General features: G+C 42.3%; 59 protein-coding genes (1 of these 59 running past the window's edge). 5 read left to right on the forward strand and 54 right to left on the reverse strand.

Annotated elements, in window-relative coordinates; all coding sequences use genetic code 11:
• Positions 1–392: 392 nt before the first annotated feature.
• From Q7P33_RS13305 to Q7P33_RS13320, 4 genes are all read right to left on the reverse strand, one after another.
• A complete protein-coding gene (locus Q7P33_RS13305) occupies positions 393–5,297 on the reverse strand; it encodes an AAA family ATPase (protein WP_303871036.1) in 4,905 nt (1,634 codons plus the stop codon).
• A gap of 15 nt (positions 5,298–5,312) precedes the next feature.
• Positions 5,313–6,440, reverse strand: coding sequence for a response regulator (locus Q7P33_RS13310; RefSeq protein WP_303871038.1), 1,128 nt, complete (start codon positions 6,438–6,440; stop codon positions 5,313–5,315).
• A gap of 250 nt (positions 6,441–6,690) precedes the next feature.
• On the reverse strand, positions 6,691–8,535 hold the full coding sequence (locus Q7P33_RS13315; protein WP_303871040.1) for an ABC transporter ATP-binding protein: 1,845 nt from the start codon (positions 8,533–8,535) through the stop codon (positions 6,691–6,693).
• 3 nt (positions 8,536–8,538) lie between these two features.
• Positions 8,539–10,266, reverse strand: coding sequence for an ABC transporter ATP-binding protein (locus Q7P33_RS13320; protein WP_303871042.1), 1,728 nt, complete (start codon positions 10,264–10,266; stop codon positions 8,539–8,541).
• A 315-nt stretch (positions 10,267–10,581) separates the two neighbouring features.
• On the opposite strand from Q7P33_RS13320, the gene Q7P33_RS13325 reads away from it, so the two are divergent.
• Positions 10,582–11,595, forward strand: a complete 1,014-nt coding sequence (locus tag Q7P33_RS13325; RefSeq protein ID WP_303871044.1) for a hypothetical protein — start codon at positions 10,582–10,584, stop codon at positions 11,593–11,595.
• 181 nt (positions 11,596–11,776) lie between these two features.
• Here the strand turns inward: Q7P33_RS13325 and Q7P33_RS13330 are convergent, their stop codons facing one another.
• From Q7P33_RS13330 to Q7P33_RS13395, 15 genes are all read right to left on the reverse strand, one after another.
• Positions 11,777–11,929, reverse strand: coding sequence for a hypothetical protein (locus Q7P33_RS13330; RefSeq protein ID WP_303871046.1), 153 nt, complete (start codon positions 11,927–11,929; stop codon positions 11,777–11,779).
• A gap of 21 nt (positions 11,930–11,950) precedes the next feature.
• On the reverse strand, positions 11,951–12,277 hold the full coding sequence (locus Q7P33_RS13335) for a hypothetical protein (protein ID WP_303871048.1): 327 nt from the start codon (positions 12,275–12,277) through the stop codon (positions 11,951–11,953).
• Positions 12,278–12,482: 205 nt separating this feature from the next.
• The gene (locus tag Q7P33_RS13340; RefSeq protein WP_303871050.1) at positions 12,483–12,881 is read right to left on the reverse strand and encodes a MerR family transcriptional regulator; all 399 of its coding nucleotides are present in this window, start codon (positions 12,879–12,881) and stop codon (positions 12,483–12,485) included.
• Between the two features lie 47 nt (positions 12,882–12,928).
• Positions 12,929–13,117 (reverse strand): 4-oxalocrotonate tautomerase DmpI, encoded by a 189-nt coding sequence (dmpI, locus tag Q7P33_RS13345; protein WP_303871053.1) that lies wholly within the window; start codon positions 13,115–13,117, stop codon positions 12,929–12,931.
• Positions 13,108–13,650: a flavodoxin family protein gene (locus Q7P33_RS13350; RefSeq protein ID WP_303871056.1), complete on the reverse strand. Its 543-nt coding sequence runs from the start codon at positions 13,648–13,650 to the stop codon at positions 13,108–13,110. Before Q7P33_RS13350 ends, dmpI begins: the two co-directional genes overlap by 10 nt.
• 145 nt (positions 13,651–13,795) lie before the next feature.
• On the reverse strand, positions 13,796–14,212 hold the full coding sequence (locus tag Q7P33_RS13355; protein WP_303871058.1) for a cupin domain-containing protein: 417 nt from the start codon (positions 14,210–14,212) through the stop codon (positions 13,796–13,798).
• Between the two features lie 14 nt (positions 14,213–14,226).
• Positions 14,227–14,562 carry a carboxymuconolactone decarboxylase family protein gene (locus tag Q7P33_RS13360; RefSeq protein WP_303871059.1) on the reverse strand — a complete coding sequence of 112 codons (336 nt, stop codon included), beginning with the start codon at positions 14,560–14,562 and terminating at the stop codon, positions 14,227–14,229.
• Between the two features lie 34 nt (positions 14,563–14,596).
• On the reverse strand, positions 14,597–15,739 hold the full coding sequence (locus tag Q7P33_RS13365) for an aldo/keto reductase (protein WP_303871061.1): 1,143 nt from the start codon (positions 15,737–15,739) through the stop codon (positions 14,597–14,599).
• Positions 15,740–15,858: 119 nt separating this feature from the next.
• The gene (locus tag Q7P33_RS13370) at positions 15,859–16,341 is read right to left on the reverse strand and encodes a flavodoxin (RefSeq protein ID WP_303871064.1); all 483 of its coding nucleotides are present in this window, start codon (positions 16,339–16,341) and stop codon (positions 15,859–15,861) included.
• 265 nt (positions 16,342–16,606) lie between these two features.
• A complete protein-coding gene (locus tag Q7P33_RS13375) occupies positions 16,607–17,935 on the reverse strand; it encodes an RNA-binding domain-containing protein (protein ID WP_303871066.1) in 1,329 nt (442 codons plus the stop codon).
• A 277-nt stretch (positions 17,936–18,212) separates the two neighbouring features.
• Entirely contained in the window at positions 18,213–18,554 is a 342-nt protein-coding gene (gene larC / locus Q7P33_RS13380) for a nickel insertion protein (RefSeq protein WP_369693310.1), read from the reverse strand.
• A 22-nt stretch (positions 18,555–18,576) separates the two neighbouring features.
• Positions 18,577–18,762, reverse strand: coding sequence for a nickel insertion protein (larC, locus tag Q7P33_RS18060; RefSeq protein ID WP_369693311.1), 186 nt, complete (start codon positions 18,760–18,762; stop codon positions 18,577–18,579).
• The gene (gene larB / locus Q7P33_RS13385) at positions 18,759–19,505 is read right to left on the reverse strand and encodes a nickel pincer cofactor biosynthesis protein LarB (protein ID WP_303871067.1); all 747 of its coding nucleotides are present in this window, start codon (positions 19,503–19,505) and stop codon (positions 18,759–18,761) included. The genes larC (Q7P33_RS18060) and larB overlap by 4 nt, the downstream gene beginning before the upstream one ends.
• Before the next feature lie 176 nt (positions 19,506–19,681).
• Positions 19,682–20,071, reverse strand: coding sequence for a MerR family transcriptional regulator (locus tag Q7P33_RS13390; protein ID WP_303871069.1), 390 nt, complete (start codon positions 20,069–20,071; stop codon positions 19,682–19,684).
• 156 nt (positions 20,072–20,227) lie between these two features.
• Positions 20,228–21,379 carry an aldo/keto reductase gene (locus Q7P33_RS13395; protein WP_303871224.1) on the reverse strand — a complete coding sequence of 384 codons (1,152 nt, stop codon included), beginning with the start codon at positions 21,377–21,379 and terminating at the stop codon, positions 20,228–20,230.
• Between the two features lie 262 nt (positions 21,380–21,641).
• Between Q7P33_RS13395 and Q7P33_RS13400 the strand changes: the two genes are divergently transcribed.
• Positions 21,642–22,244 carry a hypothetical protein gene (locus Q7P33_RS13400; protein WP_303871071.1) on the forward strand — a complete coding sequence of 201 codons (603 nt, stop codon included), beginning with the start codon at positions 21,642–21,644 and terminating at the stop codon, positions 22,242–22,244.
• A 112-nt stretch (positions 22,245–22,356) separates the two neighbouring features.
• Here the strand turns inward: Q7P33_RS13400 and Q7P33_RS13405 are convergent, their stop codons facing one another.
• The 21 genes from Q7P33_RS13405 to Q7P33_RS13505 form a co-directional block, all read right to left on the reverse strand.
• Entirely contained in the window at positions 22,357–23,703 is a 1,347-nt protein-coding gene (locus Q7P33_RS13405; protein ID WP_303871072.1) for a diguanylate cyclase domain-containing protein, read from the reverse strand.
• 278 nt (positions 23,704–23,981) lie between these two features.
• The gene (locus Q7P33_RS13410; RefSeq protein WP_303871073.1) at positions 23,982–24,158 is read right to left on the reverse strand and encodes a hypothetical protein; all 177 of its coding nucleotides are present in this window, start codon (positions 24,156–24,158) and stop codon (positions 23,982–23,984) included.
• Positions 24,148–24,945 (reverse strand): SDR family NAD(P)-dependent oxidoreductase, encoded by a 798-nt coding sequence (locus Q7P33_RS13415; RefSeq protein ID WP_369693312.1) that lies wholly within the window; start codon positions 24,943–24,945, stop codon positions 24,148–24,150. Before Q7P33_RS13415 ends, Q7P33_RS13410 begins: the two co-directional genes overlap by 11 nt.
• Before the next feature lie 202 nt (positions 24,946–25,147).
• Positions 25,148–25,798, reverse strand: coding sequence for a DUF3786 domain-containing protein (locus Q7P33_RS13420; RefSeq protein WP_303871075.1), 651 nt, complete (start codon positions 25,796–25,798; stop codon positions 25,148–25,150).
• A complete protein-coding gene (locus Q7P33_RS13425) occupies positions 25,791–26,333 on the reverse strand; it encodes a DUF2284 domain-containing protein (RefSeq protein ID WP_303871077.1) in 543 nt (180 codons plus the stop codon). Before Q7P33_RS13425 ends, Q7P33_RS13420 begins: the two co-directional genes overlap by 8 nt.
• Positions 26,334–26,385: 52 nt before the next feature.
• Positions 26,386–26,823, reverse strand: coding sequence for a MarR family winged helix-turn-helix transcriptional regulator (locus Q7P33_RS13430; RefSeq protein WP_303871079.1), 438 nt, complete (start codon positions 26,821–26,823; stop codon positions 26,386–26,388).
• 141 nt (positions 26,824–26,964) lie between these two features.
• Positions 26,965–27,486 carry a hypothetical protein gene (locus Q7P33_RS13435; protein WP_303871081.1) on the reverse strand — a complete coding sequence of 174 codons (522 nt, stop codon included), beginning with the start codon at positions 27,484–27,486 and terminating at the stop codon, positions 26,965–26,967.
• Between the two features lie 207 nt (positions 27,487–27,693).
• Positions 27,694–28,755, reverse strand: coding sequence for a HAMP domain-containing sensor histidine kinase (locus Q7P33_RS13440; RefSeq protein ID WP_303871083.1), 1,062 nt, complete (start codon positions 28,753–28,755; stop codon positions 27,694–27,696).
• Positions 28,752–29,426 (reverse strand): response regulator transcription factor, encoded by a 675-nt coding sequence (locus tag Q7P33_RS13445; protein WP_303871084.1) that lies wholly within the window; start codon positions 29,424–29,426, stop codon positions 28,752–28,754. Before Q7P33_RS13445 ends, Q7P33_RS13440 begins: the two co-directional genes overlap by 4 nt.
• A 106-nt stretch (positions 29,427–29,532) precedes the next feature.
• On the reverse strand, positions 29,533–30,456 hold the full coding sequence (locus Q7P33_RS13450) for a GGDEF domain-containing protein (protein ID WP_303871086.1): 924 nt from the start codon (positions 30,454–30,456) through the stop codon (positions 29,533–29,535).
• Between the two features lie 527 nt (positions 30,457–30,983).
• On the reverse strand, positions 30,984–32,057 hold the full coding sequence (locus tag Q7P33_RS13455) for a radical SAM protein (RefSeq protein ID WP_303871087.1): 1,074 nt from the start codon (positions 32,055–32,057) through the stop codon (positions 30,984–30,986).
• The gene (locus Q7P33_RS13460) at positions 32,057–32,692 is read right to left on the reverse strand and encodes a TetR/AcrR family transcriptional regulator (protein ID WP_303871089.1); all 636 of its coding nucleotides are present in this window, start codon (positions 32,690–32,692) and stop codon (positions 32,057–32,059) included. Before Q7P33_RS13460 ends, Q7P33_RS13455 begins: the two co-directional genes overlap by 1 nt.
• 152 nt (positions 32,693–32,844) lie before the next feature.
• Positions 32,845–34,212: a phenylacetate--CoA ligase family protein gene (locus tag Q7P33_RS13465; protein WP_303871090.1), complete on the reverse strand. Its 1,368-nt coding sequence runs from the start codon at positions 34,210–34,212 to the stop codon at positions 32,845–32,847.
• A complete protein-coding gene (locus tag Q7P33_RS13470) occupies positions 34,209–34,853 on the reverse strand; it encodes a TetR/AcrR family transcriptional regulator (RefSeq protein ID WP_303871091.1) in 645 nt (214 codons plus the stop codon). The genes Q7P33_RS13465 and Q7P33_RS13470 overlap by 4 nt, the downstream gene beginning before the upstream one ends.
• A 104-nt stretch (positions 34,854–34,957) precedes the next feature.
• Positions 34,958–35,158, reverse strand: a complete 201-nt coding sequence (locus Q7P33_RS13475; RefSeq protein WP_303871092.1) for a helix-turn-helix transcriptional regulator — start codon at positions 35,156–35,158, stop codon at positions 34,958–34,960.
• Between the two features lie 4 nt (positions 35,159–35,162).
• The gene (locus Q7P33_RS13480; RefSeq protein ID WP_303871094.1) at positions 35,163–35,483 is read right to left on the reverse strand and encodes a hypothetical protein; all 321 of its coding nucleotides are present in this window, start codon (positions 35,481–35,483) and stop codon (positions 35,163–35,165) included.
• A gap of 341 nt (positions 35,484–35,824) precedes the next feature.
• Entirely contained in the window at positions 35,825–36,256 is a 432-nt protein-coding gene (locus Q7P33_RS13485) for a hypothetical protein (RefSeq protein WP_303871095.1), read from the reverse strand.
• Entirely contained in the window at positions 36,240–36,455 is a 216-nt protein-coding gene (locus Q7P33_RS13490) for a helix-turn-helix transcriptional regulator (protein ID WP_303871096.1), read from the reverse strand. The genes Q7P33_RS13485 and Q7P33_RS13490 overlap by 17 nt, the downstream gene beginning before the upstream one ends.
• A gap of 332 nt (positions 36,456–36,787) precedes the next feature.
• Positions 36,788–37,264, reverse strand: coding sequence for a GNAT family N-acetyltransferase (locus tag Q7P33_RS13495; protein ID WP_303871097.1), 477 nt, complete (start codon positions 37,262–37,264; stop codon positions 36,788–36,790).
• A gap of 106 nt (positions 37,265–37,370) precedes the next feature.
• Complete coding sequence (locus Q7P33_RS13500) at positions 37,371–38,711, reverse strand: MFS transporter (protein ID WP_303871098.1); 1,341 nt, start codon at positions 38,709–38,711, stop codon at positions 37,371–37,373.
• Between the two features lie 113 nt (positions 38,712–38,824).
• Positions 38,825–39,448: a TetR/AcrR family transcriptional regulator gene (locus Q7P33_RS13505; protein ID WP_303871100.1), complete on the reverse strand. Its 624-nt coding sequence runs from the start codon at positions 39,446–39,448 to the stop codon at positions 38,825–38,827.
• 280 nt (positions 39,449–39,728) lie between these two features.
• Here Q7P33_RS13505 and Q7P33_RS13510 point away from each other — a divergent pair, with 280 nt between their 5' ends.
• Positions 39,729–39,968: a hypothetical protein gene (locus Q7P33_RS13510; RefSeq protein WP_303871102.1), complete on the forward strand. Its 240-nt coding sequence runs from the start codon at positions 39,729–39,731 to the stop codon at positions 39,966–39,968.
• A gap of 69 nt (positions 39,969–40,037) precedes the next feature.
• Here Q7P33_RS13510 and Q7P33_RS13515 read toward each other — a convergent pair whose 3' ends face one another.
• Positions 40,038–41,462, reverse strand: a complete 1,425-nt coding sequence (locus Q7P33_RS13515; protein WP_303871104.1) for a diguanylate cyclase domain-containing protein — start codon at positions 41,460–41,462, stop codon at positions 40,038–40,040.
• A gap of 777 nt (positions 41,463–42,239) precedes the next feature.
• Here Q7P33_RS13515 and Q7P33_RS13520 point away from each other — a divergent pair.
• Positions 42,240–43,469, forward strand: coding sequence for a multidrug effflux MFS transporter (locus Q7P33_RS13520; protein ID WP_303871105.1), 1,230 nt, complete (start codon positions 42,240–42,242; stop codon positions 43,467–43,469).
• 66 nt (positions 43,470–43,535) lie between these two features.
• Here the strand turns inward: Q7P33_RS13520 and Q7P33_RS13525 are convergent, their stop codons facing one another.
• Genes Q7P33_RS13525 through Q7P33_RS13535 form a run of 3 tightly spaced genes read right to left on the reverse strand, consistent with a single transcriptional unit; the run spans position 43,536 to position 48,507 of the window.
• Positions 43,536–44,018: a flavodoxin gene (locus tag Q7P33_RS13525; protein ID WP_303871107.1), complete on the reverse strand. Its 483-nt coding sequence runs from the start codon at positions 44,016–44,018 to the stop codon at positions 43,536–43,538.
• A 32-nt stretch (positions 44,019–44,050) separates the two neighbouring features.
• Positions 44,051–47,011, reverse strand: a complete 2,961-nt coding sequence (locus Q7P33_RS13530) for an EAL domain-containing protein (RefSeq protein WP_303871109.1) — start codon at positions 47,009–47,011, stop codon at positions 44,051–44,053.
• Positions 47,012–47,046: 35 nt separating this feature from the next.
• Entirely contained in the window at positions 47,047–48,507 is a 1,461-nt protein-coding gene (locus tag Q7P33_RS13535) for an extracellular solute-binding protein (protein ID WP_303871111.1), read from the reverse strand.
• A 343-nt stretch (positions 48,508–48,850) separates the two neighbouring features.
• On the opposite strand from Q7P33_RS13535, the gene Q7P33_RS13540 reads away from it, so the two are divergent.
• Positions 48,851–49,090, forward strand: a complete 240-nt coding sequence (locus tag Q7P33_RS13540; RefSeq protein ID WP_303871113.1) for a hypothetical protein — start codon at positions 48,851–48,853, stop codon at positions 49,088–49,090.
• A gap of 563 nt (positions 49,091–49,653) precedes the next feature.
• On the opposite strand, the gene Q7P33_RS13545 is transcribed toward Q7P33_RS13540, so the two are convergent.
• The 10 genes from Q7P33_RS13545 to Q7P33_RS13590 all read right to left on the reverse strand — a co-directional run.
• Positions 49,654–50,193 (reverse strand): DUF6144 family protein, encoded by a 540-nt coding sequence (locus tag Q7P33_RS13545; RefSeq protein ID WP_303871115.1) that lies wholly within the window; start codon positions 50,191–50,193, stop codon positions 49,654–49,656.
• Positions 50,194–50,357: 164 nt separating this feature from the next.
• On the reverse strand, positions 50,358–51,191 hold the full coding sequence (locus Q7P33_RS13550; RefSeq protein ID WP_303871117.1) for a GyrI-like domain-containing protein: 834 nt from the start codon (positions 51,189–51,191) through the stop codon (positions 50,358–50,360).
• 10 nt (positions 51,192–51,201) lie between these two features.
• On the reverse strand, positions 51,202–51,708 hold the full coding sequence (locus Q7P33_RS13555; RefSeq protein WP_303871118.1) for a GNAT family N-acetyltransferase: 507 nt from the start codon (positions 51,706–51,708) through the stop codon (positions 51,202–51,204).
• Entirely contained in the window at positions 51,709–52,161 is a 453-nt protein-coding gene (locus tag Q7P33_RS13560) for a DUF3795 domain-containing protein (protein WP_303871119.1), read from the reverse strand. It abuts the gene before it with no gap.
• Between the two features lie 94 nt (positions 52,162–52,255).
• On the reverse strand, positions 52,256–52,615 hold the full coding sequence (locus tag Q7P33_RS13565; protein ID WP_303871121.1) for a hypothetical protein: 360 nt from the start codon (positions 52,613–52,615) through the stop codon (positions 52,256–52,258).
• Positions 52,616–52,815: 200 nt separating this feature from the next.
• Positions 52,816–53,703 carry a fructose bisphosphate aldolase gene (locus Q7P33_RS13570; RefSeq protein ID WP_303871123.1) on the reverse strand — a complete coding sequence of 296 codons (888 nt, stop codon included), beginning with the start codon at positions 53,701–53,703 and terminating at the stop codon, positions 52,816–52,818.
• Positions 53,704–53,997: 294 nt separating this feature from the next.
• On the reverse strand, positions 53,998–54,564 hold the full coding sequence (locus tag Q7P33_RS13575; RefSeq protein WP_303871227.1) for a DUF4256 domain-containing protein: 567 nt from the start codon (positions 54,562–54,564) through the stop codon (positions 53,998–54,000).
• A 76-nt stretch (positions 54,565–54,640) separates the two neighbouring features.
• Positions 54,641–55,267, reverse strand: coding sequence for a CatB-related O-acetyltransferase (locus Q7P33_RS13580; RefSeq protein ID WP_303871125.1), 627 nt, complete (start codon positions 55,265–55,267; stop codon positions 54,641–54,643).
• Between the two features lie 377 nt (positions 55,268–55,644).
• Entirely contained in the window at positions 55,645–56,232 is a 588-nt protein-coding gene (locus tag Q7P33_RS13585; RefSeq protein WP_303871126.1) for a GrpB family protein, read from the reverse strand.
• Between the two features lie 338 nt (positions 56,233–56,570).
• On the reverse strand, positions 56,571–57,671 hold the end of the coding sequence (locus Q7P33_RS13590) for an ABC transporter permease (RefSeq protein ID WP_303871128.1). 1,311 nt of this gene lie beyond the right edge of the window; the window shows 1,101 of its 2,412 coding nt (coding positions 1,312–2,412); its start codon lies off the right edge, out of view; its stop codon occupies positions 56,571–56,573.

Here is a 57,671-nt window from a genome sequence, read left to right on the forward strand (position 1 = left end):
CCTGCAACATCGGAATTACGAGGATTTTTGTTGATTATTATGTGCGAAGTTTGAGGTGTTTATAATTATCGCCCGTGTTAAGCATTTGAACTTCCTCTTTCCTTGAATGGATCTGCAACGTATGAATCTGATTTCATCACTGTAACTTCCGTTTCGATTAGCTGCGGGGTTTTAATTGGTCAGTTTGTACCGCTGTTCTTAACATGCCCTATTCCTTGTAGCTCTAGTATAGTGTTAAATTTTGAACCGAATTTGAACAACTACTTCTGTTAAATCGTCCACAACACAAAAAGGCTGATCCATTCAATTTATTATTGAACGAACCAACCTTTTGATAAAGCACTTTGCTGCGATTTATTTTTTCAATACGGACTTTTTCGTAAAGCATTACGCTACGAAGATTGAGCCATCCTTGTCATTGGGATCTGTATTACTGCACGGGTTCCTCCTCCAGGCATTCTTTCGACTTCTAATCCATGTCCATACAATCTTACTAATCGCATATTGATATTTTTCAACGCCACCCCCGAGCCTTCGCTCCCATTTTGACACTTTTCTAAGACCTCCTCCGGAATTCCAACACCATCGTCCACAACGCTGATAATAATAGATTCTTCTATGTGATGAACTGAAATTTTAACGGTACCACCATTTTTTTGCGCTGCCAAACCATGTTGTACAGCATTTTCTACCAGGGGCTGAATAACAAGCGGCGGCAGTAGGCATATAATCTGGTCTTCAATATCATAAATAATATTGAGCCGTTTTCCAAATCGGGCTTTCTCAATAAACAGATAGGCCTCCACCAGTTCCAACTCCTTTTGCAGGGTTACCAGTTTATCCCGATTTTTAAAATCAAAGCTGCCCCGCAAAAATGCACTAAGATTTGCCAGTAAATCGCGGGTCATCTGTGGTTCATCCAACGAAAAGGCCGCAATGGTATTAAGAGCATTATAAAGAAAATGAGGCTTGATCTGCGCCTGCAAAAAGGCAATCTCAGATCGCAATAATTCCTCGGTGGAACGATGCAGCTCCTCCTTTGTCGCAATCAAGTTAGAAAACAATTGAACATTTCTGATTGATATTGAAAATTGAGCGGTCAGCAATTGAAGAATCTCAACCTGACTGTCAGTAAATATCGCTTTAGCTAAATTGTTTTCGAGGTATAAGATTCCGGTAATCACCCCCTGATTTTTAATGGGCATCGCAATCAGAGATTTTGTTTGATTTTTTTGAATATAGGCGTCCTGTTGGAACGCCCCCTGTCTGGCTGCGTCGCTAAGTACCACCACTTCGCCAGTGTGAATGCAAAAATTAATCACCGCCTGCGGTATCAGTTCCTCGGCTTCTTTAAGGTTGACCGATTGTAACACTTTGATATCATCTTCACCGGCAAAAAAGGCGGCCTCAATATTCCAGCCGGGTTCATTCTTTAACAGAAGATAGGCTTTCTGAGCCCCTGAATTTTCCACCACTATTTTCATAATTTTTCTTAGCAAATCTGGAAGTTGCACTTCTTTGGCAACCGCCTGATACGCACTGATGACGGCAATCAGGTCAATGTTTTGTCCCGCCACCGTTTCAACAGTTGATAGGTCATTCCCGGGAAGCTTAAGCAAACCATCGTATTTCTCTGCCAGCTGCCGGACTTTTGCCGCTGCGCCCCACCGCTGATAGCCTTGAAAGGCTTCGCTCATAAAGAATGCTGCCTGTCTGTTTCGGCCTTGCCCTAAAAACATTTTGGCGGCCAGTTCATTTGTCAGGGCTTCATCCCGGAGAAAACCATTTCGCGCCGCTGTTTCTGCTGCTACTTCGTAGTATTCAAGGGCTTTATCGATTTTTCCTTCAATCCGGGCCAGTTCAGCTTCCAACAGCAACTGCAAATGCAAAAAATTATCTGGGCAATAGCTTGACCAAGACTTCACATATTTATATTCTTGCTTGAGTCGCTTGAGCGTCTTTCGGCTTGCTTCCCTCTTCATCCCAGCAAGATTCGCCGCTAAAACTAAAAAGTTGCAGACTCGACACTCCACCACATAGGGTGTCCCGGCATGATATTTCAGATACTTATCTGATTCTGCCAGATAGTCCAGCGCTTTGGTATAATCGTCATATAAATAATGAATGTACATCTTTTCTTTATAGTACACCCCGATGGCCGATAACGAATTGGTTTCCCATAAAGTCTTAAGACATTGTTCTTCACTGCCAATAATTCCCATGCCACCATTTTGTTCATGGGTCTGTGGGGATACATCCATCGAAAATTGATGCTCCGTTAAGTCCAGGTAATTGAGCCATCGATTGATAAATAAGAACGACATACTGTAGCCATATTGGTTATTTGTCTGTCTGATCAAGGGTACCTGCTCCATCGCTTTTTGGGTTAATAATTTCAAATCCATGTCTGCCTTGAAGGCATACATAAACGTTCCGGCTAAAACCACTTGATAATGATCACCATACTGCAATGCCGCTTTCATAGCTTTTTTAAACCAATAATCGACATCTTGGAAGGATTCACTCCATGCATAGCCTAAAAAACCGTAGGCAAATAAGACACTGGCTCGATATTTAGCCCGTTCTTCAGTTTCAACCAGCTTTAGCGCTAATTTGTGGAATTGATAGGAGCCTTTCAAATCTCCCAATACCGCCAGCAACACCGCATATCCAGAATAAATCGAAGCCGCTTCCTGACTATTCCCATATTTAAGCGTCAGGTTTAGACTCTTTAACGTTGAGAACAAAAATAAATTAACATTGCCGCCGTTATAGGTCACACTGGTTAACTCACTCATAATCCGGATAATTAGCTTTACTTTATCATTTTGTAGTGGCGCGGCATGCAGGAACTGCTCCGTACTTTTCCCTTGAAGCCGTGCTTTAGCCAGCATTAATTCTTTTATAACCAGAGGCAAGCTTGGTTCAAACGGCAATCGAATCCCCAAGAGTCGTAATCCGAGCACACCATAATAGATCACTTGATCCAGTTGTCCTAAATACCGATATAAAACACTCTGCATCAATCTGATTTCGGCCAGGTCGATAGCTGTTTTGGCATACTTCATCAGGATCTCAATCTGAGCCTCTGCCACCTTGTATTCCTTATTCAAGTAGGCACATTCTGCACAGGTTTTGATTATTTCAAAAGTCAGTTGATAATCCTGACTCCAGGAATTATCTGGCAAAAAACTCATTGCCTTTTCAATGTACTGCCGAGCCAATTGAAAGGACGTGGCCGCCTTGGCCTTTTGGGAAGCCCACAAATTTAATTGCAGCACCATTAATCGTTCTTCACGCTCAGTAATCAAGTCCAACCCTTCATTTAAATGACATACGATTTGAATCGCCTGATCCTTTACCTGATCAGCTGACAGGTTCTGGCGGATACTGTTTGCAATTTTTAAATGGAGCTGCTTTTTTATTTCCAGTGGAGTCAATGCTTCGCAGGCCTGCTGAATGCGGTCATGAGCAAATCTGAATACTCGCTTGTCATCTGTTAGTTTTAATTCGTAGTAATTATATACCGGGATAATAATTTCCCGATCAACCGCTTCCTTCAGATGGTCAAGGATCGCTTCTTCATTCATATTCTGAACCGTCATTAGTAACGTCAAATCAAATGTGGTGCCAATTAAAGCCCCTACTTTTAATAACCCTTGTGTCGGTAGTGGTAATTTCAAAATTTGCCCGATCATAAAGTCAACACTATTATCACTAATTGTAATCTTCTGAATTTCACCCTCATCCCATTCCCACTGATGTTTATCCGTGTCGTAGTAAATGTAATGATCCGTGTACAAATGCAACAACAAACTTCTGACAAAAAACGGGTTCCCCTGAGTTTTCCTGAAAACAATTCCCGCTAAAACGTCTCCTTTCTCCTGATTGCAATGCACGGTATCGGCAATAATCTGAGCAACATATTTCTGGTCCAATGGCTTGACAATCATGGTTGAAACCCGGTCTAGTTTCTGTAATTCACCAAGGGAACAACTCAATGAGTGATCACCCTGAATTTCATTATCCCGGTAACCAATAACTATCATCAAGCTTTCTCCCTCTCCAAAGGTTAGCAGATAGTTAACCAACTCCAAGGAAGCCTGATCGCACCACTGAAAATCATCTAAAAATACCGCCAAGGGCTGTTCTTTTCTCGCAAAGAGTTTAAAAAAGTTGCCCAGCGTTGTTAAAAAGCGGTTTCTGCTTTCTGTCGGCTCCAGTTCCTTTATTTCATCCTGTTCACCAATAATCAACCGAAGCTCCGGCACCAGGTCAATGATCAATTGGCCATTATTATTTAATGCTTCCAACAAATGTTTCTTCCACTGTTCCAGCATCAAATCCGATTCCTGCAAAAGCAAACGAATTAATTCTCTGATAATCTGCGTGAAAACAAAATAGGGGGTGTTCACTTGTAGCTGTTCCGCTTTACCACTGACAAAAAAAACACCGGGTTCAATTGTCGATTGAAATATCTCCTGAACCATGGCTGTCTTTCCCACACCTGCACAACCACCTACCAGAAGAATCTGTGAACCCCTTACCGAAACCTGCTCATAGAGCTGCTGGACTGTTTTTCTTTCTTTCTCCCGGCCATACAATTTTTGCGGGATCTGAAATTTGTTTGACCAATCATCCCGTGCCAGTTCAAAATCTATAACACCCCCCCCAAATCTGATTGCTTCCATACAACGCTTGAGATCACTGATAATCCCTGAAGTACTTTGATAACGTCGCTTCGGTTCCTTTTCCATTAATTTCATGATGATGTTTGAAATAGCCTTTGGGATATCCGGATTGATATAAACTGGCGCTACCGGATTTTTGGCGATATGGCAATGCATCATCCCCAGTATGCTATCAGCCATAAATGGTTTTTGTCCGGTGATTAATTCATACATGATCACACCAAGGGAATAATAGTTCGAGCGATAATCGATGATTCGACCCATTCGTCCCGTCTGTTCCGGTGAAATATAGGTTAGCCAGTATAAATCAGGATATTCTTTTGTGGTAATCGCAACTTCTTTTGACACTTGAACATTTATTGTGGTATCACGATCAAAATCAGGTGTTGCCATAAACATATCCGGAGTCAATGAAGCCAGAATCTGATTTTTTTTGTGACTTTCTTCAATCGCTACGGTCATTTCAATGAATAGCCTTAAAATGGTTACTAATTTGTCCTTTGAAAGTTCCTGCTCCCCATTTCTGATGCTTTTAAATAATTGGTTTTCAAAAATCGGCAATCCTTGGCTACTCTGCCGATGAAAATCATGCTTTTGCTCCTGCATGGTTGTCCCCCATCATCATTTCATTACTTCTTCAAACGCTGAGTAAGGATTAGAAATTAATGTTTCCATATCAATATTTTCCCATGATTCTGCTTCTTTTTTAACATTTTGATAATGTGCTTGGGCCGCTTCTTTATTATTCAGCAAAAAATAAACCGCAATGATTTTTATATGAATCGCCGCACTAAACGGAAAATTTTTCTCCAATTTTTTTAAATAAAGCAACGCCGACTCAAACTTCTGTTTCTGAACTTCGGTTTCAATAATCTTTTCCATGAGTTCAAGATAACGCAGTTCCAATTCAGCCTGCTTTCCTGCTGCCCATAAATATCCATTATGCATTAAATAACCATCCTGATACAAATCTATGGCTTTTTTTTGTTCCTCCAGATTAAGATGTCCCTCTTTAAATTGTTTATACAATGCCAAAAATTCATGATAGTCCCATTTATCAGGCATCCACGCCAGCGAACACTTTCCACCATCTTTGCGGCTACTTTGAATGGTATTACTTAATCCAAAATGATCCAAATCTTTTCGCAATTGATATAACGTCGTATAAAAAATTGACTGCGCCCGATCGGCACCCCGGTCATACCAAAGTTCTTCCATGATACTTTCTTTTGATATTGCATTACCCTGTTGATGAATTAAAAAAGCAAAAAGTTCTTCTGTCTTTGCGGTTCGAAATTGCATCTTTTCACCCTGCTCTGTGACTACCGAAAATCGCCCAAATGAACAAACCGACACATGATGGTACTTTTTATTGCGACCTTGTTCTGACCGTCTCTTTTCATACCGATTCAATGTTTTATTGATTCGCTCTGCTGTTAAAGGTTTTAAAATATAATCAAAGGCCTCAATTTCAAATGCATCTACCGCATAGCTGTCATAGGCGGTAACAAAGACAATTGCCACCTCCGGATTGATTTCGTTGATTCGTCCTGCCAATTCAAGTCCCAGCATCCCCGGCATTTTCATATCAAGAAAGATCAAGTCGACTTCTATCGTCGGCAAACCTTCCATCAGCTCTTCCTGATCTGAGTAAGAGCCACATATTTTTACACCATTGCAGGTTTTTAAAACACTTTCGGCCATTTTCAGGGCCGGCAGCTCATCATCTACAATTATTACTCGAATCATCGATCCATTCTCCCTTAACGTTTTCTCTGTCAATCTTAACATATTCTTTTGTCTTTTATATTAACGTCGAAAAAAGCTGACTCAAAACGGCTTTGTAAGTTTTGCCTCAGCTTTTTCAAAACTAATCTCCACTACCATTGTTTGGATAATGATTGAGCAACCATCCCTCCAGTAGCTAAAATTATTTAAATCACTTTTTTGCTACCTTCCACAACCGCCTGTTATGGATGAACACCGTCTTCAACACGATTTAACCAACCTCTGGCGCCGCTGCAAACTGACTCTCATACATTTGCCGGTAAAAAGTTTCTTCGGCCAGAAGTCCAGCATGCGTTCCCTTTTCAATGATGTCGCCATCTTTCATTACCAGAATCATATCTGCTGTTTTAATGGTTGACAGGCGGTGGGCAATCACGAAGCTGGTTTTTCCCTCCATGATCTGAACCATGGCATTCTGGATTGCCAACTCCGTTCGGGTATCCACACTGGACGTCGCCTCATCAAGAATCAACAGGGTTGGGTTGACGAGCATCACCCGGGCAATGGTTAATAGCTGCATTTCTCCTTGAGACAGGCTTCCATCTTCCCCTGCAATTACTGTGTCATAGCCCTGTGGCAGCGTCCGGATAAAGTGATCGCATCGGGACGCTGCAGCCGCCGCAACAATTTCCTCCCGGGTGGCATCCATTTTGCCATAAGCGATATTCTCGGCAATGGTGCCGTTAAACAGCCAGGTATCCTGAAGGACCATCCCGACAATTTTTCGCAACTGACTCTTCGATAGCTCCCGAATATCGATATCGTCAATTAGAATCCGCCCGCCATTTAATTCATAAAACCGCATCAGCAGATTAACCAGGGTGGTCTTGCCAGCACCGGTTGGCCCGACAATGGCTACCATTTCATTGGGCTTCACCGTCAGACTGACGTCCTTCATCAGCATCTTCTCGGGAAGATAACCAAACTGCACATTCTCAAAGGTCACTGCGCCCTGGGTTTTTGGTAATTCCCTGGCAGCCGGTAGCTCATTAATCTCTTCTTCTTCATCCAATACATCAAAGACCCGCTCTGCCGAGGCCATCGCCGACTGCAAAGAATTGAGAAAATAGGATGCCTGGGTAATGGGCTCTGAAATCTGATTGACATATTGTAAAAACGCCTGCACAACACCAATCGACATCGTATTGTTGACAACCAGAATGCCACCGACAATGGCCGTCATGACAAATCCTAGCTGGGTCAGAAAACGAATAACCGGATAGATGGCAAACATCACAAATTGGGCCTTTTTATTGGCTTCGTATTGCCGCTGGCTGATGTCCTTGACTGTTTCCGTTACTGCTTCCTGCCGATTAAAGGTTTTGACAATGAGGTTGCCGGTAAACAACTCTTCAATTTGGCTATTCAATTCACCCAAAGCGGACTGATTATTTAAAGCCACCTTGAAATTTTTGGCTGAAATCCATTTAGTTGCCACCACACTGATGGACATCGCCAACAAAATCAGTACCGTCAAAAAAGCATTGAGGGACAGCATCACCACAATGCTGATTATAATATTCACCGCACCATTGATAAACTGGAGGAGTCCGGTTTTTAAAACCTCGGCCACCCGATCCAGATCGTTGGTGGTTCTGCTTAATAGATCTCCGGTTTGATGTGAATCAAAATAACGGAGCGGCAGCTTTGTTATTTTTTCACTGATTTTTTGCCGCAGGGAAAGTACCAATTTTTCACCAACACTGGCCATGGTATACTCTTGAACAAATGAGAAACAGGCACTTAACAAATAAGCCGCCGCCAACATCATCAGAGGCACGCCAATGATTTCTGCCAATTCCTCAAAACCCCCACCGGGACCATTGACACGCATGGTATTAATCAGGGCATCGATAGCCCATCCCAAAATCAGCGGCGTCACGGCAAACAGGCCGATGCTCAATAACGTCGACAGGACAATCACTACCACTGCTGCTTTCTGCTCTAAAAGCAGAGCGACTAGTCGCTTGATGGTTTTTTTTGCGTTTTGGGGTGCATCCACCATTTCTGGGTTGATGCTCGGTCGTTCACTTTTTTGTGTATTTTTCGCTTCCATGACTTAGCCCTCCCTTTTTACCTGTGAATCCGCAATTTCCTGATAGATGCTACAGGTATTCATGAGTTCTTCGTGGCGACCGATTCCGGCAATTCTTCCCTCATCCAGCACGATGATCTGGTCAGCATCCATAATGGTACTGATCCGCTGGGCAACCACTACCAGACAGGCATCTTTCATGGCCCGCTTCAGTTCACTTCGCAATGCTGCATCGGTTTGATAATCCAGCGCGGAAAAACTGTCATCAAAAATATAAATCGGCGCTTTCTTCACCAGCGCCCGGGCAATACATAATCGTTGCTTCTGCCCACCAGAAAAATTGGTTCCGCCCTGCGCGACCGGACTCTCATAGCCTGCTTCCAGTGTCGCAATAAAGGCTTCTGCCTGAGCAATTTTACCAGCCTGCATTAATTCTTCATCCGTGGCATCTGGCTTACCAGTCCGTAGATTATCAGCAATGGTTCCACTGAACATAAACGCTTTTTGTGGTACATAACTGATGCAATCGCGCAGCGCGTGCTGGGTCATCTTTTTGATGTCGTTTCCTGCTACAAAAATTTCTCCGTCTTGTATGTCGTAGAGACGCAGCATCAACGCTGCAATGGTGCTTTTACCAGACCCCGTCCCACCAATAATGGCTGTGGTTTTTCCGGCTTCACAACTAAAATTAAGATTTTTTAGAACTGGCTGCTCGGCTCCCTGATAGGAAAAACTGACGTTTTTAAAGACAATTTGATTGTTCTCATGAACGTTCGGCTGTTCTCCGGCTTCCGTACGATCAGAAATTTCCAGTTCTGTCTCCAATACCTCACTGATCCGCTCCAAACAGGCGATCATCCGGGGCACCATCACGATAACCATCGCCGACATCATCAAAAACATCAGGATAATAATCGTATATTGCATCACCGCCATAATGCTGCCAATCTGAGTGGTTTCCTGAAGCACCAGATATCCACCAAACCATGCTACCGCTACCATGGTAATCCCCATAATTGCCCATACCATGGGATTAAATACTGCAAAAAGCTTATTTAAATGAATCACGTTGTCCGCATAAGCCACAAAGGTATCGTCCGAGCGTTTCTGCTCATAGCTGGTGTTGTCAAAAGCCCGGATCACCCGTACACCCACGATGGATTCCCGAACTACCCGATTGACCCGGTCTACCCGTAATTGGATCGTTCTTGAAACCGGACTTGCTTTTTTAAAAAGAACCAAAATTAAAATCAGAAAAACCACCATTGCCGCCAAAGGGATATAAATCAGCTCGATGCTGACCATTGCGGTCATCATCACTGCCGCCATAGCGATAAGCGGCGTTGGCAGGATCAACTGGGTAATCATGATCATGGTCTGCTGAATAATGGTAATGTCTCCAGTTGCCCGGGTGATCAGGGACGCTGTTCCGAATTGATTAAACTCCCTGATCGACAACCGCTGGGTTTTATCAAAAATCAGCTCCCGCATGTGTTTACCGGTTAGTGATGCCAGATCAGCGCACAAATAACTGCTCCAAAGTGAAATCAGCGTCGTGATTCCTGCCGCTGCCAACATCTCCAAACCAATCCAAAGGATGCTATCAATGTCTTTTTCCATGATACCCACGTTTATGATTTGAGCCACAAAAAACGGCACCAATAGGATTCCGAAAACCTGTATCAGGGTTACCAGAAAAATGACCCCAAGCATCCCTTTTTTGCTTTTTAGAAATGTGATTAAATGGTTCATCTGCAAACTCCTCTCTTTCTACCTCTTTCCTTTGCAACTACACGGCTTTTTTTACAATTACTTAAGTAATTCTACCCATTATTTTTTATTATAGTTATTCAGTTTGAACCGAATTTGAACAAAAACTGCGGTCACTGCTACCAAAAAGACTAAAAATCCGATCCATTCGCTTTTTTCCCGAATTCCCCCCCCTTGTGGCAAACCCATTTTGTTATATAAAGCATTAATTTTGTTTATCTGAAGAAAATTATATTATTCAAGACCAGATGGCGTTATAATATTTTACAATAATTTGTTTCATAAGGAGGTGTCCCCATGAGCAAAGTAAAAGAAACACGTCTTCCCTACCTGAACAACACCTCGATTATTCTGATCACAGTGGCAATCAATCTTGTCATCTTTTTGGTAACCGGCTGGGGCCGTTCATTCGACTTGACCTTCATTCTCATCGATGGTGCCATCTGCGGTATTGTGACTGCTCTACTTGATGTCTTTTGGGTTCATCACTATGTTGACCTCGCAAAAAAAAATCGGGCCCTGCCAACCAACCTGCCAGTCAGCCGGTTTATGATGCAGTTGCCCAAGAATACTTACCTCTTTGCCCTATTGTGCGCTCTTTTAGGGGGACTTCTGACACCCTTGTTTAACAGTATCATCTTCAACTACTATGCGTTTGACGTGCTTTTCTTTGCTCAGATGCTTGTCTTAAAATTGATTTATTCCTACTTTCTCAGTGCCAAAATAGTGGAAGTGGCAATCTTACGCTTTGTTCAGCCGGATCTAACCGATCAGATCGTCAATCGGGAGGAAATCACGGTAACACCTTACAGACACTCGGCACCGCGCGTTACGTATTTTCAACAATTATTCAATAATTGGATGACCGACTTCGGCTTAAATATGTTTCGCGGGCTGATTATCGGCACCACCATTGTTACCAGTAATAATTATGTCCTGATCGCACCTACCCTGCTACGCAGTGTGGATACCACCGGTTTTATCTCCGGAATCATTGTTACCTTCATGACCGTGCCTTCCATATCTAAGGAAATTATTTATTCCATTGACTCCGGAAAGACCAAACCGCTGAAAGAAGTAAATCCCTATGTCGCCTGGCTACCCAAAAACCGCTGGTTACTGACCTTCTTTCTTTGTCTGCCGATCATTGTTCTGACCACCGTCGTCTATTATGTGGTAATGAGCTTTTTCGGATTTGAATCCCTGAGTTTTTTTCAGTTTTTCTTTATCCGCATTGCTTACACAACCATGTTGGTGAAGGTGCTGGTTCCCCTGATTATTTTTCGCTACCGACAGCCCGATGCTGTTTAAGCTGGGCCAAAGCGGCACTCCAGAAATTTTTTATGCATGTAAGTATTTGTGTTTAGATGACACTTATCAGTTTTTTACGCAAATCAAAAAAGAATGCGCAAATATTTAGTTGCTCACATTCTTTTTGACTAACAGACGATCAACTGCCTTTTTAAATTCCTAGCTATAACGTTTTTTATTTTCAGACGCTTTCCGTATCCACTCGACCGTCTGTAATCTGATGCCATCTTACCATTACCAGTCTGGCCAGAGGCTGAGCAATCAATGCTTCCACGGCAAATGAAATCGCAAAGTTGCGGGGCCATTTATAAAAAAATAGGGTAATTGGCTCCATGCTCACCTGCCGATTACCAATTCAGGTGCCGATAATGGTCAGAAAGATTGACATCAAAAACACACTGCATAAAATATTCACCACCATATGAGCTGAAAAACTGTCATCTTTTGCAACAATTTTGCCTGTCAACCAGCTGGCCGGTTTGTAGGTGAGTAAAACCAATACAATAACAGTTAACCAGATAAAAGGCATTATTTTGATCGCCTCCGCCCACACATCCATCCGAAAGCCAAGCTCAAAACAGGTAATTAGTGGGGCAATGATGTTCACCGAGATGACTGAGATCACCGTCATAAACAAGGCAAATTCTTTTTTGCTCCGGGGCAGTTTCATGTAAAAATCCATAATCCATTTCCTCATTTCTTAATTTTTGAAATCCAGGCAAAAAAATAAGCGCAAGACCAAAGTTGATCTCACGCTGAACCATTATACGCGCTAAAATTTCAATATTTGTATTATAACTGAAATGCAAAACTTTTGTAAGGGAAATTTTATTTTTCTTACAAAAGCTACTTGCAATCAGCAGAATACCTGTTAACAACAATCACCGTCAATGCTGGCGTTCTTTCCAGGCGTTGACCATGTCCATCGTAATCGGTTCACATTTCCGTTCGTAGGTATCCAGTTTATAGTTGATGACATCCAAACTTTCCTGAATTTCAGCCATTTTCTTCTCGAGATCGTTCTTGGCATCCAGCAGGATCTCTTTTCGGGCCGGTTTAGTGGCTTCGCCCTGCAGGGCCAGCTGAATATATTCGCGAATCGCCTCCAACGCCATGCCGCCACGTTTAAAACGCATCGCAAAATCAATCCAGTGCAGTGACATCTCATCATAATCCCTCATCCCAGAGGCATTTCTGGGGATTTCCGGGAACAAGCCAATCCGCTCGTAATACCGCAGATTATCGACCGAAATGCCGGTTCTTTCAGCGGCTTCTTTAATCGTCATTAGGTTGCCTCCTTTCGCCAGGCTTTTTTACAGTATACCTCCGTTTCCTAAGATTTTCTTTCAGATAAAAGTTCACCGCCAAATCCGATATTGTCCATTTCATTTTCCTTCAGTAAAACGATGAAGGCCTGCTCCGGTACTTGCATCACTTTTGCTGCAGTATCAGTCAATTCCTTAACCAATTGTCTTTTTTGATCGGTGTTCAGCTTTCCGGCTTCTAATGTAATCACTGGCATAAGTTTTTTCCCATTTCAAAAGCCTGCTGAGGATAAGCGGTTTGTTCCAACACCTCTCGGGTCGGGCAGCCAGCTGCCCGTAACTTTCCGGCATCTTCCCAATTCAGAAAGCGCAGCATCGATTCATACATTGTCTCCAGCCCTTCCATCGCCCAGTCATCAGCGATATACGATGCCACCAGGAGCATCGCTTTTTTACTGCCGGCGATTTTGGCATTGCTGGCGTGGAAGCGGTCAATAACTGCTTTAATCTGGGCTGACATTCCAAAATAGTAAAGCGGAGTCACAAAGACAATCAGCTCAGTTTCGATCAGTTGCTTACTCAAGTCATTCATCGTATCCTTATGAACGCATTCCCCATCATGGCTGGCGCAATACTCACAGGCCAAGCAGGGTTTAACATTTTCGAAAGCGGTGTCAAAACGCAATACCTCATGCCCAGTTTCTTTGGCTCCGGCAATAAATTTTTCAGCTAATAAGGCGGTTGTTCCTTTTTTATGGGGACTTCCTGTAATCACGGTTAATTTCATCATTTTTCTCCTGTTTGTTATAATATTTAATCTCTGCCTTCACTATAAACCCTTAACTCAACTTCAGGTCAAGACAATTTTTAACTTTTTTTATCATTAAAAAAGACCATCAATCCGGGAATTTAATCCCCAATTGATGGTCTTATTTTCACTTCATTTTCAGTTTGTTATACGCTTCATCCAATACCGGCTCCAGCCATTCATTACTGGCCCCTTCTTTGGGAACCGCCAATGAAAGATGGGCAAACGCTTCATCTTTTACCGCTCCATGCCAGTGCTTGAGACCAGGGGCGATGTAGACCACGTCTCCGCTTTTTAGAAGCCGTGCTTCCTGCCCCTCTTCCTGATACCAGCCATGGCCGCCGACACAAATCAGTATCTGCCCGCCTACATGGTGGATGTGCCAGTTGTTGCGACATCCCGGTTCAAAGGTGACATTATAAATCCCCACCTCTTTGTCATTTAGGAGGCTTAAATAACTCTTACCAATAAAATAGGGGGCAAAAGCCAGGTTTTCCTCACCTAATGCAAAATCCGATACTTTTTCGAGTTCTTTTTTTTCCATATTGATGCTCCTTATTATTCTGCCAATGGCATTGTTTCATAGACTTCTTTGGCCAAGGCAAAGGTCGCCCAGGCGTTAGGCCAGCCGACATAAAAAGCCAGATGGGTAATCATCTCGGCAATTTCCTCAGCGGTCACCCCATGGTTTTTGGCATTACTGATATGATATTTCAGAGAATTGTCAAAAATCCCTTTAGTCATCAGGGCGGTCACCGTAATCATGCTGCGATCTCGTGCCGACAACTTGTCTTCCCGTGACCAAACTTCTCCAAAGAGGACATCATCATTGAGTTCGGCAAATTTCGGCGCAAACTCGCCAAGGGCATCCCGCCCAGCTGTCTGTTTTTTCATTTTCTTCCTCTTTCTTTTATCAAAACCACAATTATCAACCCCAGGCTGGCCCTTCATCGAGCATTTTCTGGAAATCCTTCAGGGCTGCCGGAATATCGATATTCTGAGGGCAGACCCGCTTACACTTACCGCATTCAATACAGGCACTTGGGCGCTTTTCTTCCGGCATTCCGGCAATGGCCATCGGGGCAATGAATCCCGGCTGAAATTTATGATCATTGTAATGATGCAAAAGGGTCGGGATATCCAGTTCTTTCGGACATTCCGAACAGCAGTATTTACAGGCCGTACAGGGGAGCATCGTCAGCATACTGTCGCGGATTTCTTCAACCACGGCGATTTCTTTTTCAGTCAAGGGTTTTGAGTCTTCAAACGTTTTAAGATTATCCCTTACTTGCTCAATGTTTGACATCCCCGAAAGAATCATCTTGATGCCGGAAAGTCCCTGTAGAAAGCGAAATGCCCAAGCAGCCGTGCTTTCATCCGGTCGCAATTCACGCAGCTTGCTGGTGTTTTCTTCGGAAAAACTGGCCAGTGCGCCACCCCGCACAGGTTCCATCACCCAGATCGGAATGTTTTTTTCGACCAGCATTTCATAAATTTCATTGGCCTTCTGTAATTTCCAGTCCAGATAATTGAGCTGAATCTGACAGAATTCCATGTGTTCACCGTAGCGCTCAAGAAATCGCTCAATGGTTGGTTTGAGTCCGTGGGTTGAGAAACCCAAATGTTTAATGCGGCCATTTTTCTTCTGTTCAATCAGATACTCGACAATGCTCCAGCGCTCATCAAAATACACCTCGATGTTTCGTTCGTAAACATTGTGGATCAGATAGAAATCAAAATAGTCAACCCCACATTTCTCCAATTGTTCTTCAAACTGAGCTTTGGCATCCCAGCTTTCCCGAACCTCATAGCCGGGAAATTTGCTGGCCAGGTAAAAACTGTCCCGAGGATAATTTTTAAGAATCTTTCCCAATGAGGTTTCGGATGCTCCACCATGATAACCATAAGCAGTATCAAAATAGTTCACCCCGTTTTTGATGGCCAGATCAACCATCTTCGCCGCCTTTTCCTCATCAACTGGGGCAAAAAAGCCTTCTCCAATGGTTGGCAATCGCATTCCCCCAAACCCCAGAGCCGATAGTTTTTTGTCTTTAAAATCCTGATAAATCATTGATTCCTCCTCTTAAAATTTTCATTGTTAATCAGTTCAAATTCGGTATCACATGCCGATAAAACTGTCAATCGACTTAACTTGACAAACTTTTTATATTAGTAGTAAATCTTGTCTCGTTACAAGGAAAGACGATTTTCCCATACAACTAACTCAGCCTTTGACATGTGCTTATTCAGCAAGCCGCCTTCTTTAATGCCCGCGGTATTTGATACACTGCCTTTGAGATTCGCAACAGTCTTACCAAAACCACTCCCACCTGAGGTAGCAAAAAACACAATGGTTTTACCTGAAAAATCATAGGCTTCCAGAAAGGCATTGATAATCGTTGGTGCGAGATACCACCAGATCGGAAAGCCAATGAAAATAACGTCATACTTTTCGACGTCAGCATTTTTGTCAGCAAGCTCTGGTCGTGAGGTTGGATCGTTCATCTCAAGGGTACTGCGACTCTTTTTGTCATTCCAGTTTAAATCAGCTGGCGTATATAAAACCGCCGGTTTGATTTGATAAAGATCGGCTTCAACAGCCTCTACCAGATTTTTGGCAACCTGTGCGGTTACACCGCTAGCCGAAAAATAAGCCACTAATTTTTTACTCATTTTAATTCCTCCAAAATTTTACGCCAATGCTTCGGCGACTTTCTCCAGTTCTTTAATAATCTCAATGTGCTGCGGGCAAACCTTTTCGCATTCGCCACATTTGATTTTTTTATTGGTATCTTAACCATAGCACTTGAAGTCCACTCCAAGTCAAGTGCAACACCTTGTTTCTTAAAAATATTTTTTATTTTTTAAGAAACAAAAACCATCGCAACGCTTTATGGTTAAGCTTCACGATGGTTTGACTGTTTCGTCGCTTCAGTTTTTAATTGAATGCTCTCAGTTTATAGGCCGTTGACCGGCCACTGCCTACTTGAATCAAAAGATGGTACGCCTTTAACTGATTCAGAATTTCATTTGTCTGAGATTTTCGCAAATCCAGTTCCTGTTCAATTTCACGTCGTGTCATAATGTCATTCTTTTTAAGTAATTGAACAATCTTCTGCTCATTGAGCGTTAATTGATCCATGTATTTATTTTTAAGCAAATCGCCCTGACTCTTCTTATCAACGTTGGGAAGCATCACCGAAATTGAATTTTCATAAATTCGGAAAACCGGCTCGACGGGATAATTTTGATAATACTCCTTGATCCGTCGGATTCCTGTTGCCAATTTTTCGATGATATGCAATCTTAAAAAGATATCGGCAATAATTCGGTTTCTTGGAACGGAAATCCTCCCGGAAAGATATTCTTCCTCGTTGATGCCAATGGGCAAACCTCCCGGAGATATAATTTCGATACGATCCGCAAATATTTCAATTCTCGATTCAGTATTTTTTGAATAATCCCGGTGTACAATAAGATTTGCCAGCGCTTCACGATAAGCGACTAGAGGAACCGCAGCCCGTGTTTCCCGATAAGCACCTTCAATAATCTCAGACTGATTGATGTGCTTGTGGTAAAAGTCAATACCTTCATCAAAATGTTGCAGAATGGATTGATTGGTAAGCGTTTGTCGATCCTTTATTTCTGAGACCCCTGTTCCGTTATATGCAATCAGTTGGAGTGTTGAATATTTAATCGGATTGTTATCAGATAAAAGCGCTGCTGCATTATTATATTGATCTTTTACCTTCAGTTCCAATGTAATCAAAAGATCTTCTGTAATATTTCTTAAATTTAATCGTTTTTTCAGTTGTCTGTTTAAAACTGAAAAAGAAAGATCCTGATCTTGAGACTTCATCATTTCAAAAGTTAAATTTTTTCCATACAGAATCAACTCTTCAAAAGCACTCCGATCAACAGGCACACTGGATGTATCAAGTCTTTTATAAGCTTTTTTATCATAAAGGTAGGGTGTGTTTTCGCCTTTATAAACACGAATCAAGATCACATCTTTCCCTTCATGTGTTTCGACTGCTATTTCATAATAAGGCCTCGGGTCAATCGCATCATTGATTGTGTTTTCTAAATTAAGGCGCATCTGATCGGCATTTTTAACACCGACAAGTTGCCGATTATCATCAATTCCGATCAGGATAATGCCGTCATGATAGTTTGCAAACGCACTGACTGTTTTTAACAGCGTTTTTGTATAGTCCGCTTTGAATTCAACATATTTGTTTTCACCAGGTAAGATCAGAGCATTCATTTTCTCTCCTTTCGCCCGGTTTTCCGGTCGATTTTTTTTCTTCCGATCCAGTTTATCACTTTCTCACCAAACAAGCAATTCTATCCGAAGATTTTTGGGATTATTTATCGCAAACTCTGATTTCATACGCACATTTTCCCAAATAAATCGGTCGTAAAAAACGAAATCGACCGATTTTAACGGTCGATTTCGTTTCTTCCGGTAAGTTATAATATAATGTGAGAAATTTGATACTTGTTCGAGCTCTTTTTTCCTACTCAACTTCAGAAAATTTCAATCAATTTCCAAAAACCCTCACAGCCTGTTTCATTTTATCGATGATGGGCACGCCACAGATTACATTTAGCAGATAAGCAGCAACGGTCACAATATCGGCGATGGAATCTACCGCACCTACCTCATGAAAATGCACCTGCTCCATTTCGACCCCATGAGCTTTGGCTTCGGCATCAGAAAGAATTGAAAAGATCCGAATCGCCAGTGCTTTGGCGTGATCGGTGATCTGAGCCTGGTTGATGATCTCAATGATTTCGGACAAACACCGATGGTCATGGGAATGGGACTTTTTTTTTCGGCTGGTGGTGATGATTCCCATGAAGATAAGCCATATAGTGATCATGGTTGTCCTGTTCCAGAATGACCTAAAAATCACAGACATCAAGATCGGCCTTTTTAGCCCGACTGATGACAACATCAAAACTGCTAATCGGCAGGCTTTTTAACGCTTTGTTGAGCACCTGCTGATCAGCCCCCAGATCGAGCAGCGCCGCCACCGTCATATCGCCGCTGATACCGGAGGTGCATTCCAGATATAGGGTATTGCTCACTCCCGCACCCCCAACCGGTTGATCTGGGTGGCGGTATAACCGGCGCCATAGCCGTTGTCGATATTGACCACCGAAATGCCGTTGGCACAGGAGTTGATCATTGTCAAAAGCGCTGAAATACCACCCAGGTTGGCCCCATATCCTACCGACGTGGGCACGGCAATCACCGGCTTATCCACCAGCCCCCCAATCACACTGGCCAGTGCGCCTTCCATCCCAGCTACCGCAATCACACAGTTGGCACTCTGGATTACATCGAGCTGCGAAAGCACCCGATGAATCCCGGCAACCCCTACATCATAGAGCCGCTCCACATCAGCGCCAAAGTATTCAGCCGTTTGAGCGGCTTCTTCAGCCACCGGGATATCTGCGGTTCCTGCCGAACAGACGGCAATTTTTCCGATTCGCTTCTTTCCCGGCTTTTCGATTTTAAGGATCCGTGAGATTTCGTCGTACTGGACTTGTGGATAAACGGCTTTGATCAGTTCATACTGATGCCTGGTGGATCGGGTTCCCATCACCTCGCCATCCGCTTCGTAGAGTTTTCCAAAGATACTTAGTAAATGAGAATCTGCCTTGCCGCTGCAGAAAATCACCTCGGCAAAACCGGAACGCAACTTCCGATGATGATCCAGTTTAGCATATCCCATTTCTTCAAAGGGTTGCCGGCGAAAAAAAAGCTCCGCTTCCTCAATTGTTAGATCCCCTGTTTGTACTTTTTTTAATATTTCCTGTATTTTCATTTTTCCTCGTCTGATCAATTCTTTTTTTTTATTCTTTTTCTAATTCGCTTTTACCACCTTGATGCTATTTACTCTATCACTTGGAGTCCACTTCAAGTCAATAGGGTGTCTCAATTCTTAAAAAAATCTCCGTCCTTTTTAAGAAACAGAGATTTTATGCTGCTTATTTAATTCGGTTAAACGTCCTTTTCTTTATCCCAGGACAGAATCCCAGTGACTTCGGCTTTTTCGTAGATGTCAATTTTGTAATTCAGCCGCTCCAAGGTCTTTTGCATCTCATCCATTTTTTTATGAAGCTTTTTGCGTTCTTCCGTCAACAGCTCTTTCCGAGCAGAAATGGTTTCATCACCCTGCTGGGCCAGGGCACAGTATTCAATCAGCGCTTCAATGGGAATCCCGGCTGAACGCATGCATTTTGCCAGTTCAATCCAGGCACAGGATCCTTCATCATAATCACGAACACCGCTTTTTGCCCGTTTAACTGGCGGGATCAGCCCGATCCGCTCGTAGTACCGCAGCGTATCGGCGGATAAATCATATTTTTTGCTGACTTCTGTAATGGTCATCACATACCACCTCGACTTCTAATTTTCTTATGTATCATATTAATACTTCTTATCATGTCTTAACCTTATCACTTGGAGTACACTCCAAGTCAAGCAAAATACGTTATTTCTAAAAAAAATCTCCATCCAATTAAGGTGGAGATTTTAACTTCGACTTTATTCTAAGGCAGCTCGGACATTTTTCAGTTCCTGGATAATAGCGATATTCTGCGGACAATGTTCTTCACATTTTCCACATTCCACACAATTAGAGGCTTTGGCATCTTGCGGAAACATCATGCCATATTGCATTTTGACTCTGGGGAGCATATCGAATAAAAAGGCATTGTTATAAAGTGAGAAATGGCCAGGTATATCGACCCCGGATGGACAGGGCATACAATATCGACAACCCGTACAGTTGACCTTCATTTTTGCTTTAATGGTTTTCTTAGCAAAATCGACTAAGGCAATTTCTTCGGTAGTTAGGGAATTAGCCACCCCTTCATTAGCGGTCTTGATATTATCAACCACCTGCTCTATTGTTGACATACCACTGAGTACCACCGAAACCTCGGGATGATCCATGACCCAGCGCAGCGCCCATTGAGATGGCCTTCTTTTGATTGGCGCTTCGTCCCAGGCGTCTAAAACTTCCTGGGGCAATTTATCAACCAAAGCCCCACCTCTAAGCGGTTCCATAATGGTGATCCCTAATCCTTTGCTGGCTGCATACTCCAGACCTTTTTTTCCGGCTTGATAATTTTCATCCAAATAATTGTATTGGATTTGACAAAACGACCAATCATAAGCATCAACAATTTCGACAAATAAATCAAAGTCATCATGAAACGAAAAACCCGCATATTTGATTTTTCCGTTTTTGACGGCCTGATCCAAAAATTCACAGACGCCGAGGTTTTTCAGGTTTTGCCAGAAACCGCGGTTAAGTCCGTGCAACAGATAAAAATCAATTGCATCCGTATCCAGCCGCTTTAATTGTTCATCCAATAATCGTTCCATATCGGCGCGGGACTGAACCAGCCATGACGGCAGCTTGGTGGCGATCTTGACCCGTTCCCGGTAGCCATCCTTTAATGCCCGAGCCACAAACGGTTCGCTCGCTCCCCCCTGGTCAAATCCGGTGCCATGATACGGATAGGCAGTATCGATATAGTTCACGCCATTGTCAATGGCATATCGAACCATTTCCATGGCTTTTTCTTCATCGATATTATTTTGGATCCCGTCGATAACCGGCAAGCGCATACAACCAAACCCCAAAACCGAAACCTCTTCATTTGTTTTTCCGAATTTTCGATACAGCATCATTCAATCTCCCTTGTATTAAATTCAAACAATTGGTTTATTCCTCTACACTTATTATAATCCCATCCGAACTTTAGTCCAAGTTAATTTTTAACAAATCTGCATTTTTTACTAAGTTTTTTTACATCTGATTCTCAACAATACTTATCATATAATCGCCGCGGCCACAAATTTCAAACATCGATAACCTCAACATCACCAGATCATCACAATGAGCTGTTATCATAACATCATTACAAATAAAGTCGAAAGGAATTTAACCATGATAAAAAATAAAAAAATGATCCTGACCCTGCTCGTTACGGCCACCATCAGCGGCCTTTTGCTGACCGGCTGTACTTCAACCTCAACAGATACTAAAACAAACGCCACCAATAATGCCTCTGCATTTGAGGATAACGCCAGTTACGGCGAGGTAACCGCCGTTAGCGGCAGCACCATCACTTTAGCGCTGGGCACCATGAATATGGGCGGTGGTCAGACTCCACCAGATCAAGGGCAGGCCCCCACTGAAAACACGACTACCGGAACGCCACCGGAAAAACCGGCTGATGCTCAGACCACACCGCCTGCTGATGGCAGTTCAACCGCCCCTACCGATGACACGATGGGCACAATTCCAGAATTTTTAACCCTCACCGGCGAAACTGCCACCATTGAATTGACCGATGCCATCACGCTGACACAAATGGGTAAGCAATCCCCCGATCAGCAAACAACGACTGGCACCGCTGCTACCACGGCCTCTGCTTCTGATATCACCATTGGCAACATCCTGAAAATCACCTATAAGACCGATTCAACCGAAATCGAATCCATCGAGATCATGATGACCCAGCCCAACTCTACTGCTGCAGCCGTGTAATTTGATATGAGCAATCAAGCAAAACAACCTGATTTTCACCTCTGAAAATCAGGTTGTTTTTTATCCAAACCCCTTTAAAAAAAGACTATTCTAAAGACTGCCACAACTAGCTTTAGGTCGTTTCTGATTGTTGTTCTTTTTTATTCGCATACATCTCTTCATCGGCAATCTGAAGCAGTGTATCAATATCCTCACCATCGGCAGGATATAACGATGTTCCGATACTTAAGGTTGGTTTCTCCGAAAGTTCCAGCAGAGAAAAATCGCTCTCAAAACTTTCGATCAACCGTTTTTTCGCTTGCTTAAGCTCCTTGCGATTCTCAATATCCGGCATAATTATTAAAAATTCATCACCGCCCAGTCGAAAAGCGGCTTCATTGGTGCGAATATTTTGCTTTAAAATCCGAGCGGTCTCAATCAGAACCTGATCCCCCACATTATGCCCATAGGTATCATTGATTTTTTTAAAAGAATTCAAGTCCATACTCATCAGACCAATCTGACGGTTATTTCTCTGGGCAGCAGCAAACACCATAATCTGGTATTCGTTTAAATAGTGACGATTAAAAAGGCCGGTCAGTGAATCGTGGCTGGACATAATTCGCAACTGATAATTGATTCTTAGCGCTCTGAAGGTCAAAAAACCTACCCCGACAGCAATTAAAACCGCCATGAAAATGGCAATTACTAAAATCGGCTGATTATTTTCCCAACCATCCCTGGGTGAAACAGCCACCTTCCAGTCAATAAAATCCGGATCGATATCAAAGATTAAGGATGATTCTCCAACGGTACTGGTGGTTTCATAAAACGGCAACTCCTGATTCTGCTGATTGAAGAGTGCCACATTTAGTCCCGCCTGATCAGCATAACGATTGATCTCTTCGATCATCTGATCACCTTTGAGAACAATGCTGATTTGCCCCCAGTATCCGGAATCTTCACGGACAATCGGCAGCCGGATAATAAAACCCGTCCCACCCTGAACCAATTCGACTGGCCCATGAAAGATTGGCACCTGCTCATTTTTAACCTTTAGTACCAATTCCTTCTGACTGTCAACATTAGCCAGATCAACACCAATCGCAGCAGCATTTCCTTCTTTGGGATAATTCCAGATAATGGTCGTATCCTGCATAACTCCAATGTTTCTGATCTGATTTTCATTTTTCGATAAGAGATTGTCCAAATAAGTATAAGCCTCTGTTTCATCAAGTCCGGGATTGACCAGAATGTACGCTTCAAAACCCTGAACCAGGGTTTTGTTGGTGAAAACCAACCGTTCCAACTGACTTTTAAAGTTTATGAATTTATCGGTCGTCTTCAGTATTTCCTGCTGTCTGAGATTGTTCATAAACATACCAATAATTAACAAAAAAATCGATAGAAGCAAAAAGGATATCACTGTTGAAATAAAGATTGCCTGTTTCTTTTTAAAATAGTTCTTATTCCGATCCATCCTTTTCTCCTTAATTCCTTCAATGTTTTGTAACTTTAGTTTACCATCAAAATTGAATAAACACCATTATTTAATGATTTCTGCCGCTATAAATATCGGCTATCTTTTTAAAATGGTTAGCAAATCAATCTGCTTGAGTATTTAAAATTTTAAATGTCATGTTTGATCCTCTTTCTCATACCATAGATATCTGCTAAAATGAAAACAAGAACCAATTTTACAGACAACGTGTAAAACCAGCTCTCATTTTTATATAACTTTTGCGCACTTTGTTTTGTCTAGCAGAGTGGCGAATCGGAAAGGGCCCAGCACTCAACCACACGAACCCCAATATCGCCATCGTTGTCCTTGAATTTGACAAATTCCATCGTATTCTGATTAACTTCCTTGCCGGTGTCAAGATTCCTGATCTTGACTGTATAGCGGATTGCACACCAGTCATCTTTAATGTACATTTGCTGCCATCACGCGATTAATCATCCCCATGGCCAACTTTGAGCTGATTTTATAAAACACCTTCATCAGGTTACAGTCTTTCCCGATATAGGAGCGTAACTTCTTCTTCTCCATTGTTTTGATGATCAATTCTGCCGCTTTTGCAGGCGTTAACACGTTGTTCACTTTACTGCTGTCGCTCGCTGTCTGCTGGGAAATATTGGAGTTCTTCTTGATGTCGGTCGCAATCCCACCGGGAATAACCACCGATACGCTGACATTGGTGTCTTTTAATTCCGATGACAATCCTTCGGTCAGCAGTTTGACGGCTGCTTTGGATGCCCCATAAACACTTTGCCCCAGCACCGGTAAAAAGCCCCCCATACTGGAAACATTGACAATATGGGCTTCCGGGCGCTTCAGAAGATGCGGTAAAAATGCTTTAACCATATAGAGCGTCCCGTAAAAATTGATATCCATGACCCGTTCAATGCGGTCCATTTCCAGTTCATTCAGATGAATAAAGGGCTGGATGATCCCAGCATTGTTGATGATGCCATCAATCTTTCCATACTTTTCGATGGCATTCTTGGCAAAGGCAAAGACCGCTTCCTTATTCGAAATATCAACTACTTCGGTAAACAGTTGTGGATTTTTTCCGGCAATGCTCACTGTTTCCTCCAAAGCCTCCGGATTGATATCAACCGCCAACACCATGGCACCCTTGTTTAACAGCTGTAAAACCAATTCTCTGCCAACACCATTTCCCCCGCCAGTTACAACTATATTTTTTCCTTGTACGTTCATCGTGATCTCCTTCTTAATCCTATAAATAGTTTTGCTGTATCAATACGTTTGTTTGATTTCTTTTGATAAGCACATCTTACGCTACGACTATTCCTTAACGTTAATATTTTGTTAAGTTCATGTTAAAGTGACCATTTTCATGATTTTTTGCACAAAAATACACCGAAAATTTCGGTGCAAAATTAAAAAGAACGGCGAGTTGTTATTCCCATCCGTCCACGGTTCCATATTCAGCCGTTTTGATCAATGCTCTAACCAGGCAGCCACATAAAAAAGCCAGACATTCAAATTCCAAAATTTCTGGAGCTGTTACATCAAATTGGGTTTGAATCTCAACCGGAAAATCCTCGTCGGCTTCACGATAGATCAGCTTGACCGGTATTTTGGGCAGCACGTCCATTATCCAGCACTGGCTATAAGGTTCTTGTGAATTCTCTGATTTTCCACCTAATTTCATAATAGTCCCTGCCAACTTATTTACGTCATTTCCAAATGATTTAATCAAGGGAGCATCCATCATGCTGGCTTTTCCGGTATCGCCACTTGAAAAAATAGTCGTCATGCGAAAAAGAGGTTTAAATGAATAGACCGGCTCGCCAGCGCCTTGAGATAAAACATAATGGATCAGGATCGACCGGTTATTGATATTGACCGGTTTTCCATCAACCGGAGTCACACCAGTACTACTAATGAGATAATCCCGTTTAAAAAAATTGATCGTAATCTGTCCCTTGGCATCAATGTTTAAACCAAAACGGGCGGCACTTTCCGCCAGGTTACACTCAGCCAGTTTAGGCAACAGCGCTTCATAAATAACATCATAAGAGCTTGTCATCGAGTATCGCTTATTCATTAAACAGCACCATGCTGAAATAAGTAACCGTATTGGCTCCATTATTGTAGCTGATTTTTAAAGCCGAGGCCATCTGCATCACCATGATCCCATACCCTTCGATGGCCGGATACATGCGATCTGGGAACCGGCAGGGCGCATCAGGGTAGCTGCATTTTTTACAGACGGTACATCCTTCAGTGGATAGAATTAAGGCATTCTCGTCAAAGCGCCGGAAAACATCGGCTACCTGATCAGTTAAGGCCTCATGTTCCACCCTAGCTTTCAGCCATCCTTGCATATCAAAACTGCTGTCCATTTCAGTGGCAGTAGTAAAGAGCATCGCCTTATTATAAGCCTGACATTTTTTCATACATGTCTCAATACTTCCCACTGCCGGGGGACAGGCCCAGGTGGTATTGTACATGCCGCAACTATTGCCTTCACAGAGCTCCCGGACTTCGTGGGCGAAAATAATCTCTGCCGAGTTAAAAAATACAAACTCCAAAATGGGCAGTTTCGTTAGCTCATTTTCGATTTCAGGTTGTTTTGTCATTACTACCTTCCTCGCTTTCTTTTAGTGTATCTACACGATACCATGAAAAAAATCAAGGTTCTAAAACCTCAATTTTTAATAACAGCTCCTGGAGAATTTTTGTATCTTCCAATCCCAACTGTTCTTCAATTCTTTCCTGAGCCTGTTGCCAGTAAACATGGGCCAGTTCAATTTTTTCTTTGCCCGCAACCGTTAAACAGAGCTGTCGGTTTCGTGTTCCCGGCTGTGCAATATCATGGATCAACCCCTGCTGTTCAAGAGGCTTTAAATTGCGAACCAAGGTGGTCCGATCCAGCCGGATTTCAGCGGCCAACGCGCTGACACTCACCGGTTCAATTGCCCGGATGTGTTTTAAAATTGAAAACTGACTGACACTGAGCTGGCTTGGAGCCAGGTAATGGTCGTAGATTTCGGTTATCGCCAGTGAGGCCCGCCGCAGATTGAGACAATTGCATACTGACGATTTTTTGTTTTGGTTTTCTGTTTTCATGTGATCACCTTTTTTCAGTGTATATACACGATTAGTATACATGAGTTTTGTTCCTTTGTAAAGTTGATTTGAATAATAATTTATTCAAATCAACTAAAAGATTGTTTAAATAATTTTACCCCTTCATCATGATAAAATCTTTCAATCGAATAACTGACTGGCCTTTTCACAGGCTTCATAAATCACATCGTAATTGCTTTCAATCATCGGATTCACCTGTTCAGTCCTTTTCTTGACATTTTTTTTATAAAGGAAATAGGGTAATCCCCAACCGATAAATCCCGGAATAGCCAAGACGACACACAGTGGAATCAGAGCGGCCAGGTAGGCAAAGGTTGCTCCGGTCATAAACACCGTCCCGATTATTCCCGCCCCCAGGGCTAATGCCATTGCTCTGGTATTTTTGGCACGTTCCAGCTTTTCAATGTTGATAAAGGCATCTTCGCACTTTCGCTGGAGATCGCATAAAGCTACCCGGTTTTTAATTTTTCGATCCCGCTGCAGTTTTAATTTCACGGCATCAATCCCGGAACTGGAATTGATGATCGTCCACCCCAGTGCATGGTAGCAGTCACTGCAAAGCTGCACAAAATCGGATTTAACGCTGACCTCTAAATACTCGTTCATTACCACTCTGTTTTCATTTATTCTCATTTCACTCATCACACTTCTCCTTTAATCGTTTCTCTGATACCATCATATTACGCTGTAAATGTTCCCCAAAGTTAATGTTTGGTTAAACTTTTGTTAAACCTCTTTTTATCATTTCCATCAACCAATTGAACACCAAAAATCCGGTAATAACTACTCTGATAATAAAAAAATCCCTCACATCATTTATGTGGGAGATTTATTGGTGTTATTGATTGTCTATAATTTTAAATTTACCGTAAACGTGGTTCCCTTACCCAGCTCACTTTCTGCCGTGATGGTTCCATCCACCAGATCCACCACCCGTTTAACCAGGGCCAGTCCCAGACCATTTCCTTCTTCGAAATGGGAGGTATCCCCCTGATAGAAGCGATCAAAGATCCTCCGGCAGGTTTCTTCACTCATACCACAGCCGCTATCGCTGACTTTGACAATGGCCTGGCGGTCTTCTTTTCGCAGCTCAATTTTTACTGAACCGTCTTTGGAGGTAAACTTGATGGCATTGGTCAACAGATTATTCCAGACAATTTCTAACAAACTTTCATCAGTGGTAATGGTTACTTCTTCCAGATCGGCATCGAATTCAATGTTTTTTTCGTCAAATTTATCTTCCAGTGCCAGCATACAACAGCGCAACTGTTCATCCAGAGAAAAGGTCGATCGCTGAATGATTTCCTGGTTTTCCAGCTTGTTTAATTTAAGCACATTGGTGACCAGAGTGGCCATTTTTTTTGACGCATCGGCGATTGTATCGGCATACCCCAGTTTTTCGGACTGGGAGAGCGTTTCGTTCTTTAGCGCCGACGCATAGCTTTGAATCACCGCCAGCGGGGTTTTGATCTCATGGGAAACATTGGCAATGAAGTCGGTTTTTAAGGTTTCAATGGTCGCCAGCTCCTCCACCATCTTGTTAAAATCATCAATCAGCACCTCCAGTTCATCCTTTTTATTGTCTTTCCGTTGTGAATGAACCCGGACGGTAAAATCGCCAGCTGCCACCTTTCGGGCTGCCCGGCCGATCTCCATTACCGGTTTTTGAAAAGCTGTATACATAATATAACGAGTTCCCAGACTAACCAGCAGCCCCACAAACAACACATAGGACATCCCTACCAGGGCCATGATCCAGGGACTGGCATGATCCATCATTTGCTGATTGAAAATCAGCACTTCTCCAGCACTGCAAATCAGAACAATGCCAAAAATTATTAGAAATTCTTTCCAGAACGGCCGCTTGGCATTGATCCGTTTGTCTTCCAGATCTTCATACTTGAATTTCATCCCCTAATCACCGCCTTGTAACCCAACCCCCGGACTGTAACAATTTCTACATCAGCACAATCGGAAAGCTTATCGCGTAGCTTTGTGATCGATACATCTACCGTTCTCGGATTGCTTTCGGTATCATAGCCCCAAAATTCATCCATCAGCTGAGCCCGGGTAAAGGTTCGTTTGGGATAGGATAACAGTTTAAAGAGAATATTAAATTCTTTTACCGTTAATGGCAGTTCTTCCTCGTTTAAGTAGGCCGTGGTTTCTTCTTCATTTAAGATTAGTGAGCCCGCCTCCAGTTTTCGTTCATTGCGGATATTGGCCCGGCGTAATAAGGCCGACACCCGCAACACCAGTTCGTCCATTTCAATGGGTTTTACCATATAATCGTCAATGCCCAGGCTGTAGCCTTTCTGTTTGGCACCCATATCATCTCGGGCGGTCATAAACAGAATGGGAATGCTTTTATCCTGTCTTCTGATTTCAGCGGCGAATTCAAACCCATCCATTTCCGGCATCATGATGTCCGAAACAATCAGGTTGACTGGCTCTTCCAAAATCCGATTAAAGGCCTCAGTGCCATTTTTACAGCTGATGGCGTGGTATCCGTTATCTTTTAAAAATGAACAAACAATATAGTTGAGTTTCTCATCGTCTTCTATTACTAAAATATTGATCATTATCTTTCCTCCCATGCTCGAATCTACTGCATGATATCATATCCTGATATTATTAAAGATTTGTTAAGTCAATTATCGTAATCAAAAAAAGCCCGATTGATTCCCATCAACCGGACGTATGGTCCTGAGTAAGCCTGTTCTCCTCCAGCCGTTTTTCATAGATCCTGTTCTGATTTTTCCCCTCATTTTTTGCCAGATATAGGGCCTGATCCGCCTTTTCAAAAAACTCACTGGTCGACCAGCCAGTATCAGCATATTCTGCAATCCCACAACTGAAAGTGATTTTTTCACCCGCAGCAAAATTAAAATCATGGTTGCTGAATTCTTGATGCATTTGGTCAAGCAACCCAACCACTGTTCCAATGGGGTAACCACTAAACAACACCACAAATTCCTCTCCGCCATAACGGAAAACATTTTCATTTCCCGGGGTATTCTGTTTGAGAATATCTGCCAGGGTAATCAGTACCTCATCCCCTTTGCGATGACCGTAGGTATCATTAACCTGTTTGAAGTCATCCAGATCAATCACCGCCATAATCAATGGCTTTCTTGACTCAGCCTCCTGATAAACCGCCTGGCCCAGTACATCTACCATCGCCCGACGATTTAAAAGTCCGGTGAGCGGTTCAGTTTTTGCTTCCTGAATCAGCTCCATCTGTTTTAAATAACTGTCATGGATACTTTGAGCCTGTTCACTGGTGTAACGTGTCAGCACCATCGCTACTAAATAAGCACAAAAAATCATGATCCCTGCCACCACACAATCCAAAAAGATTACTTCAACCGCCCTGTCCGCTTCAATCCGGGCAATCAGGAAAGCCAGAAGCAACGAACCATAGCTCAAACCGAAAACAAGACGAGTCAGTTCGATATCCGAGAAAATAACGGTAATAAATACTGCAATGCAAGGCACGCACAAAATTGCCGGAAAGGTATAGTGAAAACACTGCACACAGGCACAGATCAGAAAAAAGAGTAAGGCAACCGTGTAATTTTTGGCCTTATCACTGGTTTTTTCAGATTTCAAGATGAAATAGGCTCCCACGATAAAGATAAGATTCAATAATGAAGGCAACGCCAGATAAAAAATAAGATAGTGGATAATGGCAGGACTGAATGGTTGGCTATGTTTATTGAACACAAAGATAAAAAATTCCGAAATAAAAATAATGAACCCAATATAAATGCAGGTGCGAAACAGAACTTGTCGCCATTTTTCATGAAGTTCATAATTGATTGTTATTAATTGGCGCATTCGCATCCCTCGCTTTCACAATACAGACCCTTCATTCCGATGCGTTTAAATCACTGCTACTTTTATTCGATCGATTTATGCTAAATTATATCATAAATACTAAATTTTGTTAAATTTGGATCTCGCTTTTTTCTTGCCAGTTGTCCACTTTCTTCATCAGGATAATTGCTAAGTTCGCACTCTTACCAACCAATCTAACAATTAATTTGAATTCTCTAAACTAAAAAAGCAACTTTGTGCTGTGTTTAAATGCACAAAGTTGCTTTTTCTGTATTCTTATTGTTCCCGCATTGAAAAGATCAGACCCACAATTTTTCAACCTGTTCTTTTTCCTCAAACAACGTACACCCACCATGATGTCCAGCCCGTTCAGCCAGTGCCCGGAGATCAGCAAAATACTGAGATCGAAGGACGGCTTCGATGGAATCACTTTTTAAATTCTGTTTGGCATGGGGTGAAAAGGGACAGGGCTCGGCATCGCCATAGGGATTGATATGAAAAAATCCCCTCCCGGAAGCCAAGCATCCGCCCATTTCCTCCTCATCACCGGGGAAGGACAAGACCACCATCCGTCGGAAGGATTTTCGAAGCTCCAGACAAATCACCTGAAGTTGCTTTATTTCACTCTGCGTAAGCACCAGATCCTCAGTCCCGGCTTCAGCCGGAACATATTCTACATACACGGTCACCCCACATCCTTTCTTCTCCAGTGCTTCAACAAAATCATTTTTGGTCACCAACTCCATATTTTCCCGGGTAACAGTAATGGCTGCTCCAAACAGGATTTTGCGCTTTTTCAAGGCGACCATGGCCGCTTCAATCTGCGCATGGGTTCCGATTCCCCGGCGGGTATCGGTTTCTTTGGCATTCCCTTCGATACTGAGCATCGGAATCAGATTGCGATGACTGTCCAGAAACTCAATCGTCTGCTGATCCAGCATTGTACCATTGGTAAAAATCGGAAAGATCACATTTGGGTTCGCCCCAGCCAGCTCCAAAATATCCCGACGTAAAAAAGGTTCCCCTCCAGCCAACAAAATAAAGGCGACACCAAGTCTTGCTGCCTGATCAAAAATATTCCCCCATTGACCGGCATCCATATCCGTCTTACCGTTGGTAGTGCCACAGCCACCACCAGCCCGGGCATAACATCCGGCACAATGAAGATTACATTGGGAAGCGATACTGGCAATCAGAAACGGCGGTACGTGGAGCCCTGCTTTTTCCTGTTTCTTGCGATGGGCTGTACTTTTAGCCAACTCCGGCAGCAGTCCCATTAAAAAGGCTCGACCTTTAGCATTATTCAGATAGAACCGACCAGCGGTTGTCATAATTTGGGCGATGCCCTGATCCATCATTTTATTTAGATTCATTAACTTTCCTCATTTCGTATTTGATAAATGGTTGCGAACTGCTCGATATGGGCCATCAACAGATCCAGTGCTTCAGCTTCTTTTTCCGGTAGCTGGTCATATTGGCATAAAAGGGTATAAAAGGGTCCGTAAAATTGTAAGGCAATAATCTGGGGTGGCCCGTCTCTAAAGCTTCCCTGTTTGATCATCTCTTTAAACAAATCCGTTTGAAAGCGAATGGCGTCATTAAAAAACCAGCTGTTTAAGGTTTTGGCCGCATTATCACTTTTATACTGCTCAATCGTCAACATTCGACGAAACTTGGCAGCCTGTGGATCTTTCAGAAAAAACAGAAAAACAGCTTCACAAGCTTTTTTAAGCCAGATCAGGTCATTGCGGCCATATTCCCGAGCGACACTTTCAATCTCTCCCTGGGGCAACCGGTAAAATGTCACGGTTTCTTCAAACTTCTGATTCATCCACTCCAGCAAGGTATCATAAATGGCCTGTTTACTGTCAAAATGTTTGTAAAGTGAGCTGTCTTTAATTCCCACCGCATGGGCGATTTCTTTGACTGTCACACTCTGATATCCTTTTACTGCAAACAAATTCAATGCTTCTTCTAATATTATTTCCCTGGTATTGCGTTTTGTCATGGGTTCTCCTTAAATTTCTTGCAAAAATAAAAGCTAGCGTTCATTAGCTTTATTTTAGCTAATGAACGCTAGCCTGTCAAGTTGTTTTGGCGAAATTTTATTTTGCTTCGGATATCTCTATCAGCTAATCCCACCAGGAGGCCACTTCAATATCACTCGACTTTATTGATAATATGCTTAAACTTTCCACTTTTCGGATGTTGCGTCGGTGCCAAATCAGAAAAAGTGATCTCGGCAGTCGTCACCCCATGACTGGCCAGAAAATCTGTCAGGTTTTTCTGCGCTGCTTTAAATAAGCGCTGTGGAGCATACCCGAGGCCAGGGATGATTCTCAACTCCAGCTGATTCTCTCCATGGGCTATCAGCTGAAACCGGAGGATCCCATGGATTTCTTTAAGTGTTGCGTAAATCGCCAAGGGCGAAATTTTAATGGTCTTTCCATTTTCAGAGAAGGTCAGAATATCATCGGTACGTCCTTCAAGAGTCAACCAGGGTGACGGATTGTTGCAGGGGCAGGGTTCATGATGCATCACCACCCGATCCGTGATCTCGTAGCGGATGAATGGCTGGGTATAATTATAAAGGTTGGTAATCAGGATCTTATCCGACTGCACCCCATCCGGTACTGGCTGATTTTGATGGTCAACCGGCTCGACAATGATCCAGTCATCGTTGATATGAAAATGCTTTTCTTCACATTCACAGGCAATGGTGCCGCCTTCAGTACAGGAATATGTAGTTTGAACCGTACATCCAAAGGCATCTTTCAGATCCTCTCTAAGCTGATCACTCAGGTACTCACCACCAGTCATAATGATTACCGGAGCGATCTTAAGCCGCCCACTTTTCTGTTCATCAATCAGCAGCTCCAGGATGGTCGGATAGCCCCCCAGCATCGTCGGTTTAAAGGCATTCAGATCTTCGACGATCTGAGCAATCGGATATAAGGCACTGGTTACGCCAAACTGTCTTTTTTTCCAGGGCATCGATAATAAACGGGCCCGGACTGAACTATTTCCCAAATAAAAACCACCGGTTGCAAAAACCCCCATGGTTTTTCCGCCGCTTTTTAAAAAAGCTATTAAATCTGCTCTTCTGGCAAAGCTTCGCATGATGTTGATTCCCGTCATAACATTATTGGTGGATCGATCACATAAGGCTACTAAAGGATTGCCTGTCGAACCGCTGGTGGTAAACACCAGATATTTTCCCTTGATTTTTCGCCCGATATTATCCAAATCGGTCATAAATGTTTCAACTTCATTTAAGGTGATGTCTTTATCGGTTATCCAGTCATCAAAATGTGCCATCAGATCGACCTTATTCGTTGGTGGCAAGTCACTCAGATAAAAACTCTCGCCAATTTTTTGATAGTGCTCACGATAGTAAGGACTGTTCTGCTCGGCATATGCCACCAGGCGGTTGAGACGTTCTGCTCGGATTCTGGTTTTTTTTGAATCGCTCATTTTTTTGTCACGATAACAAAGCCAGATCGCCTTGATTAAGCTAATGTGTTTCATTTTGAGCCACCTTCTTTGACAACCCCATTTAACATAAAATCAAGGTACTCTTTTATTTCTGTTTTAATCTCTGCGGAACGCTCAAATAATAATTCCGGGGTCTCTTTATACCGTTCCAGATATTTGTTTAGAATCGCCCCCAAATAGATCGTTATGGCGTCTTTTAGTTTCTCTGTGTTGATGTCTTTCAGTTCAAGGGCAGTGATGGCTTTTTCCATAATCTGCTGGGATTTTTCACGGTTCCTAATCATATACCGCACAATCAGCTCATTCTTTTCGTCAAGTACCTTAGCGCTCATTTCCCGGGCCGCCATATTGACCAGGTGCATTTCGCGGGGATATTTTTCGCATAGTTTAAACTTTTCATCCGCAAAGGAAAAGATCATTTCATAAAAACCGGTCTGATCCGGTGTGGGAACATCTGTAAGCAGGCGTTTTAAGGCAACTTCCAGACAATAAAGATAGAAATTTTTCTTATTGTTAAAATAATGAAATAGGATTCCTTTAGAAATTCCACAATTTTTAGTAATCGTATCGGTACTGGCATCCATATAAGATTTGCTTGAAAATTCAGCAATTCCACTTTGAATAATGGCCGCTTGTTTTTCATCGGATATTTTTTCAAAAAATTCAGTTGACATAAAACCCTCCTTTGACTGACTAGTCAATAACAGGTTAAGAATACACCCTATTGACTGACAAGTCAATAGGGTGTCACTATTATTTGATCTTTTTCACTGCTATTTCATTTCCCGTCTTCTAAGAAAAAAAGCTCTTCCACCGTAGATTCTAAAAGTTTGGCTAGCTTCATGGCAAGTTCTAGCGTTGGATTATACTTGTTATTTTCGATCGCATTAATCGTTTGTCTGGACACGTTTAATTGTCCGGCCAAATCCTCTTGTCTAATTTTCCGGGCTTTTCTTAACTCTTTAATCTTATTCTTCATATTGTCATTTCAAACCCAATAAAAATAACGAAATAAACAATCCAACTGCAAGAAGTATCACAAAAACTATGCTAAATCGTCTGATATCTTTTTTCCATCCATCATCTTCTACCTGTCTACGATAAAATTGTCTTGAAAAAAAACAGACAATATTCTGACCACACACAATATAGAATGGTACTTGCCAAGCTCCCCCTGTGATATTCGCTATTATCATCCATATCCCCAATACTACTAAAGTAAACGCATAACCCCAGCGCATACTTTTTAATGCGATGCATTTTTCCATTTCATCCATATCACTGGTTTTTTTCATCTTTAACACGATTAACCTCCTAAAATGTCAAAATCTTTTTACATTTCAAGTGTAACATCTTTCTCGATAATGTCAAGTTTTCTTTACATTTTTTTCGATTATATACTTTAGCCCAAATACTCTAGATCCTCCTGGGGCACCACATTTTTCTTTAAAATAAACCCCATTATCTTCATCAAAAATATAGCCATTTCAATGTATGAATAAGAATGCATAGTTATCCGCTGGCGACCTCGCCCTCCCGGATATAAATGACTTTTTTGCTTGAACTGCCACCCGGAGATCATAGGTAACCCTCATAATGGTCATCCCTTCATCATTCAAAGTTGGTGGCTAATGTAAATGCACGGTTACATTTCCCGATCGTATTTGAAGCGATAATATAACCCATAAAAAATAACAAACAAATACGCACTAACCGCTAGCAAAACAATGATCAAATCCACGCCCATTAAAGCAAGTGTCAGCAGCAGAGCCCCAAACACTGGGATCATGATATCAAATGCTTTTGCTTTTGCACGTCTGGCAATCATGATATTTCGCTCATCCTTCTGATCAATTTCAATTTGTTTTTCAATATCCGGATTATTTTTTATCACTTTTTGACTAATGACCGCTCCTATACCTTCTCCAAAAACACCGCATCCAAGACCAATACAGATATAAGGCAATGCCAAAAACAGCCCCTGGGGATTAGATAGTAGTTTGACCAAAGCAAGTCCTGAAGCAACTAATATTAAACCGATTATGACAAAACCCACATTTCTAAACTGACGCTTCATTCTTCTCCTCCTCATATATAAATATATCTTCAATACTCATTTCAAAATACCGGGCAATTTTAAATGCTAATATAATTGACGGATTATACCTGCCATTCTCAAGCGAACCAATTGTCTGTCTTGACACTTCAAGAGCCAACGCTAATTCTTCTTGCTTAATCCCTTTTAATTTTCTAACTTCTTCCAGTCGATTCTTCACGTTCATGCTCCTTCAAATGGAAAGTCTGCTTTCCATACATTCATCATAACATCTTGTTCTTCAAATGTAAAGTGTCCTTTCCAAAATTAGATTATCCTTGTTTTTTCTACTTCATAAATTATTTGTCTGGTCACGTATATTTGCCCGGTCAAATCCGCATATTTTATTTTCCTGGCTTTTCTTAACTTTTTGAATCCGTTTGATCTGATGTTGATGACGGTATGCAAAAACTCGACTTTACCAATTAGATTGCTCCCTTGCCAACGCACAAAGAGCACCATAATGACTAATCTGTCAATATGGTGCTCTAAATCATCTCCGCTTTTCAGGAATTATTTTTCTTTTTGATAAACCCCATAGTGTTCATCAAAAATATAGCCATTGGCTAACAAGGCATTGCAGGATCCCCGGTTCTCGGGTTCCGGCTGAACAACAATCCGTTTTGAGTCTGAAAGCCTGAAAATCATTTCAGTCAGCAATTGAACGGTCTTTTTGCCATAACCTTTGCCTAAACAGTCCGTTTCGCCAATGAGATAGTCAATGCTGTAGGTGCCGGTCTGAGGGATATTGGCATAACATACCTCATTGGCATCGAGACATTTATAAAACTGGCCAAACCCGATGGGCTTTTCTTCCCACTCGACAATGAAGTGAGCGATCCATGAAAAGCTACTGTCTCTCAATGTCACTTCCTCAATCCAGTCATCCGGCTCGGTATACCATTTTTTGACATGGTCTTTTTTAAGCCACTCCTTAAATACAGACAAGTCACTATCTTCAAATCGTCTGAGTTTTATTCTTTCAGTCACCGTGTGTCACCTCCCTTGCTCAAGAATAGTTGATTTTATTCCAGAAATCAACTGTTTGTCCACTTCTGCTTCATTGTTTTTTTCTAACCTCATCATAAAATCATTGCTACCAAGATTCCATCATCCGTTCATCTACCACAGCCGTCGCTTCCAGGGTTCTGATACTTCTTAACCGGGCCACCACCAGCCCGGCGACAGCCAAGCCGATTCCGGTGATGATGATTAGCAGGGCATTACCTCTGCCAGCCCCATAACCGATAACCTCGCCAATGCTGATGGCCAGCTCGGTATTTCCCTGCATAAATGGTTCAAAAATCAGATCTGCTAAAATACCCGCAGCGATAAAAGCGAGAATATAACCCATCTGAGTAATCAGACCAATCAGACCAAAGGCTCGTCCCTGAACCGAATTGTCCAGGTTGGTGCGAATCAGCACCTCGGCACCAATCTGGATGGCTGGCATAAAGACAAACATCATAAATCCAAACCCAGCGATCAACATCAGATTTTCGCTGATCCCTATCAGAGCAAAGAAAACACCACATCCAAACAATCCGATTGACAGCATCCGCAGATAAGATTTTGGTTGCTTGATCATGCTGATGCCAATGCTTCCAACCATCATTCCCATGGCAATGACAGTGCTCAGAATTCCCAGCTCCCGTTCACCAGCAATGGCCAGAATCAGTGGCTTGCTAAGCATCTGCACAAATCCCAGACAGAAAGTGGCAATCGTCATTACGATAATCGTCGTGACGATTCCCTTTTTTCCACGGACGGCGATGATACCAGCGCTCATTTCACTGAAAAACCCCGACACGGTCACTGTGCTTATTTTGTTGACCAACCCCTTTCTGACCAATACGATAATCAGAACCGTCGTGAAAAAAGTCACCATATCCAGTATAATCAAGGTGCTTACCGTTGTCACTTGCAGCAACAAACCGGCAAGGACTGGAGAAATCAACAGCTTGGCACTGCCTGCCAGCTGAACCATACCACCAGCCCGTATAAAGTCTTCTTCCGGCAAGAGATCGGTTATAGTAGCCTTAAAAGCTGGTTCAGTCAGAGCTGAGAAAATTGAGCTGATCCCCACGCCAATACAGATTGCCACCAGAGATGGCTGCGGACTTATCACCGCTGCCAGGCAGATCAATAGCGCCAATCCGGATAGTAACTCACCCAGAATCATCATCAACCGCCGATCATAACGATCCGCCAATACCCCACCCACCGGGGCCAGCAGGATCGCTGGCAAAAAGGCGCAACTGGCAAAAATTCCAGTGGCTCCCACCGATCCGGTTAGCTTTAAAACATAGATCGCCAGTCCAAAATCAGTCAAGCCACTACCAATGCTGGAGATGAATGATCCAGCCACCAGGATTATAAATTTTTTCATTGCGGTGTTCTGCTTTGTTGTTCCTTTAATTGTCTTCTGTTGTTTCATTGCGATTCCTCCTATTTTCTTTATTTTTTTGTTCGATTGTTACTTCCAGCTCCATCTATCGACCATCGGTCGGTATGCAGGTAAAAAAATTTACAAATGTCGCCCGGTTGTAATTAGGCAAACATTTGTAAAAAGTCCTCCAGTTCCCCTGCTCTGGTTCCCAGCATTCTTTCCATATTGGCCAGAAATCCCCGGATCTTTGTCGGATAGTCTGCCATTTCCCAGTCCATAATATTACTGTCAAACAACATATGGCCCAGTAGCAAAATCGACTCAATCGTTTCCCGGGGATAATTTAGATGAAAAAGATCGGCTGCTACGCCTTCGGCCACCGCAGCTTCCAACAGTGGGGTCATCCGCTTAAGCATGGCTTTGGTGTATAGCTGTTCCAGCTTGGCATTCTCAACCTTGTGCATTTCGTCCCTAATCTCCTCTGATCCCTCAAACTCCGGAGACTGGGCCATAATTGCCATCATGATCCGCTTAACCAACGGTACCGATTTTTCCTTCAGGATTTGCTCGGCCCGTTTGGCACCTTCTTCGACAATATCCAGAATGATAGCGGCCAGCACCGCTTCCTTGGATGCAAAATAATAATAAAAAGTGCCTTTGGCAATGTCCACAATTTTTAAAATATCATTCACCGAGGTCTGTTCGTAGCCCTTGGTGACAAAAAGCTCCCGGGCAACCATCAGAATTTCCTGTTTGCGTACTTCTCCTTCTTTGATTGTCTTCATTGAGCACCTCTCTTTTTTTCGACCGTCGGTCGATAGTTAAATAGTAATTTAAACCTTGTTATCTGTCAAGATTTATTTTTAGCAAGATTTTGGAGAAACCATCAGCTACAATTATCATTCCAATAGCCACGCATACACCAACAGCGAATAGTATCTCCGGCCGGATTAATTCAAATACACCGTTACTGAGGATGGGTTTATGTCTGACTCGCTGGGTATTGGACAGTGACCCAAACCACTGACCGCTTACGGCTGGTTTACCTTTTTCGGATTTATTCTGATGTTTTTTATTGCCAATATTAATATCCAATCGTTGCCCTTTATTCAGCTCCAGGTACCCCAATACTTAATGGGCAAAACGATGGCTCTGACCACTGTTTTTATACCGATTGGTCAGCTCTTCGATCAATTAAATTCCGGTTTTGTTGGCATCTATCTGATCATCACCGGTCTGACCTTTGGCATGGTAAAAATCATCAAGTATATGAACGTCTGTCGCCTTGAAACAAAACAAGTCTGAAGGGTCACAATATCTAGATCTTGGCCTTCAGACTAACCCAGAAATAAAACCAGACCGCTTCAACCGGTTTTATTGTACTGCGATGGTAAGCTTTGTTTTTCGTATTTGTTTTCTTTCGAGCTTGTCTGCATACATTTGTTGATCGACATGATGATAAAATTTGGTTAGATTTGACCACGTCTTCGCATCGTATACGTCTGTTCCGATTGCCACCTCAAGTGGGTATTCCACCTGGTTTTCGGCACATTTAAGATATTTATTCATCTGGAGAATCTTGAGCTTAATGGCTGCTTCCTCAGTATTTTCCATCAGAATGGCAAATTCATCGCCACCAATTCGGTAACATATCCCTTCCGGCATAAACGCATCATGCATCATGACATAAAGTGTCTTAATGGCCTCATCACCTGACCCATGTCCGTAATTATCATTGATGAATTTCAACTCATTCAAATCCAATAACACAAGTCTGAATTGCATTTCTTTATTTCTGAGCATCTCAAAATCGCGTTCAAATGCTGCACGGTTATTCCCTCCAGTTAGAACATCCTGGTAAGCAAGCGCTTCATAGAGATCCCGTTCCTTCTGACTTTGAAGACTCTTTTTAACATAAAGATAGGAATCTATCAGCAGCAAGCAAAAAAAGATGAGACTGCCGACTCGTATAAAAAATGATGTATAATCAAACTGATTAGTGTAAAATACAATTCCTTCGATGATTACACTGACCGATAGTACACTCACATACTTAAAGAACTGTTTTGCATCCTGATTACTCTTTTTCACCAGTTCCTCAAACATCAGGACTGAAAAAATAATGATATTAAAAAAAATCACCATCAGTATAATGTTCATGATCTCAATAAACTCACTTATTCCCAACACCTGAAGTATTATTGTAGCAATTAACAAAAATAGATACAGCCCTGCCATCATCTGCATCAACCGTTTATTCCAATGTTCAAAAAAAATCGCTTCTTTGACATACAAGGAAAAAAAGCCCCCCATCAACGGCACCATCAAATAACTGATCCCTCCAATTATATATCGATTTCCGATAAAAAATTGGAGAATTCTGGCCTCTGATAAAATCCAGACACTGGTAGATATCATCAGCAATCCGAGATATAAGAAGCGATTATCCGGTAAGCTTTTGGTAAAAGTCGCAAACAGCATCAAAAGCAATCCCATCACGAACAAAACCAGAAAAACAAGAAAACCTCCAAACCCCTGTTCAAAAACGTAATTGACCAGGCTCGAACTATCTCCTATCATCACCATATTAACATGACCGGAAAAAGCAGCGACATCGCTTTTTAAAATAATTCTTAAGGTTTTTTCCTGAAAATCCTGTGGTAGTTTGAACATTACCCAAGTACTCGCGAGAGGACTTGCCATTCCCCGGGTTTCTGGCTTTTTAACTCGCTGGATTTCCTGTCCATCTAAGTAAACGACCATATCCTGCATCGATGCTCGCAGTAATAAATAATTCATTTTACTATCAACATTTGGGAGAACTGTAGCTGCCTCATACTCAGTTCCCGGCTCTATGTCGAGATCAACTGGTAAACTTACCCCTTGTTCCTCGAATGCACCAACGCGAATGGTCCAATTTTCTAAAAGGGTTCTTTCATTTTCTCCGACAATTCTTAGATTTTCTTTGCTGTTTGCATTGGCTAAAAATAAAATTGTCAAAACAAATAGTATCACTAACGCAAATACTACTCGTGCATTTCTTTTTTTAATTTTATGGCATGGGTCTCCCATTTTCTTCTCCAGTTACAGTAAATGAATTATAAACATATACTTGATACTATAGATTAATTGCAGGACCATGTCAATGTTGACAGTTTATCAATACAATTAATTTTTGATCTGTCGTGACATTTTAAGTACTAACCAACAGTTTACTAATCCTCACAAGAAACCTTCATAATAACAGCAACTTGTATTTTTTACGCTACTTTTGCCGATATCAAAGAGTACCCTCAGCACACCTTTTTCACCATGAAAAAAAACATCGGTATAATAATCATTAGTGCCCCGGAAATAACAATTGCAAACACATTAACAATCTTGTTGAAAAAACATACTCTATTTTAATATGAATTTCTACTTCTCCATTCTTTAATATTCAAGCCTCAATATCCAATCCGTTTTTTATCCTGACCCATCGATATAATTACTTGAAATCTAATCTATTTGCATTATAATATTAACTAGGGTTAATATGTAATACCCCGCTTAAAATTTATAGGAATGCGAGAAACGATGAAAAAACAAACAACCAATTCTAATAAAAGCATCTCTGGACAAAAATATCTGGGTGATCGGGGCCTGCTGATCTTCCTGGTTTTCTTAAGCGCTTTTGCCCCACTGTCCACCGATCTATATTTGCCGGCGCTACCTACCATGACCACCTATTTCAATGTCCCCGAATACCTGACGAATCTGACCCTGATCTTATTTTTCATCTTTTTCAGTGCCGGTATTCTGATTTGGGGGCCGCTCAGTGACAAGTATGGCCGCCGACCGATTTTACTGATCGGGATCACCGGCTATGCAGTTGCCAGCTTGCTCTGTGCCGTCTCCGGCAGTATTTATCAGTTGATTTTTTTCCGGGTTCTGCAGGCCATCGGCGGCGGTTCTGCCAGCGCCGTGGCTACTGCCATTGTCAAGGATGTCTACCATGAACGACGACGGGAGAAAACCCTGGCCTTGGTTCAATCCATGGTCATTATTGTCCCGGCTGTTGCCCCGGTAATTGGGGCGCTACTACTGACCTTCACCTCCTGGCGGGGGGTTTTTATCATCCAGGCCCTGCTGGGGCTCATTATCCTCTTAGGTTCCATCATTTTTGAGGAAACAATCGCACATCGGGGCTCCGGAAATATTCTCCATACGTTGGGGCGACTGGGGGTTGTCCTGAAAAACCCGGGCTTTACGTCCCTGTTGATTATTTTTTCCCTTTCCAGCATCTCCGGCTTGGCCTTTATTTCATCATCCTCCTATATTTATCAAAATGATTTTGGAACCAGCAGCCAGGTTTACAGTTACTTTTTTGCTTTTAACGCCCTGGCGATGCTGTTGGGCCCCTTGATTTATATCAAACTATCCAACCATTTCAAGCGCTTTTCAATCATTAATCTCTGTTTTGGCATTACGATCTTAAGCGGTCTGGCGATTATTCTGTTTGGTCAAAGCAACCCTTTTATCTTTGCACTGGTTTTATTTCCTGCTACTCTGTCCGGTAGTTGCTCTCGTCCCCCCAGTGCCTACCTGATGTTGGATCAACAAGCTGAAGATGCTGGTTCAGCCTCTTCACTGATGGGATCTTTTGCCACCATCATGGGTAGCATCGGAATGATTATCATTTCCTTTAACATGGATCATCTGATTCCAGTTATCGGCGGGCTCAACATCATTCTGGGCCTGCTTTCTGGCGGACTATGGCTGGCTGTGACCAAAACACCGCTGCTTCGTAAAATCAGAGAAGCCTGATTGCTTTAAAATCTTTTGGATAAAAAACTGCCTGATCCGCTAAACGTCGGATCAGGCAGTTTTGTTTTATGCGCCAATCAGTTTGTTGATTTGTGCTAATTTTTCATCGATATTTTTGTCCTGCTGTTGTCTGGGTTCTAAAAAATCAAAACTGTTAAGAATTTGATTGCCGGCGAGATGAGTCTTCATTTTCTCAAAACACTTGTCAGCACCACCACCGCGATGGGTGGCTATCAGAATAATCTTCTTTCCCGTGATATCATAATCCTTAAAAAAAGTATTCAATGGCGGCGCGAGGGTATCGGCCCAAATCGGCGTACCGATAATCACAGTCTCATACTTTGACAGATCAATGGCCGGATTGATGAGTTTAGGGCACTCACCAAACTTGGCACTTTTCCCCCCGACCACATACTTGCTGATCTTCCCGGTAGGATACTCTTTCTGTGGTTTTAGTCGATAAAGATCAACCTCCGCATTTTTTCCGATTTCCCGAGCGATAAAATCCATATTTCCTTCCAGTGAATAATAAATAACCGCGGTTTTCATCTTTTGCCCCTTTCAATTTTTTAATCATCGTTTCATTCTTCCAATGAATTTTGGATGGCTTTCTTTTGCAATTCCCGAATTTCATTTTGCAACTCCGGATCGATTGCAGCAAACTCAAACATCGGCTGACCCAGATAAAATCCCTGAGCATAATCGATACCCATTGCGATGACTGTGGCCAGATCATTGGATGCCTCAATACCTTCGGCCACTACCTTAACGCCCTTGTTATGACAAAAATTGACCAGATTAGCAACCAGATTTTGTTTGTCCACGTTGTTGTTAATCCCCTGAATCATTTCCATATCAATCTTTATTATATCTGGCAGCAGCGATAAAATCCGGATCTCATTAGAATAACCGCTACCAAAATCGTCCAACGCAATTGCCATCCCATTGTTTTTGATAAAGCGGATTTTTTCTGATAAGAGCTCGATATTACGGCTGTCTTCCTCAGTAACTTCAATGATTACCTGTTTAAAATACTGCCGGTATTGCATTTCAACGAACAGATGATCTTCATCATTCAAACGCTGGCTGGGAATGCTGTTGATAAATATTTTGCGTTCTCCAAGTTCTTCAGCGTGTTTATCAAGGGTCTGAAACGCCATCAAAATGATCATTCGTTCCAGTTGCGCCAGTTTTGATTGAGCTGCCGCTACGGCCAGAATCTCCCTGGGATTTTTGAAATTCTCAAGCAAGGGCCGCATCAATGCCTCGTAGCCCATAATCTCACCGCTTTTTAAATCGACAATGGGCTGAAAGGCAAAGCGTATCAGCTGCTCATCCAGCAGGCGATTGATGGCCTCACGGTTTTCCAGCAGGTAAGACATTTGCTGATAATACTCCCGATTGAATTCAAACAAGCACCCTTTTTCCTTGTGTTTGGCCTCATACATGGCAAAATCCGACCGTTTCAGCAACTCCAGAACGTTGCTGGCATCCTGGGGATACCAGGCCACCCCTGCCGAAAAACAAATCTGATTCTCATTGCCATCTGGTGTGGTCAGTAAAAAAGACTTGCCATAAGGATAGAGGTTTTTAATTTTTTGGCGCAGCTCCTCCTGATTGCCACAATCATGAAGGTAGATGGCAAACTCATCTCCGGAAATCCGGGAGACAATGCCACCAAACTGTTCAAAATAGCGGAAAATTTCACTAGCCCGGATAATCAGCCGATCTCCCACATCGTGGCCAAACGTGTCATTGATATATTTGAGATTGTCCAAATCAATAAAAATCATCGCCCCGATTTCATTGGGCTTTTCGGCGATTCTCCTTGTTGTTTCCCGCTTCAAGGCAGTGTTGCTAAACAGCCCTGTCAACGCATCATAGTCCAACTCATTGGTTAACCGTCGTTTTTCTTCAATGTCGTCAGTGACGTCCTGGATCACCCCGACCAGTCCATTGGGCGACTTGGCCTCGAGAATCCGTAGCCACATCTGTTTTTCGGTATAGGCATCGTAATACTCATAGATATTTTCCTGACCTGCCACCGGTTTTTTAGTTAACTGCAGATAATAACGGGACCAGTCATCAAGAGTTATCACACTACCGGGCTCCAGATGGAGCAGCCAATAGACAAAATCGGTAAGGATCACCTGGCTGTTTTCCAGTACTTCGTAGCCGCCAATCGGCAACAAACTCAATTCCAGAATTTTAGAGGTGGTTTTGGAGACATTCATCAAGCGCTGGTTTAACAATTGCACCGCCGCCGTCAGGTCATCAACCTCCCGCATTCCCGTGGGTTTGAAATAAATCTCATCATAGGGCGACAGTTCCCGGACGTATTTTGACAACCGGGAGATCTTTCGGGTAAAAAAGTAAACCAGTACAAAAACAGCCCCAAACGCCAGAACAGTGGTCATCAAAATACTGTAAATCAGCTTCTCCCGCACGGATACCGAATTTTCCCGTAAAACATCTTTCGGCACCAGACAGGCCAGGGTCCAGTTCTGATCGGCAAAAGGCGAATTGTCACTATAAACCTTCAATTTTTGAACCGAAGCAACCATTGTCCCCAGCGCTCCCAGTCGGGTTTCAAAAATCCCCTTATCCTGTCCTTTTGTAAGCGTCAACTGCTCGCCACTTTTTAAATAAGTTTCTGCCAAAACCCCACTGGGAATAAACCAGTCCAGATTCAGGGTCTGATCGATCATTTGGGTGATCACATAAAAACTGTTGTGATAAAGCAGGTCCGAATCCGGTAGATACTGCTGGCTAAAATAAGGCATATCAATTTCGATCCCCATCACTCCATAGCCGTTTCCATTTTCATCAAGAATCGGCAACGTATAGGTAACAACCTGTTGATTGTCTTGGAGCAGATCCCGGGGCGGTGACCAATAACCATACCGCTCCATTTCAGCGTTTTTAAACTGACTGCTGGCCCAGATTGGTTTCTCATAAAAGTCAAAGGCTCCGGCTGAATTTTCTCGACGCAGATCCAGATCCCAACGGATGCTGGTAGCCATAGTATATTGTTTGGATACCGCGATGGGACCAATTTCCATTAAATAGTTTGACGTCACACCACTATCCGGAGTGCTATTGCGAATATATACCGCCGAATGCGCCGCAGGATCGCCTTTGTTCGAATTTGAACCATTCAAAACAAAGAAGGCCCCGGTCACCTGGTTTTCTTTCAGGATTGTTACCAGTGACTGACTGGCCCGCAAAGCCGTTTCATTATATGCCGAGTCATTGAGATACAACGCATTGGGAGCACTACCCTGCTGCTGAGCCAACAAAATTAAAGCAGCATTCAGTTGTTCGGTCTCATCGGCGACATTCGCAATCGTCTGACCAACCGATGCATCAAATGTTTTCTTCCGGGTTTCGGTGGTATTATTCAACAAGCGCACCGCTTCAGCATCCAACATGAAAAAGACCTGAGATACCCACAACGCCGATAGTAAGGCCACGCTTTGAAAGGTGACAATCAGCGCCAATAATATATTTAACTGTCTTCGAAGGGTCCAGGTTTTTTTCATTCCAGTTTCCTTATCAATTGTTTTATTGCGCTTGACTATTTTTCAACATAGGCTATCCCGGACTCATCAAGCTGGCTGCGAATAACGGTCAACCACTCTTCAAACCGGGCATTAAGATCCAGCGCCGCCAGTATTTCCTCTTCTGACAACCCTTGTTCCTTTAAAACTACTGCATTTTGACGCCCGGCTTCACCCATTGCCATCAATGATTTTTCCAGCGTCGTTCGCACCTCATAGCTGCCTTTAAAAGGGAGAGACGCATAAGTTTCCCGTTCCATGATCTGATCCAGCGCAATCTCATAGACTTTTGCAATATTTTGATCGGTATCTGTTCCTGTACTTAACGTCTCTAGCGAGGTTTTAAACGCTTCATTCTCGTAAGCACCAGCTTGTACTGGCAGGTACCCGGTCGTCATGGCAAAATCAATATTTTGAGCTTCGGCAGTAAACCATTTTAGAAAAACCGCCGCCCCTTCCTGCTTATCCGGGGTCGAGTTAGTCACACTCATCCCTGCCCCCTGCTGGATTGCATCAGGGCTGCCACCGGAAAATACCGGGTAGGATAGCGCCAGAAAATTGATGGGCTGTTGCGTATTGTCTTTTTCGATCCAGGTTGGGAAATAGGCAGCACCCGATGATGAACCAACATAGGCTACCAGATCCCCGGCCTTAATATCATCTGAACGGAATTTACCGACTGCATTGAAATAACCCAGACTCATACCGCCATAATAAGTATCAAAGATCTTTTTCATCACGTCCTTATTCAACACCACCTGCTGATTTTCGCCATCGATAACTTCAACACCCAATTGCTTATTGCCAATGATGACATAATTCGCCACCGAGTCAACCCCCATCAGGCTTTTTCCATCACCAACAATTGTCGGGGTCTGGGCATCCGTCCATTTATAATAAGCCTGAGCCGCCGCGTAAACGCCTTCCCACGTGCCAAGCTTACTAGCATCCAAACCACTTTCTGCGGCAAATTCATTCCATGCAGTTTCATTAACATAAAGCAGCTCGGTACTTTTGACAATCGGCAGAATCAATAGCCGCTCGCCGTCAAATTGGCCACTGTTTAAAAACTCTTCCACATACTGCACCTTTTCTGCTTTTGTAAAGTAATCGTTTAAATCGCATAATTTTCCCAACCCATCTATTTCTAACGCCTTATCAGGATAACAGGAGAATACATCCGGCATGGATTCGGCATTGATAACGCCATTGGCGGCATCCGTAACAGCTTTTTCGAGTTCCGCAACACTGCCTTTGGCAACCGCATTAACCACCACCCCTTTTTCGGAACCCACACTGGTGTTAAACGCATCCACCGCTTTTTCCAGGGCAATCTTATTATCCCCGACATAATAATGCCACAGGGTAATCGAAACCGGATTTTTAGGATCGAGTGCTGTCTTTTCCCCGGGTGAGCAGGCTGTCAGGGTGATCAACATGCTTAAAAACAGACAGACTAGTTTCATTCTTCTTTTCATTCGCTTTTGCTACTCCTTTAATTTATGAATCCCAAGATTTTTAGGCTGTCATTAACAATTGCCCTCAACTGCTGATGCTTTTCTGATTTTAGCTTGTGTATTTTTTGCTGTACTATTTCAGAAATTTTCTGTCATTTACTGAACATTTTATCAGAGGTTTGCCTCGATGAAAAGAACTATTGCAGAAATAAAAGACTTCTACGGTCTTTTGATCTGAAAAAATTAACACCATTTTAAAGCAACCCAAAATACCACCATTTTGTTTTACAAATAACTTGAAACCAGGTTTTCAAACCTATATACTTTAGTCATTTCAAATTATATTGTGCTAGGGAGACTCAAGATGACAAAAAACGTTTGGATTGCCGGATTACTAATTCTTCTATTTGTTGTTTTATGTGGCTGTTCTGTCAAACCGGTTGCCGAAAATAAGCCACCAGCACTTACTGATGACCCGGATCAGCTTATCGGCAAGTGGGAATTGTTGGGCGAAAATGGCTACTATGAAAACTATGAGTTTACACCAGATCATCAGGTTATTATTGAAAACCGCACTCTGGGGAAATGGGTGAAGGTTGTTTAGAAGCCCAATTAATATAAAAAGCATACATCTGCCTCTCTTAAATAATTTGTTGTTTCGGCAATTGTGGCATTTTACTGTTCCACTTGAATAGCTTGGTTTTATGCTATTTTAGAACAATTTATGCAATAATTAGTTACTTAGTTGATATGATACTATTATTCTAATTTTTTTGCAATTATTTATCGCTTTACGGAAAAATATATATTTGAGTTTGACATAAATATTCCATTTTATGACTAAATCACTGTTAACTATTTGCGTTGATGGTTCGATACCTTTTATGTTGTCATCGACTTTCAATTTAACATATTTTAATAATCTCGGACAATCGTTTCGCAGCTTCATCAAAATCCCGAACGTTCATTGCGAACAGAAGCTCATGATGGCTATTATTTAGTGGGCAACTGAAACTGATGCTGCACCGTATTCCGATGTTTTTATGATTATTGCGGCAACCTCCGCCCCCCCCAAAAAAAGCAAAAACCGATACTGCAATTTTATTTGCAACACCGGTTCAGGCAAATTTTTTAATTTAAGTTATTTCACTGTTGATAGTTTGATCTTTACTTCCAGATATCTTTTTCGGGAATAATTTTCATCAAACATTTGTCATCACCCATTTTGACACTTTTTAGAAGCTCCACCTCGACTTGGCACTGAAATGCTTTTTCAAAAAGCACCTGGCTGTAGCCGGTGGTGCATTGACACCAGGTATCCGTCTCCAGCCGGTCAACGCCTTCTAACATTGGGCAAGGGCAAAATGGAAACTGGAGATAGAGCTCCCCATTATTACTATAAAGCCCCGCAGCATTGGCTTTGGCCTGACTACCGAATTCTTCCAAACTCGCTGATTCGGCGACCAGTTCGTTGAGTAGCGCCAAGCGCTCATCCATGCCGTAGCCACACTGACAGTTTCTGCGAATCTGCACAACCGTATCGTGATCAAACTGGTTTTCCAACCGTTTCATTGTCGCTTGAACCCAGCTCGGGTTATCCTCCAATTCATCCGACCCAACTACGATCGCTTTGGCAACCGCCTCATTGCTTTGGTCTTTGACCGCCTGAAAAATAACCTGTTCCTGAATTTTTCTAATATCAAACATATTAACATCCTCCGTTTTTATTTAATCATCCGCTTGGCTTTTTGAATCAGGCCGTTATTTGTTTATCTTCCAATAAAAAAACAAACCCCTTTCAAATCGACCCCTGTCTTTTGACAACTATCATTATAAAAGAAAGTCTGTTTCATTACTTCTGAATTCTTGCGCTATTTAACTGGGATGCATAAATCCATGATCACTTGGCTCTGTGCTCTGTCAATTTGGCGATAAATATTAAGACCATAGCGTTCATCCATTTTATAACCACTGTCTGGCAACCAGATATTATAGATGCCTTGAAGGGTTTCATAAATATCTTTGATCAGCCCATCAAAGCGGTAAATCGCAAATTTCCCTCCGCCGATAGTCATGCTGTTGGTACACTGACAGTTAACATCGATGGTTATACATAAATCATATAAACATTGGCCGATCCGAGTAATGGCCGGATCATCATAGTAACGTTCAATTAGGAGGGTCTCAGCATGAATATCGGCTTGGTGTTTGGCCGTAAAAGCTTCCCACTGGGCGCCCAGATCAAGGTAATTCCCCAAATACCGTTCGTAAATCACCTGGAATTCCGCCAGTTGCCGAATTTCAATCTTCTGATCGTATCCCTCAAAGGCCTGAAATCGTGCCAGTTGATCGGGACGATAGGGGTGAGGGGCATCACTGGTATTCACGGTTTTGCGAAATTCTGCCGGGGAAAGGTGATGGTGCTTTTTAAAAGCAGAGCTGTAGTTTGATGAACTATAGCCATAACTGGTTCCGATAGTGGTAATTGATTTATCTTTGCCGAGCTTCATTTCAATTGCACTTTGTTCCATTTTCAACCGCTTGATAAAAGCATAAACCCCTTCACCAGTTTCGGCTTTGAAAATCCGGCACAAATAATATTTGGACAAATGACAATAATCAGCTACATCAGCGATGGTGATTTCCTCATTCAGGTTGTCAATAATAAATTCAATGGCTTTACAGACGCATTCATTTTTTAGCATCGTCCCATTATCACTCTCGGATTAACGCATAAAGTTTCATATCCTCTATCTGATCATTTTTGACAGCATTCTTTCTGAGGATTCCTTCCGGCTGGAAGCCAGCTTTTTCGAGGATCCGGCATGACCCCAGGTTTCGGACAAACGGTTCGGCGAAAATCCGGATGATATCAGTTGTTTCAAAAATCAGTTCACAGATCTGTTTTACCGCCCGGGTTCCATGTCCTTGGCCCCAATCAGGTTCGGCGATGTAATAACCCAGTTCGGCTGTTCGAAAATGGATGTTTTCTTTGCGAAACACCCCAATGCTACCAATAACCCGATTTCCATCGGTAACAGCATACGCAAAGGTTTGATCCTGATCGGCATCCAGCATTGCCTGAATATATCCTTTTGCATCGTCAATGGTATAGGGAAAAGGCAACCCATCCCGCAAGTTGTCCAGAATTTTTTGGTTGTTCAGCATCTCCGAAAGCTGTTGCGCATCTGCCATTTTCCATTTGCGTAGTTTTGTCTTCAATTAACTTTCCTCCTCGTTCCAGCGGTAGCGCTTATTTTTTCGCAAAGTCTCAAGATCACACTGCAGACAGAGCCCATTATGACAGCAAATGGGTTCCCCACATTTAGGGCATGCCCACCGCCTTGTTTCGCTTTTTAGAAGCGCCGCCATCCCATTTTTCTGCAGCGCCTTCAGGTTTTCAATCATACTCATATGATATTTGGTCCGATAGCGCTTATCCAGTCCCTTTAGACGCTTACAGGGAAAATCATGGCATTCATAACAGAAGCGAACCTGTCCGTTTTTGAGCAGCTCACACCGGTCACCCATATGGGTGCAGTTTTCGCCCCTTGGAATACAGCCGGGGCAGTATTTCCGATTAAAACCCTGTTTTTTTAAATCATATTTTTTCATTTGATAGGCGACACATAAGCTGCAATTCATACCACATGGGGCAATCAGGTTTTCTTCCATCACGAACACCTCTCATTATTCATCGCACAATTTTCTATAAAACATTGCCTTATAAACATGAAATCATTTGAAGCAAACAAAATGCCAATGGCTATCAGCCGAATGGTATGGCAATTTTGGCATACATCGTCAATAAACTCAGGCCAACGATAACAACATATGGTGAATACTTAAACAATGGATCTTTAAGCAGTTCGACAAACATGATGAATAGTCCGACCAGGAAGGCAACCAGTCCAAAATTAAAAAAAACGGTCCTGATACTAATGATTTCCCACGGCAGCATGATAAAATTTATATAACCCGAATGTGAAAAACAGATTAATAAACAGGCCACTGCCACAAAGGCATTTGACAGTCTAATTGATGGCTCAATATTTTTTATTGTCCTTGATAATATGATCAAATACACGACGATAAGCATAGCGCCACATAATAGCAACAGATCACTCATCTTCAGCCTCCAGTTTTGTTTTTTTTGTCATATCCTCGCTGTTTGGGCTTTTACACATAAACAACGGCTACCAATTGTATATTTATTGTAGCATGTTGTTGTCGAGCTGACAAACAAAACGTCCTGTTGCTTTGTAACGCGCTCAAAAAAAGAGCGCATCACTACGCTCTCTTATAACTGATAATTCAGAATCCCGTCATCTATTTAATTGAAGCATCAAAAATCGATTGGATCGATTCGTCTAATACCTTGTCAAACTCTGCATCACTCTGGCCAACATTGAGACCTTCGGTCAGGGCTCTTGAGAAACTGGCAATCAGTTTCGGATTCTTAGCCAGTTTGATGTTGGACTCTTCCCGGGAATAACCGCCGGATAAGGCAACCGTTCGAACAACATTCGGATGGGCGATTACCTCCTGATAGAAATTATCAACATCGGGAATGGTCAGCTTAAACATGATCTGACAGCTTGGCTCCAGTGCTTTCAGGTGTTCAAGAATTTCCTGCTTGAGGATCGCTTCCGCTTCCGCTTTGTTGGGAGTATGAATATCCACTTCCGGCTCCAGAATTGGAATAAAACCGGCCGCCACGATGGCTTGCCCGACTTCAAATTGTTGATCAACAATGGCTTTAATGCCAGTTGGATTTGCTTCTTTGATAACGGACCGCATTTTGGTTCCAAAGATATGGCGATCTTTCGCCCGGGCCAGCAAGGCATCGAGATCCGCAATCGGTTTCATCAATTGAACACCATTCTCCTGATCCAACAACCCTTTATCCACTTTTAATATCGGTACGATTCCTTTAACATCCCAAAGATAATCGGCACTGTATTTATCATCCACTTTTAAATCCATTGTTTTTTCAAATAGAATAGCTGCCAGAATTCTTTCTTTAGTAAAGGCAGGGCTTTTCATAATTCTTGTTCGCATTTCATGAACCATTTGAAACATCTCAGCTTCATCCGCATATGCTTCTTTGGGAATGCCATAAATCGCCAACGCTTTTGGAGTGCTGCCTCCGCTTTGATCCAGGGCGGCAATAAAACCGTTGTCATTTTTCATGCGTTCCAACTGTAACATATTCATCAATACACCTCCGTTTATTTTATGTTCAAATGTATTATACACCTTTTGAACGCTTTTGGAACCACTTTTAAAATATTTTTTAAAAAAGAATTTTTAAAGGGATTTATTTGTTCCCGCAAGAACGCTTGTTTCTAGGGTTTTTGAAAGAATCGATAAATCATTCTTATATAACTACCATTAAAGACATTCGTTTAGAGAATATATATCGATTTTTTTGCATCACACATGCTTGATTGGCAGACGTTTTAGCAACGCAAATGCCCATAAGTCCGATTCGGATATCTTCTCACAGATTTAAACTCTTAGCACCCCACGAAAGCCCCTTACCCCATAATAAGAAGGAGCACTGTTGTGATAGACAAAAACATGGTCGTAACGACGATCACCAAAGAGCGCACCGCCACGTTTTCTGATCTCAACCGGTGTTTTTAGCCAGCTTGACGTTTTCGTATCAAAACTCCCCAGTTTCTGTAATTCCCGGTATTGTTTTTCAGTTAATAGTTCGATGTCCATGGCGGTTGCCATATCAATGGCGCTATTCTCCGGCTTATGTTCTTTCCGTGAATCCAACCCTTCACGATCGTAACAAACATTTCTACGGCCTTTAGGACTTTCTTCAGAGCAATCATAAAAAATGTATTCCTTCGTATCCTGATCATAGCCAACTACATCCGGTTCACCGCCGGTTTCTTCCATTTCATTGAGTGACCATAGCTTTTCTGGTTTAACTTCCAGTTTTTCCTGAACCTCAGCCCAAGTTAGGCCTGGATGCCGGTTCATATTATTCTTGAAACGGACGCTCAAAAGACTGAGTAGCTTTCCTCGCTGTTCCGAGGGCAATTCTTTTATTACATTTTTCATCATGAAACCTCCGTCAAATTACCAAATTTTTCTATATGAAATACCGTGTTGACATTCAGTTTTTCCCGTACCCATTTTATAATCGATCAATATTCCCGCACATAATATCATTTAACTTTTCACGCAGTTGATCCTTATCCCAATCCCACCAGCAAAGCGACTGCAGTTTACTAATTTTTTCATCGTCGAATCGTTTTTTAATTGGCTTTGCAGGTACTCCACCAACGATTGTGTAGGGCTCCACATCTTTTGTGACAACGGCTCTGGTTCCGATGATTGCGCCATCACCAATATGGACTCCCGACATAATAACGGCTTCATAACCAATCCAAACATCATTTCCAATCACAATATCACCCTTTTTATCCCAGGCTTGGGTAACCGCTTTCTGTTCAAGGCCATATTCTTCCCAGAACAAAGGAAATGGATAAGTCGACAGCGATTTCAAGGTATGATTGGCACTGGTAAAAACGAACTTTGCACCGCAGGCAATAGAACAGAATTTACCAATAATCAATTGGTCCTGATTGACCGGGTAATGATACAACACATTATTTTTTTCAAAATCAATGGGATTATTTACAAAATCATTGTAGATGGTATAATCACCAATCTTAATGTTGGGATTGGTAATAACAGCATTCAGATAAATGGTCTGAGTATCACCAGTCCGCGGGTATATTTTTTCTTCCGGAATAGACATTTCAAATCCTCCTAATCGTTTAATAAATTTTCAGATCTATTCCGGCCATTACAATGCAACATTTCATAACTTTCACACCTTTCCTATTCCATTTTAATTTAACAGAAGATGACCTTCAAACTTTTTTCTAAAGCACCTTTTGCTATTGTATCGAGTTCATTAACCCATGAAAATACTCCGATTCATGCATTTTATAAGGCGGATACCAAACCTCCAATGTTTCTAACGAAAAAACCGCCAAATCTTTCAGATTTTCAACCGCTAATTCCAATTAAATCTGTATCTTTGATGTTTGCCCGAACGAATCATAACCGGAATTATTATCCCTATAAAGTCCGGGGCTCTCTTGTAATCAATTTACCAAAGCGTTTTTTCTGCTATTCTGAGGGACTGTACCTGTCAGCATACTCAATCCTCGCTTTTTCGCTATAGTCCGTAATAAACTTCGTCTTTGCCGCTGTGTACCCATCTCTGTTGTGCTCATATTCTTGCCACAAACTCAATTTAAGTTTTCCATATTGTTCCGCAACATCAGCATGATCTAAAAGATAATCTCTAAAATACAACTCATCCCAATCGCCCCAATGCCTGACATGCAGATGGTACACCTTTTCTGCAAATCCATCCGGTGTATAACCTTTATTGAATGCGAGCCTCAAATCCGGCTCATACGCACTTGACATCAATCCCCAGTTCTTAAGCTTTAGGATTTTAATTAGCTCTGTTATATTGCAACTTCTATCAACTTCTAATAAGATATCAATGATTGGCTTGGCAATCAAGCCCTTCACCGCGCTACTGCCAATATGGCTAATCCGCTTTATATCCAGATTCTTACAATAGCTTAAAAGCTGTCTTTTCTCTGTTTCATACCACTCTTTATATTGGGGATTGTGTTCTTTTAAGATAATCGGAAATAACTCCCACAACTCTTCTAATGACATTTTCGCTAATTCTTTTTGCATGCTTTCACCTCAACGTCAGTTTTTAAAAGCACAGCTTTAAGTGCTAATTTTACCATAAAACGTTAGCAAATTTGCTTTATCCCATAATTTTGTTACAGTTTATTCCAGTATGTTTATGCCACCTTATGTAACGCTACCTCCGCAATACCCCCAAACAATTTTTGACACACTCTGCCACTATGTTACACTTATTTTGTGATAAAATGAAAATGACCTGATCATACCCATTACCAATTACTCCAGCAATGCTATCTGACAACTGCAATGACCAAACTAACGGGGCCAGGGCTTTAAAAATATGCCCTGACCCCGTTATTATTCTTTTTATGAAGATTTTTTTATTCCATTGCCCGCAATCGTTCGACCAGGGAATTGTTTTGAAAAGAGTGTACTGAAACCCCCGAAACCAGAACCGGTACCAACACGGTAACCAGAAGGTATGCTAAAAAATACCAAATCGGAAAGCGATAGTGCATATAGGTTGCGCCAAGTTCCCGTAGCAGATGGACCAACAGGTATCCCACCCCGGTTCCTAGAATTAAAGTAATAGCCATGTTCCCCAACGCCAGAATTAATCCCTCGCCCTGAATCATCTTCATTAATTGGCCATTCGTCATTCCGATTGACTGCAGCATCGAAAACTCCTGCCGACGTGAGATAATATTGGTCATCAGAGTATTGATCAGATTGATCAAACTAAAGGCGATAATAAAAATCGACAGTCCCAGAATCACCCGATTGATCAGGGTGAATGATATCTTATCGGCAATCAGCTCTTCTCTAAGCGTATCCATTTCCAGGAGCGGATTTTCATCGACCAGATTTTGTATCTGCGGCTCAATCTCAGACCCTCTCAATTCAAAATCATCAACCGAGACCACCAGCGTTTCAGTGGTGTCAACTCCAGGGAATAAGAGATCCAGCTTTTCCCGGGGAATGAGAAAAAAGCCGGCGTTATAAGTCACTTCGCTATAAGTATCGATGGCGCCGACCACCTTAAAATCTTTCTCTACTTCCTCGGTGCCGTTGAAATAGTGGAGGGTGACCGTATCACCCATTTCAAATTTCCAGCCAAATATTTCTTCCGCCACACCATTATAAACAATCAGCAGTTCATCATTGGCAATCATTTCGTCATAATCAAAGTTGCCTTCTTCCAAGACATTTCTAACATTTTCCTGATCTTCCCGGGTAAATGGAGCCAGGCTGTCCTGATTGTTGGTTTGATCCTTGTAATCATAGTTGACTTGGGCTTTATGATAACTTTGCACCGTTTTGACGCCGTCAATTTCTTTGATGCTTTCAATAAGTTCAGAATTCAAGGGATTATTCAATTGAATCCCAACATTGCCGTTCTCCATCGTTTGGGTGGCGTTATAGTCATAGGCGATGATGTATTCACCCCATTGATAAAAGCCCTGTCGGGAATAATCCTCCGC

Origin of the sequence: Acetobacterium wieringae (genome assembly GCF_026646375.1) — a bacterium.
In the GTDB taxonomy this organism is placed as follows: Bacteria; Bacillota; Clostridia; order Eubacteriales; family Eubacteriaceae; genus Acetobacterium; species Acetobacterium wieringae_A.

Excerpts from the sequence above, each read along its gene's own strand:
- Q7P33_RS13465 (WP_303871090.1), bottom strand. The coding sequence starts at position 34,212 with ATGAAACACATTAGCTTAATCAAGGCGATCTGGCTTTGTTATCGTGAC.
- Q7P33_RS13440 (WP_303871083.1), bottom strand. The coding sequence starts at position 28,755 with ATGAAATTCAAGTATGAAGATCTGGAAGACAAACGGATCAATGCCAAG.
- Q7P33_RS13340 (WP_303871050.1), bottom strand. The coding sequence starts at position 12,881 with ATGACGATTAAAGAAGCCGCTGAAAGAACCGGCATTTCGGTCGATAAT.
- Q7P33_RS13575 (WP_303871227.1), bottom strand. The coding sequence starts at position 54,564 with ATGAAAAATGTAATAAAAGAATTGCCCTCGGAACAGCGAGGAAAGCTA.
- Q7P33_RS13540 (WP_303871113.1), top strand. The coding sequence starts at position 48,851 with ATGACAAAAAACGTTTGGATTGCCGGATTACTAATTCTTCTATTTGTT.
- Q7P33_RS13505 (WP_303871100.1), bottom strand. The coding sequence starts at position 39,448 with ATGAAGACAATCAAAGAAGGAGAAGTACGCAAACAGGAAATTCTGATG.
- Q7P33_RS13305 (WP_303871036.1), bottom strand. The coding sequence starts at position 5,297 with ATGCAGGAGCAAAAGCATGATTTTCATCGGCAGAGTAGCCAAGGATTG.
- Q7P33_RS13535 (WP_303871111.1), bottom strand. The coding sequence starts at position 48,507 with ATGAAAAGAAGAATGAAACTAGTCTGTCTGTTTTTAAGCATGTTGATC.
- Q7P33_RS13550 (WP_303871117.1), bottom strand. The coding sequence starts at position 51,191 with ATGCTAAAAAATGAATGCGTCTGTAAAGCCATTGAATTTATTATTGAC.
- Q7P33_RS13455 (WP_303871087.1), bottom strand. The coding sequence starts at position 32,057 with ATGAATCTAAATAAAATGATGGATCAGGGCATCGCCCAAATTATGACA.
- Q7P33_RS13390 (WP_303871069.1), bottom strand. The coding sequence starts at position 20,071 with ATGACCATTACAGAAGTCAGCAAAAAATATGATTTATCCGCCGATACG.
- Q7P33_RS13515 (WP_303871104.1), bottom strand. The coding sequence starts at position 41,462 with ATGAATTATTTATTACTGCGAGCATCGATGCAGGATATGGTCGTTTAC.
- Q7P33_RS13545 (WP_303871115.1), bottom strand. The coding sequence starts at position 50,193 with ATGTTTGATATTAGAAAAATTCAGGAACAGGTTATTTTTCAGGCGGTC.
- Q7P33_RS13520 (WP_303871105.1), top strand. The coding sequence starts at position 42,240 with ATGAAAAAACAAACAACCAATTCTAATAAAAGCATCTCTGGACAAAAA.
- Q7P33_RS13335 (WP_303871048.1), bottom strand. The coding sequence starts at position 12,277 with ATGGATTTTTACATGAAACTGCCCCGGAGCAAAAAAGAATTTGCCTTG.
- Q7P33_RS13425 (WP_303871077.1), bottom strand. The coding sequence starts at position 26,333 with ATGACAAAACAACCTGAAATCGAAAATGAGCTAACGAAACTGCCCATT.
- Q7P33_RS13310 (WP_303871038.1), bottom strand. The coding sequence starts at position 6,440 with ATGATTCGAGTAATAATTGTAGATGATGAGCTGCCGGCCCTGAAAATG.
- larC (WP_369693310.1), bottom strand. The coding sequence starts at position 18,554 with ATGATCACTATATGGCTTATCTTCATGGGAATCATCACCACCAGCCGA.
- Q7P33_RS13355 (WP_303871058.1), bottom strand. The coding sequence starts at position 14,212 with ATGGAAAAAAAAGAACTCGAAAAAGTATCGGATTTTGCATTAGGTGAG.
- Q7P33_RS13500 (WP_303871098.1), bottom strand. The coding sequence starts at position 38,711 with ATGAAACAACAGAAGACAATTAAAGGAACAACAAAGCAGAACACCGCA.
- Q7P33_RS13510 (WP_303871102.1), top strand. The coding sequence starts at position 39,729 with ATGTTTTTTATTGCCAATATTAATATCCAATCGTTGCCCTTTATTCAG.
- Q7P33_RS13360 (WP_303871059.1), bottom strand. The coding sequence starts at position 14,562 with ATGAAAAAACAGACAGCTGGGCGGGATGCCCTTGGCGAGTTTGCGCCG.
- Q7P33_RS13325 (WP_303871044.1), top strand. The coding sequence starts at position 10,582 with ATGAGCAAAGTAAAAGAAACACGTCTTCCCTACCTGAACAACACCTCG.
- Q7P33_RS13350 (WP_303871056.1), bottom strand. The coding sequence starts at position 13,650 with ATGATGAAATTAACCGTGATTACAGGAAGTCCCCATAAAAAAGGAACA.
- Q7P33_RS13580 (WP_303871125.1), bottom strand. The coding sequence starts at position 55,267 with ATGTCTATTCCGGAAGAAAAAATATACCCGCGGACTGGTGATACTCAG.
- Q7P33_RS13405 (WP_303871072.1), bottom strand. The coding sequence starts at position 23,703 with ATGGATCGGAATAAGAACTATTTTAAAAAGAAACAGGCAATCTTTATT.
- Q7P33_RS13430 (WP_303871079.1), bottom strand. The coding sequence starts at position 26,823 with ATGAAAACAGAAAACCAAAACAAAAAATCGTCAGTATGCAATTGTCTC.
- dmpI (WP_303871053.1), bottom strand. The coding sequence starts at position 13,117 with ATGCCAGTGATTACATTAGAAGCCGGAAAGCTGAACACCGATCAAAAA.
- Q7P33_RS13530 (WP_303871109.1), bottom strand. The coding sequence starts at position 47,011 with ATGAAAAAAACCTGGACCCTTCGAAGACAGTTAAATATATTATTGGCG.
- Q7P33_RS13315 (WP_303871040.1), bottom strand. The coding sequence starts at position 8,535 with ATGGAAGCGAAAAATACACAAAAAAGTGAACGACCGAGCATCAACCCA.
- Q7P33_RS13525 (WP_303871107.1), bottom strand. The coding sequence starts at position 44,018 with ATGAAAACCGCGGTTATTTATTATTCACTGGAAGGAAATATGGATTTT.
- Q7P33_RS13560 (WP_303871119.1), bottom strand. The coding sequence starts at position 52,161 with ATGGAAGAAAACCTGATTGCCCCATGTGGTATGAATTGCAGCTTATGT.
- Q7P33_RS13485 (WP_303871095.1), bottom strand. The coding sequence starts at position 36,256 with ATGAAGCGTCAGTTTAGAAATGTGGGTTTTGTCATAATCGGTTTAATA.
- Q7P33_RS13420 (WP_303871075.1), bottom strand. The coding sequence starts at position 25,798 with ATGAATAAGCGATACTCGATGACAAGCTCTTATGATGTTATTTATGAA.
- larB (WP_303871067.1), bottom strand. The coding sequence starts at position 19,505 with ATGAAAATACAGGAAATATTAAAAAAAGTACAAACAGGGGATCTAACA.
- Q7P33_RS13370 (WP_303871064.1), bottom strand. The coding sequence starts at position 16,341 with ATGAGTAAAAAATTAGTGGCTTATTTTTCGGCTAGCGGTGTAACCGCA.
- Q7P33_RS13365 (WP_303871061.1), bottom strand. The coding sequence starts at position 15,739 with ATGATTTATCAGGATTTTAAAGACAAAAAACTATCGGCTCTGGGGTTT.
- Q7P33_RS13585 (WP_303871126.1), bottom strand. The coding sequence starts at position 56,232 with ATGCAAAAAGAATTAGCGAAAATGTCATTAGAAGAGTTGTGGGAGTTA.
- Q7P33_RS13475 (WP_303871092.1), bottom strand. The coding sequence starts at position 35,158 with ATGAAGAATAAGATTAAAGAGTTAAGAAAAGCCCGGAAAATTAGACAA.
- Q7P33_RS13435 (WP_303871081.1), bottom strand. The coding sequence starts at position 27,486 with ATGAGTGAAATGAGAATAAATGAAAACAGAGTGGTAATGAACGAGTAT.
- Q7P33_RS13445 (WP_303871084.1), bottom strand. The coding sequence starts at position 29,426 with ATGATCAATATTTTAGTAATAGAAGACGATGAGAAACTCAACTATATT.
- Q7P33_RS13330 (WP_303871046.1), bottom strand. The coding sequence starts at position 11,929 with ATGGAGCCAATTACCCTATTTTTTTATAAATGGCCCCGCAACTTTGCG.
- Q7P33_RS13460 (WP_303871089.1), bottom strand. The coding sequence starts at position 32,692 with ATGACAAAACGCAATACCAGGGAAATAATATTAGAAGAAGCATTGAAT.
- Q7P33_RS13320 (WP_303871042.1), bottom strand. The coding sequence starts at position 10,266 with ATGAACCATTTAATCACATTTCTAAAAAGCAAAAAAGGGATGCTTGGG.
- Q7P33_RS13410 (WP_303871073.1), bottom strand. The coding sequence starts at position 24,158 with ATGTACATTAAAGATGACTGGTGTGCAATCCGCTATACAGTCAAGATC.
- Q7P33_RS13470 (WP_303871091.1), bottom strand. The coding sequence starts at position 34,853 with ATGTCAACTGAATTTTTTGAAAAAATATCCGATGAAAAACAAGCGGCC.
- Q7P33_RS13375 (WP_303871066.1), bottom strand. The coding sequence starts at position 17,935 with ATGAATGCTCTGATCTTACCTGGTGAAAACAAATATGTTGAATTCAAA.
- Q7P33_RS13565 (WP_303871121.1), bottom strand. The coding sequence starts at position 52,615 with ATGAGTGATCTGTTGCTATTATGTGGCGCTATGCTTATCGTCGTGTAT.
- Q7P33_RS13400 (WP_303871071.1), top strand. The coding sequence starts at position 21,642 with ATGATAAAAAATAAAAAAATGATCCTGACCCTGCTCGTTACGGCCACC.
- Q7P33_RS13395 (WP_303871224.1), bottom strand. The coding sequence starts at position 21,379 with ATGCTGTATCGAAAATTCGGAAAAACAAATGAAGAGGTTTCGGTTTTG.
- Q7P33_RS13570 (WP_303871123.1), bottom strand. The coding sequence starts at position 53,703 with ATGAATATGTTACAGTTGGAACGCATGAAAAATGACAACGGTTTTATT.
- Q7P33_RS13415 (WP_369693312.1), bottom strand. The coding sequence starts at position 24,945 with ATGAACGTACAAGGAAAAAATATAGTTGTAACTGGCGGGGGAAATGGT.